At 51.2% G+C, this 57671-nt stretch carries 47 protein-coding genes, 2 pseudogenes and 1 CRISPR repeat array (1 of these 50 running past the window's edge); of the genes and pseudogenes, 19 read left to right on the forward strand and 30 right to left on the reverse strand.

What is annotated here, in order from left to right:
• Window positions 1–67 precede the first annotated feature (67 nt).
• A CRISPR array of direct repeats spans window positions 68–3580; the repeat unit is 36 nt; unit sequence CCCGGAACGAATGCCCCGATCAGAGGGGATTGAGAC.
• 364 nt (window positions 3581–3944) lie between these two features.
• Window positions 3945–4406 carry a group II intron maturase-specific domain-containing protein gene (locus tag ACWGKN_RS00005; RefSeq protein ID WP_452094436.1) on the forward strand — a complete coding sequence of 154 codons (462 nt, stop codon included), beginning with the start codon at window positions 3945–3947 and terminating at the stop codon, window positions 4404–4406.
• Window positions 4407–4608: 202 nt separating this feature from the next.
• On the opposite strand, the gene ACWGKN_RS00010 is transcribed toward ACWGKN_RS00005, so the two are convergent.
• On the reverse strand, window positions 4609–5709 hold the full coding sequence (locus tag ACWGKN_RS00010; RefSeq protein ID WP_452094437.1) for a transposase: 1101 nt from the start codon (window positions 5707–5709) through the stop codon (window positions 4609–4611).
• 661 nt (window positions 5710–6370) lie between these two features.
• On the opposite strand from ACWGKN_RS00010, the gene ACWGKN_RS00015 reads away from it, so the two are divergent.
• From ACWGKN_RS00015 to ACWGKN_RS00060, 10 genes are all read left to right on the forward strand, one after another.
• Window positions 6371–7393: a glycyl-radical enzyme activating protein gene (locus ACWGKN_RS00015; protein ID WP_452094438.1), complete on the forward strand. Its 1023-nt coding sequence runs from the start codon at window positions 6371–6373 to the stop codon at window positions 7391–7393.
• 84 nt (window positions 7394–7477) lie between these two features.
• Window positions 7478–7654 carry a benzylsuccinate synthase gamma subunit family protein gene (locus tag ACWGKN_RS00020; protein ID WP_035234756.1) on the forward strand — a complete coding sequence of 59 codons (177 nt, stop codon included), beginning with the start codon at window positions 7478–7480 and terminating at the stop codon, window positions 7652–7654.
• A 20-nt stretch (window positions 7655–7674) separates the two neighbouring features.
• Window positions 7675–10266 (forward strand): glycyl radical protein, encoded by a 2592-nt coding sequence (locus ACWGKN_RS00025; protein WP_035234754.1) that lies wholly within the window; start codon window positions 7675–7677, stop codon window positions 10264–10266.
• A 90-nt stretch (window positions 10267–10356) separates the two neighbouring features.
• Window positions 10357–10578: a benzylsuccinate synthase beta subunit family protein gene (locus tag ACWGKN_RS00030; protein WP_452094439.1), complete on the forward strand. Its 222-nt coding sequence runs from the start codon at window positions 10357–10359 to the stop codon at window positions 10576–10578.
• Window positions 10579–11394: 816 nt separating this feature from the next.
• Window positions 11395–12579 carry an IS701 family transposase gene (locus ACWGKN_RS00035; RefSeq protein ID WP_452094440.1) on the forward strand — a complete coding sequence of 395 codons (1185 nt, stop codon included), beginning with the start codon at window positions 11395–11397 and terminating at the stop codon, window positions 12577–12579.
• A 33-nt stretch (window positions 12580–12612) separates the two neighbouring features.
• Window positions 12613–13641 (forward strand): TRAP transporter substrate-binding protein, encoded by a 1029-nt coding sequence (locus ACWGKN_RS00040; protein ID WP_452094441.1) that lies wholly within the window; start codon window positions 12613–12615, stop codon window positions 13639–13641.
• Between the two features lie 68 nt (window positions 13642–13709).
• On the forward strand, window positions 13710–14213 hold the full coding sequence (locus ACWGKN_RS00045; RefSeq protein WP_424254429.1) for a TRAP transporter small permease: 504 nt from the start codon (window positions 13710–13712) through the stop codon (window positions 14211–14213).
• Window positions 14214–14227: 14 nt separating this feature from the next.
• On the forward strand, window positions 14228–15535 hold the full coding sequence (locus tag ACWGKN_RS00050; RefSeq protein WP_452094442.1) for a TRAP transporter large permease: 1308 nt from the start codon (window positions 14228–14230) through the stop codon (window positions 15533–15535).
• A gap of 123 nt (window positions 15536–15658) precedes the next feature.
• Window positions 15659–17365, forward strand: a complete 1707-nt coding sequence (locus tag ACWGKN_RS00055; protein ID WP_452094443.1) for a vWA domain-containing protein — start codon at window positions 15659–15661, stop codon at window positions 17363–17365.
• A 279-nt stretch (window positions 17366–17644) separates the two neighbouring features.
• Complete coding sequence (locus ACWGKN_RS00060) at window positions 17645–18574, forward strand: SphA family protein (protein WP_452094444.1); 930 nt, start codon at window positions 17645–17647, stop codon at window positions 18572–18574.
• A 120-nt stretch (window positions 18575–18694) separates the two neighbouring features.
• Here ACWGKN_RS00060 and ACWGKN_RS00065 read toward each other — a convergent pair whose 3' ends face one another.
• From ACWGKN_RS00065 to ACWGKN_RS00115, 11 genes are all read right to left on the reverse strand, one after another.
• Window positions 18695–19735 carry a GntR family transcriptional regulator gene (locus ACWGKN_RS00065; RefSeq protein ID WP_452094445.1) on the reverse strand — a complete coding sequence of 347 codons (1041 nt, stop codon included), beginning with the start codon at window positions 19733–19735 and terminating at the stop codon, window positions 18695–18697.
• A 338-nt stretch (window positions 19736–20073) separates the two neighbouring features.
• Window positions 20074–20991, reverse strand: coding sequence for an NAD-dependent epimerase/dehydratase family protein (locus tag ACWGKN_RS00070; protein WP_452094446.1), 918 nt, complete (start codon window positions 20989–20991; stop codon window positions 20074–20076).
• A 19-nt stretch (window positions 20992–21010) separates the two neighbouring features.
• Window positions 21011–21940 (reverse strand): DUF4037 domain-containing protein, encoded by a 930-nt coding sequence (locus ACWGKN_RS00075; RefSeq protein ID WP_035234824.1) that lies wholly within the window; start codon window positions 21938–21940, stop codon window positions 21011–21013.
• A complete protein-coding gene (locus ACWGKN_RS00080; protein ID WP_452094447.1) occupies window positions 21937–23130 on the reverse strand; it encodes a DUF4125 family protein in 1194 nt (397 codons plus the stop codon). Before ACWGKN_RS00080 ends, ACWGKN_RS00075 begins: the two co-directional genes overlap by 4 nt.
• A 2-nt stretch (window positions 23131–23132) precedes the next feature.
• On the reverse strand, window positions 23133–24329 hold the full coding sequence (locus ACWGKN_RS00085; protein ID WP_035234826.1) for an ATP-binding protein: 1197 nt from the start codon (window positions 24327–24329) through the stop codon (window positions 23133–23135).
• A gap of 2 nt (window positions 24330–24331) precedes the next feature.
• Window positions 24332–24697: a hypothetical protein gene (locus ACWGKN_RS00090; protein WP_452094448.1), complete on the reverse strand. Its 366-nt coding sequence runs from the start codon at window positions 24695–24697 to the stop codon at window positions 24332–24334.
• Window positions 24698–24720: 23 nt separating this feature from the next.
• Window positions 24721–25239: a transposase gene (locus ACWGKN_RS00095; RefSeq protein ID WP_452094449.1), complete on the reverse strand. Its 519-nt coding sequence runs from the start codon at window positions 25237–25239 to the stop codon at window positions 24721–24723.
• Window positions 25230–25727, reverse strand: coding sequence for a Crp/Fnr family transcriptional regulator (locus ACWGKN_RS00100; RefSeq protein WP_035234830.1), 498 nt, complete (start codon window positions 25725–25727; stop codon window positions 25230–25232). The genes ACWGKN_RS00095 and ACWGKN_RS00100 overlap by 10 nt, the downstream gene beginning before the upstream one ends.
• A 314-nt stretch (window positions 25728–26041) precedes the next feature.
• Window positions 26042–26338 (reverse strand): hypothetical protein, encoded by a 297-nt coding sequence (locus tag ACWGKN_RS00105; protein WP_452094450.1) that lies wholly within the window; start codon window positions 26336–26338, stop codon window positions 26042–26044.
• Window positions 26339–26445: 107 nt separating this feature from the next.
• The gene (locus ACWGKN_RS00110; RefSeq protein ID WP_452094451.1) at window positions 26446–26928 is read right to left on the reverse strand and encodes a hypothetical protein; all 483 of its coding nucleotides are present in this window, start codon (window positions 26926–26928) and stop codon (window positions 26446–26448) included.
• Window positions 26918–28720 carry a hypothetical protein gene (locus tag ACWGKN_RS00115; protein ID WP_452094452.1) on the reverse strand — a complete coding sequence of 601 codons (1803 nt, stop codon included), beginning with the start codon at window positions 28718–28720 and terminating at the stop codon, window positions 26918–26920. The genes ACWGKN_RS00110 and ACWGKN_RS00115 overlap by 11 nt, the downstream gene beginning before the upstream one ends.
• Before the next feature lie 68 nt (window positions 28721–28788).
• Here ACWGKN_RS00115 and ACWGKN_RS00120 point away from each other — a divergent pair.
• A pseudogene (locus ACWGKN_RS00120) lies at window positions 28789–29223 on the forward strand (transposase); the annotation flags it as partial.
• Window positions 29224–29316: 93 nt separating this feature from the next.
• On the opposite strand, the gene elbB reads toward ACWGKN_RS00120, so the two are convergent.
• The 14 genes from elbB to ACWGKN_RS00190 all read right to left on the reverse strand — a co-directional run bounded on the left by elbB (window position 29317) and on the right by ACWGKN_RS00190 (window position 44488).
• Window positions 29317–29976 carry an isoprenoid biosynthesis glyoxalase ElbB gene (elbB, locus tag ACWGKN_RS00125; RefSeq protein WP_035234021.1) on the reverse strand — a complete coding sequence of 220 codons (660 nt, stop codon included), beginning with the start codon at window positions 29974–29976 and terminating at the stop codon, window positions 29317–29319.
• A 25-nt stretch (window positions 29977–30001) separates the two neighbouring features.
• On the reverse strand, window positions 30002–31972 hold the full coding sequence (locus tag ACWGKN_RS00130; RefSeq protein ID WP_035234019.1) for a heterodisulfide reductase-related iron-sulfur binding cluster: 1971 nt from the start codon (window positions 31970–31972) through the stop codon (window positions 30002–30004).
• A 3-nt stretch (window positions 31973–31975) separates the two neighbouring features.
• The gene (locus ACWGKN_RS00135) at window positions 31976–32863 is read right to left on the reverse strand and encodes an electron transfer flavoprotein subunit alpha/FixB family protein (protein WP_035234017.1); all 888 of its coding nucleotides are present in this window, start codon (window positions 32861–32863) and stop codon (window positions 31976–31978) included.
• Window positions 32860–33615, reverse strand: a complete 756-nt coding sequence (locus ACWGKN_RS00140) for an adenine nucleotide alpha hydrolase family protein (RefSeq protein ID WP_035234015.1) — start codon at window positions 33613–33615, stop codon at window positions 32860–32862. Before ACWGKN_RS00140 ends, ACWGKN_RS00135 begins: the two co-directional genes overlap by 4 nt.
• Before the next feature lie 15 nt (window positions 33616–33630).
• Window positions 33631–34401: an enoyl-CoA hydratase/isomerase family protein gene (locus ACWGKN_RS00145; RefSeq protein ID WP_035234013.1), complete on the reverse strand. Its 771-nt coding sequence runs from the start codon at window positions 34399–34401 to the stop codon at window positions 33631–33633.
• Window positions 34402–34519: 118 nt separating this feature from the next.
• Window positions 34520–35749: an acyl-CoA dehydrogenase family protein gene (locus ACWGKN_RS00150; protein ID WP_035234011.1), complete on the reverse strand. Its 1230-nt coding sequence runs from the start codon at window positions 35747–35749 to the stop codon at window positions 34520–34522.
• A 29-nt stretch (window positions 35750–35778) separates the two neighbouring features.
• A complete protein-coding gene (locus tag ACWGKN_RS00155) occupies window positions 35779–37008 on the reverse strand; it encodes a CaiB/BaiF CoA transferase family protein (protein ID WP_424254623.1) in 1230 nt (409 codons plus the stop codon).
• Window positions 36998–38227, reverse strand: a complete 1230-nt coding sequence (locus tag ACWGKN_RS00160; RefSeq protein WP_035234007.1) for a CaiB/BaiF CoA transferase family protein — start codon at window positions 38225–38227, stop codon at window positions 36998–37000. Before ACWGKN_RS00160 ends, ACWGKN_RS00155 begins: the two co-directional genes overlap by 11 nt.
• 153 nt (window positions 38228–38380) lie before the next feature.
• On the reverse strand, window positions 38381–39127 hold the full coding sequence (locus tag ACWGKN_RS00165) for an SDR family NAD(P)-dependent oxidoreductase (RefSeq protein ID WP_035234005.1): 747 nt from the start codon (window positions 39125–39127) through the stop codon (window positions 38381–38383).
• Window positions 39128–39159: 32 nt separating this feature from the next.
• Complete coding sequence (locus tag ACWGKN_RS00170; RefSeq protein WP_035234002.1) at window positions 39160–39909, reverse strand: SDR family NAD(P)-dependent oxidoreductase; 750 nt, start codon at window positions 39907–39909, stop codon at window positions 39160–39162.
• A gap of 75 nt (window positions 39910–39984) precedes the next feature.
• Window positions 39985–41154: a thiolase family protein gene (locus ACWGKN_RS00175; protein ID WP_035234000.1), complete on the reverse strand. Its 1170-nt coding sequence runs from the start codon at window positions 41152–41154 to the stop codon at window positions 39985–39987.
• 59 nt (window positions 41155–41213) lie between these two features.
• Window positions 41214–41648: a Zn-ribbon domain-containing OB-fold protein gene (locus tag ACWGKN_RS00180; RefSeq protein WP_424254619.1), complete on the reverse strand. Its 435-nt coding sequence runs from the start codon at window positions 41646–41648 to the stop codon at window positions 41214–41216.
• A 623-nt stretch (window positions 41649–42271) separates the two neighbouring features.
• Window positions 42272–43042 carry a hypothetical protein gene (locus ACWGKN_RS00185; protein WP_452094453.1) on the reverse strand — a complete coding sequence of 257 codons (771 nt, stop codon included), beginning with the start codon at window positions 43040–43042 and terminating at the stop codon, window positions 42272–42274.
• 231 nt (window positions 43043–43273) lie between these two features.
• On the reverse strand, window positions 43274–44488 hold the full coding sequence (locus tag ACWGKN_RS00190; protein ID WP_424255198.1) for a TetR/AcrR family transcriptional regulator: 1215 nt from the start codon (window positions 44486–44488) through the stop codon (window positions 43274–43276).
• Window positions 44489–44669: 181 nt separating this feature from the next.
• Between ACWGKN_RS00190 and ACWGKN_RS00195 the strand changes: the two genes are divergently transcribed.
• The 4 genes from ACWGKN_RS00195 to ACWGKN_RS00210 all read left to right on the forward strand — a co-directional run bounded on the left by ACWGKN_RS00195 (window position 44670) and on the right by ACWGKN_RS00210 (window position 49925).
• Entirely contained in the window at window positions 44670–45401 is a 732-nt protein-coding gene (locus tag ACWGKN_RS00195; protein ID WP_452094454.1) for a hypothetical protein, read from the forward strand.
• Complete coding sequence (locus ACWGKN_RS00200; protein ID WP_452094455.1) at window positions 45398–45769, forward strand: hypothetical protein; 372 nt, start codon at window positions 45398–45400, stop codon at window positions 45767–45769. The genes ACWGKN_RS00195 and ACWGKN_RS00200 overlap by 4 nt, the downstream gene beginning before the upstream one ends.
• Window positions 45770–46728: 959 nt before the next feature.
• On the forward strand, window positions 46729–47601 hold the full coding sequence (locus ACWGKN_RS00205; protein ID WP_035233848.1) for an AAA family ATPase: 873 nt from the start codon (window positions 46729–46731) through the stop codon (window positions 47599–47601).
• A gap of 359 nt (window positions 47602–47960) precedes the next feature.
• Entirely contained in the window at window positions 47961–49925 is a 1965-nt protein-coding gene (locus ACWGKN_RS00210) for an FAD-dependent oxidoreductase (protein WP_035233847.1), read from the forward strand.
• Between the two features lie 298 nt (window positions 49926–50223).
• Here ACWGKN_RS00210 and ACWGKN_RS00215 read toward each other — a convergent pair whose 3' ends face one another.
• Window positions 50224–50814: a transposase gene (locus ACWGKN_RS00215; protein WP_452094456.1), complete on the reverse strand. Its 591-nt coding sequence runs from the start codon at window positions 50812–50814 to the stop codon at window positions 50224–50226.
• Between the two features lie 413 nt (window positions 50815–51227).
• On the opposite strand from ACWGKN_RS00215, the gene ACWGKN_RS00220 reads away from it, so the two are divergent.
• Both ACWGKN_RS00220 and istA read left to right on the forward strand, forming a co-directional pair.
• A complete protein-coding gene (locus ACWGKN_RS00220) occupies window positions 51228–51614 on the forward strand; it encodes a hypothetical protein (RefSeq protein WP_035233845.1) in 387 nt (128 codons plus the stop codon).
• Window positions 51611–52303 (forward strand): annotated as a pseudogene (gene istA / locus ACWGKN_RS00225) (IS21 family transposase); the annotation flags it as partial. The gene ACWGKN_RS00220 and the pseudogene istA, both read left to right, overlap by 4 nt.
• Window positions 52304–52590: 287 nt before the next feature.
• Here the strand turns inward: istA and ACWGKN_RS00230 are convergent.
• The 3 genes from ACWGKN_RS00230 to ACWGKN_RS00240 form a co-directional block, all read right to left on the reverse strand.
• Window positions 52591–55299 (reverse strand): DEAD/DEAH box helicase, encoded by a 2709-nt coding sequence (locus tag ACWGKN_RS00230; RefSeq protein ID WP_035233843.1) that lies wholly within the window; start codon window positions 55297–55299, stop codon window positions 52591–52593.
• Window positions 55300–55389: 90 nt separating this feature from the next.
• Window positions 55390–55659, reverse strand: a complete 270-nt coding sequence (locus tag ACWGKN_RS00235; protein WP_035233841.1) for a hypothetical protein — start codon at window positions 55657–55659, stop codon at window positions 55390–55392.
• 193 nt (window positions 55660–55852) lie between these two features.
• On the reverse strand, window positions 55853–56254 hold the full coding sequence (locus ACWGKN_RS00240) for a hypothetical protein (RefSeq protein WP_424254636.1): 402 nt from the start codon (window positions 56252–56254) through the stop codon (window positions 55853–55855).
• Window positions 56255–56825: 571 nt separating this feature from the next.
• Between ACWGKN_RS00240 and cooS the strand changes: the two genes are divergently transcribed.
• Window positions 56826–57671 carry the beginning of an anaerobic carbon-monoxide dehydrogenase catalytic subunit gene (gene cooS / locus ACWGKN_RS00245; protein WP_452094457.1) on the forward strand. It continues 1074 nt past the right edge of the window, so only the first 846 of its 1920 coding nucleotides appear in the window; its start codon is at window positions 56826–56828; its stop codon lies off the right edge, out of view.

A 57671-nucleotide genomic window follows, 5' to 3' on the forward strand; every position in this document is an offset into this window, starting at 1 on the left:
GAACGAATGCCCCGATCAGAGGGGATTGAGACTGACTGACAGGAGCGACTATTGATCCTGTACCTTTCCCGGAACGAATGCCCCGATCAGAGGGGATTGAGACTCTCTCATGGTCTGCTCCAATGTCTCCCGCTGACAAGGCCCGGAACGAATGCCCCGATCAGAGGGGATTGAGACACATTCTTCTTTGGTCATCTTGGCACCTCCAGTTTGTCCCGGAACGAATGCCCCGATCAGAGGGGATTGAGACTCTTTGGTGACACCCAGTGCATTCGCTGCATCAATCCCCGGAACGAATGCCCCGATCAGAGGGGATTGAGACCCCATCCGATGGACGGGGCGTACCCACGGACCCATACCCGGAACGAATGCCCCGATCAGAGGGGATTGAGACTTTCTATTTTCACTTCCGATCCTCCACCTTGAAGAACTCCCGGAACGAATGCCCCGATCAGAGGGGATTGAGACTGTGATGAACCTCAAACCCTTCTGGCACTGCACCGTTCCCGGAACGAATGCCCCGATCAGAGGGGATTGAGACGCCACTAATAGAACAAAAAGAACCATAATGTTTATCCCGGAACGAATGCCCCGATCAGAGGGGATTGAGACTTCTTTTTGATGTAACAGCCACTGAAGATATTATAGCCCGGAACGAATGCCCCGATCAGAGGGGATTGAGACTTAAGTTCCTCTTAGTTAGTGGTTTTTCTCTGTCATCCCGGAACGAATGCCCCGATCAGAGGGGATTGAGACGTAGGGTTTCAGACAGCACCATGTCTTTCCGTCACGCCCGGAACGAATGCCCCGATCAGAGGGGATTGAGACTTACATTTACTTTCCATGTGTTTATCTCCTTTTTAGTTCCCGGAACGAATGCCCCGATCAGAGGGGATTGAGACAGCCCGTAGCTCTCACAATGCCGCATGTCCCAGTTGCCCCGGAACGAATGCCCCGATCAGAGGGGATTGAGACCATAGGGTTCTTTGTCGAGACCGTACTGTCCTGATACCCGGAACGAATGCCCCGATCAGAGGGGATTGAGACATAAATGACACGGCCGACAATGGCTTTGAGCGTAACATCCCGGAACGAATGCCCCGATCAGAGGGGATTGAGACTGCTGCATGCAACCAGTAGTGGGATCTTAAGCAATGCCCCGGAACGAATGCCCCGATCAGAGGGGATTGAGACTTCGGGTCCTTGTGCTTGCACCTACCGCACATCATGAACCCCGGAACGAATGCCCCGATCAGAGGGGATTGAGACTGCCAGGAGCGCCATAGCCGGCAGCAGGAGCAGCACCCGGAACGAATGCCCCGATCAGAGGGGATTGAGACTGCTGCATGCAACCAGTAGTGGGATCTTAAGCAATGCCCCGGAACGAATGCCCCGATCAGAGGGGATTGAGACTTCGGGTCCTTGTGCTTGCACCTACCGCACATCATGAACCCCGGAACGAATGCCCCGATCAGAGGGGATTGAGACTGCCAGGAGCGCCATAGCCGGCAGCAGGAGCAGCACCCGGAACGAATGCCCCGATCAGAGGGGATTGAGACCAACAGCTTGTGCGGTCCCTTCGAGGGCTGATCTTTCCCGGAACGAATGCCCCGATCAGAGGGGATTGAGACTGATACTATCCATTTAACCTGGTCCCTCGTTTCTTCCCGGAACGAATGCCCCGATCAGAGGGGATTGAGACTTACCGACCACATTATTGACAATGTCTTTTCCATTCCCGGAACGAATGCCCCGATCAGAGGGGATTGAGACCCATTGCCCATGGTAATGGTTTTTACTTTGACTTTGACCCGGAACGAATGCCCCGATCAGAGGGGATTGAGACCGGATCAGCATCTCTTCCTGCGGATTGAAATACTTGCCCGGAACGAATGCCCCGATCAGAGGGGATTGAGACTTGGCTTAATATCCTTCAGGAGCATCGCCTTGATCCGCCCGGAACGAATGCCCCGATCAGAGGGGATTGAGACTTTAAGGGGGACGACTGTTATCGTCCCAGCACTCTGACCCGGAACGAATGCCCCGATCAGAGGGGATTGAGACGGAGTATCGCCAACTCAGGTCAATTTTGAGTTTTTACCCGGAACGAATGCCCCGATCAGAGGGGATTGAGACGTATGTGATGAGAGCATGGCCAAAGCCACTATTACTCCCGGAACGAATGCCCCGATCAGAGGGGATTGAGACCCGATCTTTGGTTTGGCGAACGAAATAATGTGCTTATCCCGGAACGAATGCCCCGATCAGAGGGGATTGAGACAGTTTTGACGATCTCAATCATTTATAAGAACAATAGCCCGGAACGAATGCCCCGATCAGAGGGGATTGAGACTGTCATCTTCATTTATCACCTCATTAGTTTTAAGAGACCCGGAACGAATGCCCCGATCAGAGGGGATTGAGACGGATACCAGTCCTCCTTCGAGGACTACAACGATTTGCCCGGAACGAATGCCCCGATCAGAGGGGATTGAGACGGTATGCTATCCGCCATCAGTTTTATTTTGCTATCTCCCGGAACGAATGCCCCGATCAGAGGGGATTGAGACTTCCTTTCCGTTTCTTTCATATCGAAAAAATGAGTACCCGGAACGAATGCCCCGATCAGAGGGGATTGAGACACAAGCTTTTCTCGACTTATTGAGAAAGGCGGTTGCCCCGGAACGAATGCCCCGATCAGAGGGGATTGAGACTTCCAGCCGGGAATTCCCGGTTTTCCATCCACTTCACCCGGAACGAATGCCCCGATCAGAGGGGATTGAGACTCAAGTATTCCTGTTACGCTAATCCACCACGAATTCCCCGGAACGAATGCCCCGATCAGAGGGGATTGAGACACGGTCCTGGTGGCTGAGTCTACGGTTTCCATCATCCCGGAACGAATGCCCCGATCAGAGGGGATTGAGACTTTGCCGTATACGGGATTCTTCCAGATGGCCATGTGACCCGGAACGAATGCCCCGATCAGAGGGGATTGAGACGAAGGAACAGGTCGAATAACCTGTTGAACACCAAGTCCCGGAACGAATGCCCCGATCAGAGGGGATTGAGACTGCTCTACTTTTCCAGGTATCCTTTCCCCAGAGTATCCCGGAACGAATGCCCCGATCAGAGGGGATTGAGACTTCTTTGCGAGTGTCATGATGATTCTCCTTTGATTGCCCGGAACGAATGCCCCGATCAGAGGGGATTGAGACCTAGTCCCGATATAACGCTTTTTGGTAAGGAATTTCCCCGGAACGAATGCCCCGATCAGAGGGGATTGAGACATGAAGAAACCCTCCCCGTCACCATCATCGATCGAAACCCCGGAACGAATGCCCCGATCAGAGGGGATTGAGACAGAGCCCGCATCTGTTTTCCAGCCAGATATCCATGACCCGGAACGAATGCCCCGATCAGAGGGGATTGAGACGGAATATCCATCACATTCCAGATCACCACAGCGTTCCCGGAACGAATGCCCCGATCAGAGGGGATTGAGACAGTTCTTCGAGGAACTCGAAGAATGCATCATCTTTATCCCGGAACGAATGCCCCGATCAGAGGGGATTGAGACGGACTGAAAAGTGGAGGTCCCATGAGCATGAGAGTACCGAAGCGGAGCACAGGGGCGGAGCGACCCGTAGTAGCGATAAAGGTTCTGTAATGGAATTGGAGCGAAGGGGGAGCATCATTCAGCTTGGAGTAAGGAAAACAACTGGGAACAGGAGGATTTGATTGAAACAAGCAAAGCCGTTTTGCAACGGCTGGATGATAGGAGCCGGATGAGCGGAGACGTTCACGTCCGGTTCTGTGAGAGCCCGAGGGGGTGGTTCCCTCGGGCTACTCGACGTGTGGTGTGCTTTCAAAGAGAAAGCGATGCACGACGATTTCGGGCAGACCTGGAGGAGCGGCTGGGGCGCTTCGGCTTGGAAGTAGCGGTGGAGAAGACCAAGGTTTTGGAGTTTGGCCCTTTGGCCGATTCCAAGGCCCGGAGGAGGGGTGAGAAAGCTCAGACCTTCGATTTTCTGGGATTGACGCACTACTGCAGCCGAACGCGAAATGGCCGGCGATTCCGGATGAAACGCCTGACCTCTCGGAAGAAATTCAAGGCCAAGTTGTTGGCGTTGAAAGAATGGCTGAAGGCGAACCGAACGAGTCCGGTTCCCGAGCTGATGAAAACTGTTGTGGCCAAGGTCCGCGGACACATTGCGTATTATGGGGTCACAGACAATTCGCACGGGATTGGTCGATATGTTCACGCTGTTCGCCTATTGCTCTTCAAGTGGCTTGACCATCGCGGGAAGCGTGGCAGCATGACGCTGGAAAAGTTCAGGCAATTTCTGAACAAGTTTCCATTGCCGAGACCGCTGATCCTGGTGAATCTGTTCGAATCGAGGTGAAAGCGATGATGAGGAGCCGTGTGCGTGAATAGCGCAAGCACGGTTCTGTGAGGGGCTTGCTTCAACACAGAGAATGCTGCTTGTCATCGATGCACGTAGTAGCCGCGTGCGGCGAGGCGTTCTGAAAAGCCAATTGGTGAAAGCGTTGTTCCTTGTGGAGAAGTCGGTCTACTCGACAAAGTAAGGTTGTCGTTTATCGCCGTCAGTACCCCGTCAATCTGATAAGCTGATCGGCAAACAGCGCGACAACACCAAACATCAAATGCATCATCACCTTGGCGGGACCGCGAACCATGACAGTGCGCCCGCCGAATTCCTCTTCGAGCCTCCCATTGAACCGCTCTACGGAACTACGCTCGTTGTATCGTTTCGCCGTGTGAGTACTCATCGGCAGGACTTCTCCATGCCTCGGATTTCGGTCGATTATCGCTACATGACCCGGTTCCCGACTCTGTTCCCATATCTGCCGTGCGTCATACGCAGCATCCATCAAATCATGGCAGTAGGTTACCTTGGAACTGGTCTGCTTCATCAGGGGTATCGCCACCTGGCTGTCGTGTACCGAGGCTGATGTCAAAAAAACACTCAGGGGTAACATGGTGTCGTTGACATCGGCATGAAGTTTGTAGCCATTCCAGCTTTCCTGGCAGCCCTTGGCATTTCTCTTGGTGCCGCGATTGCAGACCGTTGGCAATTCGGCAAGCGCTACGGCCGGCTCCTGCCGTACCTGGCGGTCCAACCGTTTCTCTTCTGCCGGTGGACGTTGCTCTCCTTTGGCCGGCCGCCCCCGTTTGCGCGGGACTTTCACCATCTTTTCCTTCCTCGCCGCTTTTTCCCGACCAATGATCGCTGTGGAATCTCGGCTGACATGGCCGATCAATTCTCCTTGTAAATAATCCTGCACCAGCGTGTCGTGAACCACCGCGCCCAGTTCACAGCTGGCAAAATCGGCAAAAGCTCGTGAGAACGTCGATTCCGACGGGATGTCCCGTTGTTTGGTAAAACCGCAGATGAGGCGGAGATTGGGGCGGGCACGCAGCTCATTGATGAGACTCCTGGTATGTGGATAGCCTAACACCGCTTTAGCCACAAAACTGCGGCCAATCGCTCGGCGTTCTGCCGCTGGTCGACCTGTCCACTGCTGATTCTTCGGAATATGGCGCTCTATTTCAATGACCTCAAGGACCTTTACCAGGTGTTTCTCTTGCTCGGAGAGTGGAGAAACACAACATTGTTCAAGTTGGGGAAACAAACTTCGTTGTAATCTCCCCATCAACCATGATACTTTCTCTTCGAGCTTCATGCTGATTCTCCGGTTTTCTTTGTTGGTAAACAAAATGTACCGGAAAATCACATGAAGCTCAATTATTTCAATATATTATCATCATTTTTTCGTTCTGTCGCCCACTCTTCCTCGCTCCCTTTCAAGGAGTTTTGCAAAAGCCTCAGGTCATATTTATTTTTTTGATGTTCAGCTTCTTTTTTATTGTTGACACTAGATCTGATATCGTATTACGATCATTTCACACAATGCGTGAATGTCTTAAAAACATCAGCGCACCTTCTGTCTGATATCGGCGAAGGTCAAAACTAGTGAAACAGCTGATATTAACAATCTCCAGGCATAAAGAGACTCGGTTTTCCAGTCACTCGGCAGACCGGTCGCCCAAAGAATTCGAATTGGCGATCAAAGAAATCTTTCAGTTGTAGGAGAATCGACTAAGTGTCTGTCCACATATAATTTGAACAAACACAGATTGGTGATGAGGAACTGGAAACGGTCAACCTGACAAAAGCTTCGTTCCACGGCGAATGGAACTATGCAATCGGCATAAAATGTTCATGTTAATTTTTGACGGACACTAACAGAAATCTTCTTCAGATAGTGACGATTGGTTTGAAGCCTGATCGTTGCTTTTTTGGGTAATACCAAAGATACATTTGACGAAATAAGGTGTGTGGCAATGATGAGAAACACAAAAGAAGGAAAGGCAATAACTCTTCTTCGAAAATCAGCCACAAAGACACCCCTTATTACCGAGATTCAGCGGTTCTGCCTGCAGGATGGGCCGGGCATCCGAACAACCATCTTTTTTAAGGGGTGCCCGCTTCATTGCCCCTGGTGTCACAACCCGGAAACCCAAAGCAGAAAAAAAGATTTATACTACCACGCCAACCTCTGTACGGGATGTGGTCGATGCATAGACGTCTGCCCAGAAGAGGCGTGCACAATGCTAATCGGGCCGGAAGGAACAGCCAGTATTGCAATCGACCGGGATAAATGCACGCTCTGCATGAGCTGCGTCGATGCCTGCCCTAGTGGTGCCAGAGAGACTGTCGGCCACCTCCTGACGATGGACGAGATCCTGCGGGAATGTCTCTCCGACCAACCGTTTTACAAGAACTCCGGCGGTGGTGTAACCTTGAGCGGCGGCGATCCACTGTTCTTTGCCGATTTTGCCCTGACACTTTCCCAAAGGCTCAAGCAGGAAGGGGTACATGTGGCTATGGAAACCAGTTGTTTCCCGGATTTCGAGGTTATCCGTCCGCTATTAAGTGCGATCGATCTTTTCATTGTCGATATCAAATCAATGGATCCTGTGAAACATCGTCAGGTGATTGGCTGGCCCCTGGAACCCATCCTGGAGAATATCAAACTACTGATCGAAAATGGGGCTAATGTGCGAATCCATCTGCCCATCATCCCGGGATTTAACGACACGGCTGGCGATTACCAGGCATACGTCGATTTCCTTACCCCGTATGCAGAAAAGCTGATAGGCGTAGATATTCTTCCGTTCCATTCCTATGCCGCCGGGAAATATGATTTTCTTGGCCTCTCACGAACATACCAATATAAAGGAGTAAAAGATAAATCCGTTGGGCAGATGAAAGAACTTGTCCAAATGCTTGTTATGGTCGGCATTGCCAGCGTGACTGTCGGGGGCTTGGTGGGGATGGGAGGTGACAAAGGAGAGAAACCGTAACAAAGAGAGGTAGGCAATTAACTGTACCACATGGTGTGATCTATTTTTGTACGCGATAATTTCCATACAAAAGGAGGATTTGCAATGGCAACGTGCGAAGGATGTGCTTTCTTTTTCCGGGTGCCCGAGGGTGAGGATGATTTTGAACCGGGCAAGGCCGACTGTGTTACGGAGCACAAGGACCAAAAGGGCAAATATTGGCTTTCCAAGCCGGTATTCGAAAATACCGAAACCTGCCAGAATTATCGGAAACGTTCCTAATCGAAAAAAAGGAGTGCAATATGACAACACTGGCTCAGCCTATCGAGTACAGAGGCAAGGTTATCAACTTTACCCCGGCTAATCCCAAAGAAGCTGATATACCGGACGAGGAACTGCACGAACATCTGTTTGCGCCGTCCACCGACAGAACCAGGAGATTGAAGGGGCGCTGCCGGTGGAAGCACGCCTCGGCTGGTGAGTTTGTCGAAAAAGGAACCAGGGCCGGCATCGAGAGAATGCGGCTCATCACCGAATCGCACAAGGAGTCGCGTGGGAAGCCCGAGGTCATTCGTCGCGCGCTGCAACTGGCGGCCGTGTTGACCAAGGGAACGGTTGTCGTGCAGCAGGACGAATTCATAATCGGCTATCATGCCGAAGATCCCAATATGTTCCCGCTTTATCCCGAACTTTCCTACATGAACGTCAAGGACTACCTGCAAAGCGATTATTCGCCGCAGCCGGCGGCCGAAGCGGAAGAGATCAACAACTACTGGAAGCCTTACAGCTTGCAGTCAAAGTGCGAAAAATATTTCGATCCCATTGATTTAACACGGATGTACCAGGTCAGCACCATGGAGGCGCCATCCTTCGCCCACGGCTACAACAGCATTGTTCCTCCATACGAAACCGTGCTGGAGGATGGTCTTCTGAAGCGGATCGATTTGGCAGAAGGGCATATTCGTGACGCAAAGGCCGAAATGTCCAAGCAGCCGTGGGACGGGACAAAGGGGCTCGACTGGATCAGCAAGATCGACAATTGGGAAGCCATGGTAATCGCGGACAAGGCGGTTATCATCTGGGCAAAACGACATGCGAGACTGTGCAAAATCGTAGCGGAAAACTTTGAAACGGACCCGGCAAGGAAGGAAGAGTTGTTCGAAATGGCAGAAATCAGCCGCCGAGTCCCCGCGGAACCTTGCAAAGGGTTGAAGGATGCTTTTCAGGTAAAGTGGTACACTTATCTCATCTGCCACGGCATCGAAAGGTACGCCAGCGGCTATGCGCACAAGGAAGACAAGGTCCTGTGGCCTTACTACCAGACCAGCGTCATCAACAAGTCATTCCAGCCCATGACGTATGCGGATGCGGTGGAAATGGTCGAGATGGAACGACTGAAGATCTCCGAGCACGGCGCGGGCAAGTCCAGGGGGTACAGGGAAATATTCCCCGGCTCCAATGATCTTTTCATACTTACAATCGGCGGCACCAACAGGGATGGTTCCGACGGCTGCAACGACATGACGGATGCCATTCTCGAGGGTGCGAGAAACATCCGGACCACCGAGCCCTCCATGGTTTTCAGATATTCCAAGAAAAATCGTGTAAAGACTCTCTACCACGTGTTCGAGTGCATTCGGGACGGACTGGGATATCCCTCCATCAAACACGACGAAATCGGCACCGAACAGATGAAATATTACGCCCAGTTCAGCTTGAACGGCAACGGTGCTACGGATGAAGAAGCCCATGACTGGGGCCTAGTCTTGTGCATGTCGCCCGGACTCGTCGGCAGAAGAAAGACTATGAAGACTCGCTCGGAAGGCGGCGGCTCCATCTTCCCCAGCAAGATTTTAGAAATCACGCTGACCAACGGCTACGACTGGTCTTATTCTGACATGCAACTCGGTCCCGAGACGGGGTATGCCGAGGACTTCGAGACTTTCGAACAACTATGGGATGCCTTCAAAAAGCAGTACGCCTACACTATCAGTCTCGTGATTCGCGCCAAGGACGTGAGCCGTTACATGGAGGGCCACTATCTCCAGCTTCCCTTTGTATCCAGCATTGACGACGGGTGCATGGAACTTGGGCGGGAGGCGTGTTCTCTGTCCGAGCAGCCCAACGGTTGGCATAACCCCATCACCACCGTCGTGGGCGGAAACTCTCTGGTGGCCATCAAGAAGCTCATCTATGACGACAAAAAATATACGATGAAGCAGTTGATGGAAGCATTGAAGGTCAACTGGGAAGGCTTCGAACAGATGCAGAAGGACTTCAAGAACGCTCCAAAGTGGGGAAATGATGACGAGTACGCGGATGCGGTCATCAAGAGATACTACGAAGAGATCATCGGCGGCGAGATGAAGAAGGTGACGAACTACTCCGGCGGGCCGGTAATGCCCGTCGGGCAGGGTGTCGGCCTTTACATGGAAGTCGGCTCGCGTACCGGCCCAACCCCGGATGGCCGCTACGGCGGAGAGGCCGCTGACGACGGCGGAATCTCCCCCTACTTCGGCACGGACAAGAAAGGTCCGACGGCAGTCCTGAAATCGGTCTCCAAAGTCCAGGAAAACCAGAAGGCGAACCTGCTCAACCAGCGGTTGTCGGTTCCCATGATGCGCAGCAAGCACGGCTTCGATATCTGGCACTCCTATATGGATACCTGGCATGATCTGCATATCGATCACGTGCAGTTCAATGTTGTGAGCACGGCTGAAATGAAGGCGGCCCAAAAAGATCCGGAAAAGCACCAGGACCTCATCGTCAGGGTGGCAGGATTCAGCGCTCGTTTCGTGGACCTCCCGACTTACGGACAGAATACGATTATCGCTCGCACTGAGCAGCAGTTCGGCGCCGAGGACTTCGAATTTCTTAATCTCGAATTAAATTGATAGATCACCCGGTGCACGTTTATTACAAGACGGGTTCGGATGAAAAGCTTTTAATGGCAGTCGTTAAAAAACACAATAAGGAGGCCTACAATGGCAGTTGTTGACAGTCAACTTCACTTGGCCGAAGGTACGGTAAAGCCGTGCGTGAAATGCAAATGGCATATATCCGATCCGACCAACCCGGCTCGAGGGCAATGCACCGTTAACCGGACACAGATGGGTTCCATCTGGAAACGCTGGATCAGGGATGTCCTTAATATGACATGCTCAAAACATGAAGAAGGTAAATTGAGTTTCAGGGAACATGTATAACGAACAATGTTCAATGTGGTCACAACCCCATGTCGGAGCGTGTAGTGTGTTGATCCTAAATTCCCGGACGATTGTAACGATGACTCGGCTTAAATAATTAAAATGAAATAATATATTTCGATTTCTTGCCATTCGAATCATCGTTACGATTTATGAATGGGTTCGATCAAATTCAGACCTTTAAGAACCCGGGGATCAAACCCGCTGTCGATCTTGCTGCTGCTCCGACGAGCTTTTACGAGGAGCCCATTCTCACATCAGCAAGATCGACAGCTCCCTCGGGGGTAGATTGACAGGCAATAGACAAAACCGACAAATCTATTTATTGCGTACAGGAGACTACGAACGAAAAAACTACAACCTTCCCGGGTCAGAGACGGAGACGCGATCACGTTAAGGAGAATGAATCCTCGACAATTCTATTCGAATAAGGCTTTGGCCGAACTTCAGCTTTTAGAGAGAGGCAACTCCGCGATGAAGCCAAGTCATGCGGTAACCAAACCCGCGTATATCAGAGTGATCAAACGTCGCCACAGGATCCCGTCTCTGCCTTTGCCCTGGGATTTATACGCAACAACGAACCCTTATAAGCAAGGAACGGTTCTCTTTTACTTTATTGACTTTGACAGCCATATCAGAGTTTCAGAAACTACGTTTTTAAACCCCGCAAAATCAAAACGCGGTAAAAACGTATAAACACACAAATAAGCTATTGACATGACAACAGATCGGCGGCAGACGCGCTTTCTCGGCAGAATTCGCTGAGAAAGCGCGGCCTCTAGAAGAAAAGATCAACCACTTCTTCCGGAGGCCGCTATGGGCGACAAGGAATACGCGACTATCCCCAGAACCCTGCTTGAAAGTATCACATTTCTCGCCAGGGCTCTACCGATTCGTTCCGTTCCGACCTTTATCGAACTGCTGGTCGGAGCGATGATTACCCCAGCCGGCTTTGTTACCGAAGCCTGGCTGGCGATCAAACCCCTGCGTAGCTGGACCGCCTACTACAAGTGGCTTCAGCAGGGGAAATGGTCGTGGGTTGCACTTGGGGTGCAATTGGCCGGATTGGTTGTGACATTTTTCCCGCAACCTGTCTGTTACCTGATCTTTGACGACACACTCGTCTACCGGGCCTCGAAGAAGGCACCCGGCAGTGCGATCTACAGGCAGCATGGCGCCAAGACCAATCGTTCGAAGTATGCCCGGGGACAATGCTGGGTCAGTATGGCACCGTCTATCGGTTGCGGCATGAAGCATGCGGCGGTTCCCCTGTTGTCACGCTTGATGCGGCCCGGTACAACCCGGACCAAACTCGATGCCGCCGTACTGCTGCTGAAAATTGTCGCCCCGGTTTTCAACAGTGTCAAAGCCTGTACACTGGTGGATTCCTGGTACATGAAGCGTTTGTATCTCGATCAGGCAGAGACGCTCGGATTTCATTCCATCGGCCAGGTCCGACGGGATACCGCTCTGTATGATGCTCCAACACCAAAACGCGGTAGGGGCCGGCCACGGAAATACGGGGATCGCTATACAGCAGCACGGGTTGCTCTGCTCCCTGAACACCGGCAGCGGGATTTCCTCTACGGGAAATGGCAATGGGTTCGCTACCGGAGCACCGTATGTCTTGCCCGCTTTCTGAAAGGACGCAAGGTTCGGGCAGTCTGGATGCAGTTCGAGTCTGAAGAAGGTTTTCTCAGCAAGTCACGCCTGCCGCAATTGCTGGCAACCTATTGCGGTGAGCAAGTACAGCCACTGCTGGGATTGACTCCATGGCGCAAAAAAGACCAAGTCACTGCCGGTCTGGTTCGGCTCGGGCTGCAGTTGATTTTCGGCAATGTTCGGATTCGGTCATGGTGGAACCCGAAATGGCGAAAATTCCAGTATCCGGAGCACGGCCTGGAAGATGTAAATCTTTCGAAACCACCAGATTGTGTCGTATCAAAGAACAAAATGACCAAGAATACGTCGTCCACCGTTTCGAGAACGATTTGGTTATGAAACTCCAAACTTCAGTTAAGAAAGGAGTAAGATATGAATAAGATAAAGGTCATGAAAAAGTGCCTATTATTGCTTGTAATCGTTGTGATGCTGCCTTCAATAAGTGCAAACGGAGGGGATCAATCATCCCAAGCACCTCGAAAGGAAACAATGATTCGTTTTAGCCACGGTTTGCCGGAAAATACCTATATTTCGAATCAACTCAAGGATTGGGCCGACCTGTCAATGAAAGAGAATAGTGGCTTGAAAATCCAGATATATCCGTCGGCTCAGCTTTTTAAGGATGCTGATGCTATCGAGGCAGTGATGACAGGCTCAATTGAGTCGGCTCAAGGTTATAGTTTTAATTTAGCAAGAATTGTACCGGAAATGGGTATCTTCGATTGTCCATTCTTATTTGACAGTTCGGACATGCTGGCCAAAGTCTTCAACAGCTCTGTCCGGCAGAGGCTTGACGTAGAACTGGCGAAGAAAAATATCAAGGTCTTAGCCTACATTCTCTGGTCGGTAGAACAACAAGGGATTACTTCCGTTAAGCTACTCAAAGTTCCTGCAGATGCTAAAGGAATGACTTCACGTGTCCTCGGTCCTGAATCCGCAGCACTCTGGAAAAGCTGGGGAATGAATCCCACTTTTTTAAGTGGATCAGAAGTATATATGGCACTGCAGCGTGGTGTTATCCAGTCAAATCTTTCTTCCATCATGTCGAATGTGGAAAGAAAGTATTACGAGGTAGCACCTTATCAAACGATATTCCCCCTTGGTGTAGTAGTATCCACGATATTTATCAATAAGGATTTCTTTGATCAACTCCCGGAAGATCAACAGCAAACTATGATAGATGCTGGCAAAAAAGTAGAAAGCAATAGCCTGGCCCGTGCAAAAGAGAGTAACGATGAAATTTTTAAGCAGGCCGAAGAACTGAAGATTACGATCTACCGACCAAACTCGGAAGAAATGAAGCTCTGGAAAGGCGATCTCGAAAAACTCATTCAGGAAATTTATAAGGATAGTCCTCAATCTTTGGCAGATATCAAAGAAATCCAAATGATGAAGCATTAAACCCGAACCGATGCTCCTCTTATAAATCGCAAGCAAAGAGTGGTCCCAAGATAGATGAAGGGTTACGGATGGAACGCATAGAGAAAATATCGAAGGCAGCTCATACGGCTGGCGCTATCCTGCTGGGATTTTTGTTTTTATCCATAATCAGTGGGGTTATTGTCCGCATGTTGGGAGGCTATCTTCACTTTGTTGATGAACTGAGCGGCTATGGTGCAGTTTGGGTCACTTTTCTCGGGATCGGGTATGTTTTAAGGGAAGGAAGACACGTACGGGTCGATATCATCACACGCAAGTTATCGCCCCGTAATGAAGCCATCATGTTTATGATTGGGGACATTGCTTGCCTACTGTTCAGTATTCTTATCATTTGGAAAGGCCTTTATCTCGTAAGTGTCTCTTATCAGGTACATCGGGTAACCCCTCTTCTGGGATGGCCTATTTATATACTGCAAATGATCCTGCCATTGAGTTTTGTTCTTTTCGGTCTTGAGTCCATGGTTGGTGTCGTCAAGGCATGGAAAAAAATACGTCATCCGAATGTTCAGAACAGCTTTGACACTGAAAAATAGGGAGGCAAGAGAGAATGGATTTTATAATAATTATACCCGCTACCCTGATGATATTCCTTCTGCTGATTGGCACGCCTGTGCCGGTCGCTCTGGGGTTTGCCGGAATGGCAGGTCTCTATGCGCTCACCGGCAATGGGGCGATGGTGGTCTCGGCAAAGGTTCTATTTGACACCCTCAATGATTTCATTCTGCTTGCAATCCCACTGTTCATCCTAATGGGTACCGTTTTGGCAAAAGGTGGGGTCGGAGAGAAACTGTATAGACTCTTCGATGTCTTTCTGCGGCAGATCCCCGGAGGCCTCGGTATTGCCACCGTCCTGACTTGTGCTGTTTTAGCCGCCATGTGCGGCACCAGTGTGGCCGTTGCCGCCATGGTCGGTTCTTTTGCTATCAATAACTTGTTGAAGTACGGTTACAGTTTTTCCTTGGCAGTGGGGATCTGTGTAGCGGGTGGTGCTTTGGGTATCCTCATACCACCCAGTGTTCCGATGATTGTATACAGCGCCTTTGTCCGGGAATCAGCAGGAAAGCTGTTTATGGCAGGAGTTATTCCGGGCATCATAGCTGTAATCATCTTTTCTTTTTACGTGGCATGGGCCTATCTTCGTCAGCCCGACCGCAAGAAAGTCGAACCTGCTACCTGGGGTGAGAAGTGGGTTGCGTTAAAAGAAGGGATTTGGGCGGTGCTGATTCCGGTCGGTATCTTAGTGCCTCTTTATGCTGGCCTTGCCACCCCCACTGAAATCGCAGCTTTGGGCGCTATGTGGGCATTTGTTGTGAGCATTTTTATCTATCGTACCATCGGACTAAAGGATATCATTCCGATCTTAAAGGAAGCCCTCACGGGGACGGTGATGGTTACATTCATAATCTGTGGCGCCGTGCTTTTCGGTAATGCGGTAACTCAGCTCGGTTTAGGTCGTGCGATTAGTGATTTTTTCGTTGCCAGCGACTTCTCGCCCTGGGTGTTTATACTTGCCACAATGGTCATCATCATGATATTAGGCTGTTTCCTTGAAGGGGCCTCAATCATGCTGATCATGATCCCTGTGATTCTGCCCACACTTTTGAGCTATAAATTAGACTTGATTTGGTACGCAGTCTTAATGGTTATAAACATTGAGGTTGGACTGTTGACACCTCCTGTCGGTCTCAATCTGTATGCAGTCGATGGCGTTGCTAAAGGGTTGGGATTTTCCAGCAATCTTTCCATTGTCATCCGCGGCAGTTGGCCGTTTATGGCTTTGTATTTAATGTTATTGGTTGTTATCGCCTTATTCCCGCTTCTGGCAACCTGGATTCCCGCCCATATGATGCGTTGAGCTGAGTTATCAGACCACAGAAGTCGCACTTTGATTTATGTAGGCGTACCTCAGATAGTTTCAGGCAGGATACGATTGGTGCTATCCGATCTGTACGCCAATTGAACAAAAGAGCAGAAAACTATGAATCTTGATTGTGATGATGCAAAGCCGGGGAACCATCCTATCGACCGATTTTGTTTTGCCGGAAATGAAGGTTACTCGGCTTTCTGGAGAAAAAATACTTCGACGTCAGAGGCCTTGGAATTGGCTAAGCTGCTTACCGGGTTGAGAAAAGTTGCATCCTGCATTAGCCGCCACAACTTGGGCAGTATTGTCTGGACCGGCATGGAATATAAGGATGGGATAGCCCTTGACCCTACATTAGTCATGGGAACCTACCCTGTTCCCGCTAAAAAAACCGATATAATGGTGGGAATCACCGTCCGCAAAGCTTTTGAAAAAATAGAGTGGAGTGATCGGATCAAGAAGAACATCCAATCGAAGATTAAGTTGCCACCGCCATATTTGTATAAGTTCAATCTTTTTTTTGACATGTGCGAGAAAGTATATCTGGATTGCCTATCCAACATCAAGCCACTGGGGATTTACACTGAAGCCGCCAGAAATTGGGAATGCAGCGAAAAAGAAAAGTGGTTTCTAACGCCGCCCACAGTGAGCGAGTTGTTGCATATCTGGTGGAAAATAGCGGCAGATCGAAGCGGTGACGCATATAAGAAAGCATATGTGGACAGATCAAAAATCATGATGGATGCCAGAATAGATCTTACAAAATTGTATGCCAAACCACTCGCACTGCTGAATTCTATCGTGGGTCCCATGATTCATAATTGCACGAAGATTTATGGTGTGACGGAGCGGGGGAATTATCGATTGAGTCTTTATGAGTCAATCTGGCCTGAACTTCTCGAATTTATCAAATTCTGGCCATGCGATATTTCTGATCCGTTTATGCTCCGTCAAGAACCGCAACCAGAGGTCGATGACGAGATTGAAGAAAAAAACAAGGAAGCAGTTGCCAGCCTTATTCAAAAGATGCAATTTCACGTCGATGAGAAAAAGCCGGATTATACCGATGAAGTCCGGACTCATGTGCACAACAAGGATGACGTGGTGGAAATCATGGGAAACGATATCGTCATGGAGTCCACCGACATGATCGACAATCAGCTTCTGCTCAAGTTGAAACAAATCGTCAAATCCAACTCACAACGGAGGACGATCTACAATCGGGGTCTGGCTTCAGGGAAGATCGATAGCCGGCGCCTGTATCGTGCCCAGACTACGGGCAAGGCATTTCTGTCCAAAAAGAACCAGTTTGAGTTGTTGAGCGAAATGATGGTCGTTCTTGATGCCACCGGATCAATGGCCGATCCCAACAAATGGAATCAAGCCCAGACCATATCCCAAACGCTTTTTTCGGCAATTCAGGCATTCAATAAAAATGCTCGGATATTCGCCTATAACGAGGTTAAAGACAAATGCCGTTTGACTGAAATTTACAGTTCAAAAAAGTTCTACACAGTTTTGCCGCATGGGCGAACCGCTTCGGGTGAAGTGCTGATTGCTGCAGCCCTCAAACTGAAAAGAAATAATAAAAAACCCAGAATCATTCATATCACCGACGGTGCTTCCAATTGGGGGTGCGGCGTGAAAGAAGCACTCCGGTTCTTGGAAAAGAGACAGATCAACTTGTTGACCATCGGAATTGCCTGCAATCCTTCCAGTAAGCAATCCCTCCGAAATGAATATGGTAAGCTCGTTCAGTTTGTCGACAACCTGAATGAATTGCCACATCTGTTCGGAAACCAGCTGCGGCATAGCATGTGATAGATCACCCTCCCTGGTGTTGGACAATCTGAATTCTGCTCAAATCGATCGATTTTTAATGAGTGATCAGAACATAGTCAAATATCGACTATCATTATATGTCAGTTTTTTCAGACTTTAACAACAAGACTCGACGACTGATTTAAAATGGGAATTGCTGCACCATGGTTGGGATCAACAACAATGAGAGAGGGCGAACAGAAAATTGTAACCAAATAGAATTAAAGGCTTTTGATGACAGCTACAATAACAAAAATCTGAGAGGGAGAATTGACAATAATGGCCAAACAAATTCAACGGATGATTTTTGCCGGATGCGGAGCATTGTTTTTAATCTTGGGCAGCTTCTCAGCCGAAGCAGCCACGATGGGGTCGCATTACCCCTTCGGTGGCGAGGGGGTACTTGCTGGAACGGTACCCCCAACGGGTTTTCATTACCGAATGTACAACACTTGGTATAATCCCACCACGTTGAAGGACGATAACGGCAACGAGCTGGACGTCGGTCTGGACCTTGAGGTCTTCTCATCGGTCCAGCGGTTTGTACATGTTACCGAAAAAAAGATACTCGGTGCCGACTACTTCTACGATATAATCGTCCCGATTGTCGACAAGGAACTCACCCTGGGCAACTATACGGACAGCCAGTCCCTCGCCCTGGGCGATACGGTTTTTGAATTTTTTGGCTTGGCCTGGCATAAGCCGCGCTGGGATGCTGTTTTTGCCCTGGCGGCCATTGCCCCAACAGGTGAATACGAGTCTAAAAAGCTGGCATCTCCCGGTCTCGGCTACTGGTCGGGGATGATGACGCTGGGGGGCACCGTCTATTTCGACGAGAAGCGCGCGTGGTCTTTCAGCGCCCTGACGCGCACTCTCGTAAACACTGAGCAGGATGAGACAAATGTGACCCCAGGATCAGAATTTGTCGTTGAGTACGGCCTGGGCAAGGAAATCGTGCTCAACAACAAATTTTCTATCCGCCCGGGGCTCGCAGGATGCGCCTATTGGCAGCTTGAAGATGACAGTGACGATGGTCCCAATTCGTTTGCCGATGAACGCAAGACAGCTTATGCCTTGGGAGCAGAGATAAATATGTTCTGGCTGCCACCGACGCTGTTCCAGGTCAATCTAAGAGCAATGCGGGAGTTCGGGGCGGAAAACACTGTTCAGGGATCCCAGTTTGTCCTGACCTTGACGAAATCGTGGTAGCTATAGGAATCAAATAGCCATGGAACATCGGGGCATCACCGGCATAGGGGCACTAAGTCTACTCTTTTGTCCTGGTGATGCCCGACCCATTTTGGGTTGGGGATAAGCATGGAATACGACTTAATTAAGATGTCTTGGCAAATAATATTGGATAGCCGCTGTTAGATGTTTTTGCAGGATTAACTTCAGCAGGTCGGCATCCCGCCGGTGAAGTGCTTCAATCATCTCATCATGCTCGTTCTCTGAAGCTATGATCCTTTCTGCCGGCAGCAAATCCAGACGGATCCATAATCCAATCCACTCGTAAATATTCTCAATGGACTTGACCATAAACCGATTCCGACCCATTTGGGCCAGATGGATGTGAAAGTCGGCATTGGCAGTCATTTTGGCATTATCGAATCTAGTCGTATTATGGGAGCGATAGCGTGCCTGAAGTGCTTCCAGTTGGGTCAAATCAGCATTCGTCAACTCTCTCATCACAAAATCAACATTCGAAATTTCAAGACAGCTACGAGCTTCCATTACTTCGGCAATCACCTCCGGTTGGATGTCCTTTACATAGCAGCCCACATTTTTTTTAATATGAACGTATCCATCACGTTCCAGTTTTGAAAGGGCATTAATGATGGGCGTTTTGCTGATACCAAATTTCTTTTCAAGATCGCTGTAAACCAGCTTTTGTCCCGGCACCACTTTCAATGTGCGAATCATGTCTTTAATCTTTTCATAAACAACGCTTTGAAGCGATATCGGTGAGAAAATATCGTTCATTGCCGGTGTTTTGAGGTTTCCAACGTCAGGATAGTCTTCTGTAACTAAAATTTCTCCCTGTTTTTTAAAATCAATTTCGGCTACAAAATAACCTCGATGTTTGATATAATTTATAATTCCTTTATCTTCGAGCTGGTTAAGTGCGCTAATAATAGGAGTCTTGCTAATGCCAAGCTGCTTTTCCAGATCGGCATATTTCAAATGTTGTCCCCCTATGACTTTGCCGGATAAAATCCACTTCAGAATACTCTTGTAGGCAAAATCGGTTGATGATTGGTATGAATTACGACTGCTTGTTATCATTATCTTTGTATAGAAAGAATGATCAGTATCCTCTATTGTTGGCAAAGTCCACATATAAGGAGAGACAAATGCCAGGGCCGACAATCAATAGATGACCTTGTTGAACCGGAAAAATTTGACTACCAACATAAATCACCAATGATAACAATACTTTTTTCTCGGCATGTCGTCAAGCCGTAATTTTTTAGAGAGGAGTTCCCCTTTAAGCAATCCGGTTGTTCAGCAATGCCAATCGTCAGAGATGATATGAAAAGACTTGCCAGTTGGAATGGTCGGTTCGAGAGTGCCTTGGCAGCACTGTAATCTTATTGTTTTATGGGAATTATAACCGAGCAGAAGCACGGATTGTCTGGTGGTGTCAGGGAGATACAAAAGACCGGTTGAGCAACCGGAAATAAACAATCGTTGCCAAGGGACAGACATCACCTATTGAGCAGGGTCATATAATATCGCCAAGTGGCGTCCATGGCTTTTGCAAAAGGTGTGTACGCATCTCCGATGATCTGATTAATTGCCGAACCGTCATAAAGCAGATCGAGATCGGGAGGAAAGGGCAGTTGAACGTTCTGGCGAATGATTTGCGCAACGGACATCTGTATTGTCTTGAGTGTCCTACCACAGTTTTTCTCCAGCACAGCGATCAGGTCAGAGTAAGAGACCATCTCGGGACCGGCGATATTGAAGCATTTTCCTCGTACGGACTCATTCTGCAAACAGTAATAAATGATCCGCGCCAGATCCACCACCCAGGCGAAGCTGAAGCGCACAGGCGGGATAGTTTCGGGGATTATTAAAGGATAGCCCTTGATGATTTGTTCGAACAGGAAGAATTCTCTGGGGGCGTAATTGTAGCGTCCAAAGATGATGGCGGGCCGTAGAATCGTATGGTCGATGGACTTTTTATGGCACTCTTCTTTTAAGGCACACTCGGCGTTCCACTTGTCCAAACCATAATCTGCATAATCGCCCAACCCCGGATTAGATGCCTTAACTTTCTGCGCTTCCTCCACTAGAGGTATGGTCGAATTTTGGGCATATACGGATGTGGTGCTGATAAAAATGTAATGATTGATCGTGCCGGGTATATATTTGATACAATCGACAATATGTTGCGGGGTGTAACCGCAGAAGTCGACAACCGCATCCCATTTTTGACTTGGGATTGTCAGGAGATCGGCGGGAATATCGCGATCCCCCTTGATCTCATGAATACCTTGCCATCCAAGCGGAATTTTCCCGCGATTGAACACATAAACCTGGTATCCTGGTACACGAACTAACAGTTCGAGAAGAACTCTTCCCGCAAAATAGCTACCACCAATCACCAGGATGTTTTTCATGATTTCTCTCTGACATAGTTCATGCTCCGGCATACCAGACCGTCAATTTCCTTATCCTTTCACTTTGAATCTGTGCCTGCACAATCGGGCCATGATCGAGAAGGAAATCGCTGGAGCTGTTGCTAAGCCCCTGGGCTTTCAGTTCGTCAATAAGCATCACGCAAATACACTCGATGAGTTGTATGATTTGCTGATTGTTCCGGCTGGTAAGCAATTGTTCAATCCTTCGCGTTACAGAAACGCCAAGAATCGGAAGCAATTGAGCAGCCATCTCGCACCATTTATAAAATGGACAAAATTGACGGTTCAGCAGAAAAACCAGCCTGAGGACATCGTCACAAAACCGGATCAAAGCATGGCGGGATGGATATGCTGCTTTTCTCTTGCTGCATCGGGCAAAATTATACTGTCCCGACTGTGCGGCTGACATGAGCCGACCGGCAATCCTTTTCAGACGGACATCTTCAGGGTAGTAATCCAGGAGTCGCTTACGGATGCCGGAGAAGGTACCACAGGCATCGCAGAAAACTTTGCCGTTGGTGCAGGCCGCCAGATTCTCTTCCGGAATAAGCAGCCATTTCATTGGATCCGTTGGGGCATCGCTCATCCCGATAAACGTTTTGTAAAATTCGCCAATTTCTAAAACACCGACCCGGTTTTGGCCCCACGCACTTTCCATCCGCCCAAAGCCCTGATAGCGATCAGGCAGTGCGTCATAGGCTGCTTGGAGCTGATACCTGGCAACGGCATAATCGGCTTTGTCGAGCCACAGGCAAAATCCCGGTCCCCAGTCATGATCCTGCGAAATTTTGTCGTCAAAACCAAAACAATCTGATCCGTAACCGACCAATCCTGCGGCGATACGTCCTTTTAACTCAGGAAACCCTTCCTGGATCATTGGTATTCCGTAGGCCAGGAAATAGGCTTCGGAGAGCGCCAAGCCATTCATTTGAAGCTGTCTGACGGGTAGCTAAGAACGTTTATCGATTCGGTTTCCTGACCATCACCGCTAAGCACCAGTTCGTTCAATATTTTGGCGGTGTCGGCGCTGACATATTTTTCACCACACTCCCGGCAGAGACCACCGGGAACATTCTTGACCACATACAAGTTGCCCTCTAAACGGTAGTCAAAGTTGCCCATCACGATGGGTGTGACTTCTCCACCGCAGAAATAACACTGTTTTATCTCCTGTGACATGACTGCCTCCTGAATCATGGTGGAACAAGCCAGCTCTTCCCATTGCGGCGGGATCACTAAAAAGGTCAATAAAACGGCCAGGTGATCTTCATTCACCTGAGCACATAGAACAGAAAGAGCTTTACCATTGGCGTTGCCTGTGACCAGCCAGCTCTCCAATTTCTTATGGTTATAGTGGATTTTTGTAATCTTGCCATTAGCGATGGCGGTCTCAATCTCGTTAAGCGTAATGATCCTGGCGGTGATGAAGCGGATCACATGCTCGCTGATGCTAAAATCGGCAGCGCGCATTTTGATCTGAATCCAGGCCAGGGGATCTTTCCTGAAATAGTTTTCTGCCTGTTCGATACTCAGAAAACCTTCGGCCTGAACCAATTCTTGCAGCATGGCAATGGCATGGTTTTCACCCTTTTTGTGTCCTCTTTTTACCCATTCATAATAATGTCCAATGGCCTTTTCACCGTATGTCTCAAGTTCGCACCGAAGATAAACACTGAAATTACTACCGTTATCCTCCAGATTAGTATCACGGCATACCCGCCGATACAAGGCGGGATAGCGATCCCTAATCTGTTGCTGCCACTGCGTCTCGATATCGACGATATCATTAAGCCGAGGATGGTCGGTGATCGCGCCGATCTTATTATCCATACGAGCATATTTCTCAGTCAATAAATTCCGCCCCTCTCTTTGTGCGGCCTCCAAGTACTCGAGATAAGCTGCCAAGACATCAAAAGGCCATTGCCGAAAAATTGCCCCGCGAATGCGAGTAAAGGCGTTGGGGTTGCTCTGACAAGTGGCCGGAGCAAGGCTTCGAACCTTCTGAAACATCGCCCATTCTAGCTTGATGATCTTCTGAATACAGTTTTGCTGAAGATTCATGATTCCTCCCACTTGTATTGAGTCGGATTCATGCGCTGTCACATTTTTTCCCTTCATGATCAATCCTCCATTTGGTTAGATGCAAAAGATGGGAAGGAGAGATAGACCCGATACGGTTCTTTGTATATTCGGAAATGACCACCAAGAGCTTTTATGATTCTTTTTACCTGCATCTGCCCACGACCGGAGACGACCGGGTAGGTGTCACCATTGTCCTGGAATGTGATGGCGATCTGATCTTTTTTTCCCAAAAGGGTTACAGTTATCCGGCCGACAACCGATTGTTCCCGTTCCTGCCGCGTATGGATAGCCCGCTGGCTATTGGCAAACAGATTCTCGAAGATGGTTTCCAACTGCTCATGGCTGGCCCTCGTCAGGTGGTTAGCCGCCAGGTCGGTCTTGGGCTCGATATGGATCTCCAACTTGGGATAGTAGGCCATTTTTTGCCTGAAAAATGCTCGTAACCAGGTCGATAGCCGGATATTTTTCGGACAAAATTTCAAGATGTCGACCTGTTCGTGAAGCTTAGCCAAAAGTAAATCAAGGCCGGAAATCGAACGAGCCACGGATTCATCTAAAAGAACAGCTGGATGATTTTTGGCCAGTGCCATTTTCAAGGCATCCAAGCTGTGAATCCCGGGATTGTCAACGCGCAGACTTATTTCTGAGAGGTGAGTAACGGTCCATTCGTTCAATAGCAAGGATTTAAGTAGGGAATTATAAAGCGAGAGAAATGGATTCATGCGCAGGTAGTCCCAGAACTGCGGTCGACGCGAGGCAAGGCAGACGGCACCTAGGTCCTGATTGAGCAAATGCAGAGGATAAATGACGTATGAGCGAATTTTATCGATGCATTCCATCAGAAAACGTTGCTCTTTTTTTTTGATACCAGCATAATTTTGCACTCGTTCCCGAAAGCGGCACATCCGTTGATCCTCGCCCTGGCCTTCAAAGGGATAGGAAACGTCCGTGCTGTCACAAAGAATGCTGTCCGTGGATGGAATGAACTTAGGGAAGTAAACTTCCTGTACTTCGGTGCCTTGCCAGGCCACCAGAATCAGGTCGGCGAGACCGTACCGATCTCCGCGACGAAAAAAAGCCATTCCGAGATCGGCCGAAGAGAGAGCCCGATAAGCGGTCACCGTGTCAGTGTAGTCAACCGGCTCGTTAGAGGCGATCAGTCGTGCCAGAATTTGGAGTTTCTGATGGGCGATGCAAATGGCCGTGCGATTCTTGATATCCAGAATATAATCCATGATCAGCGAGCCGTAACGACTGATGAATGCCTCGACTGGCTGGTTATCGATTCGAAAGCTGGTTTTTCTCGGTAGCGGCTCAAATCGATTGTGCAAAACACATCGTTGCCACGTTTTATGTGCATGATCATCATGCTGCTGGCCACGGGCTTTTTTATCGACTCCACGCAGTATAGATCCATGGGAAGGAAATGATCTAAAAATGGGTTGCGGCGGTTACACGAGGCTGCCCAGATATCATTGATGCCCAACGTCTTTCCGGTCTCCATGACGGTCCTGGTGGGGTCTTTTGTTGGATCCAGCAAATGCCTATTCATACCTTCCCACAACCATGGCGAACCATCTTTGACGATGCACATTTTTTCCACATGGCCATCTTTGGGCAGAAGATTTATCTGACCGATATCGGCCTCTTGTTCAACACTTCGGCTACAGCATTGGTAATGGGATGGGAAAAATAATTGAGGATGCCATTACGATATCTGGTCAGAGTCAATCCGATCCTCACCAACTGTTTGACGCAGGAATCCATGGCATCGAAACACCACGTGTACAGAAAAGAAGAGGGATCTTTTCTGTTGGGAAGCGTCCAAAATGATCTGAGCTGGTCCTTCATCGTATACATTGTCAGCGGTGCTTGATTGACTTCCAGAAGCGATTGCAGCCGATCCTGGCTGTCAGCACCAAGGGTCTCATAATTTCGGAACAGTAGAACACGGCTTCCCTGCATCACCTGTTTTTGCTCGTTTTCAGCCTGGTGATGCTCCTGCCGGCGCAGGTCATCAACCGCACGATTGATCATGGCGCTGATATGATAATGATCGTAGACGATGTCGACGGATGGCAGATTGCCTCGACAACAAACAACCTGTCTCGTGCCATGTCCTTTTTCAATCCTTTTTATGTCCATGTATCATTTTTCGGAAGAGCCAATATTTGAGGGATAAGATGAGTACGATACATCAAACGACGTTTGGCGACTCTTGCGATCTGGCGCATGAATAGAAAGCCCAGCTCAAAATCCTGGTAAAACAACAGCATTAAATCAGAGGCTAAAAATTCCAACACTCGGGTTGGGGAGACGAGCGCCCGCGCATCGGACATATACGTTTTATCTTCTATCTCGATCAGGGATGAGATACCGATGGTGCCACCGGAAACGATAGTTTCCACACGAACGAGTTTCCCGGTCAGGCTTTCAAATTCCAGGCTGATTTCGCCTTCAAGAACCATGCTGATATGCTTGGCCTCTCGCCGCTGCTTGCCCAAAAGTTCACCTTCATTGTATTCCCTGATCTTGGCAATGTCAGCAAGGCGACGGATCATGTCATCCGACATTTCATCAAAGAAAGTGAGGGACTTCAAAATTGAGGATTCTACCATGTTTTCACCGTTCATTTCTGGGCAGCGTTTGCCCGGTTCTTATTCCACTTAGCTTTCATGTTGATACTTATAAAAGGTATTTAATAATGTATTACATGTACATATTTACCAAAATATTGCCATGTTGAATGTATATTGGAATTAGTATATGATGCACAGAAGGTCTTGGGATTATTTTTCTGCTCACGCCAGAGCGAGCACTTTTTTGATCAGTTTTTCAACACCCATAGATACGTCTCTGATTCCGGGTCCGATCATGTAAGCCGGTGTGGTGACAATTTTATGAGCCTCGTCCACGGTGATGTCATCCACCGCGCAGAGCCGATGCTTCACACCGATGGTGAATAGATAAATCGATGGACCTGGGCAAAAACCTTGGCACTGAAATCGACCTTTGCACCTGGCCCCATGATTACCGCATCATCCCCATCCTCGTCCTGCAATTCATCCGTGTCCACCAGAATATTGTACTGCTTGTAATGAAAGCCGGGAGGCGGCAGCGTCGCCCCCATGGCGCCCTCGGTTCCCGGGGTATACCCATTCCCCAGGGCAAAAGCCGACGGAGCAGCCGAAACGCCTACCGCCACACCAATGACACCTGTAACTGCCCTGCGCCACACATTCATACGGTGATCTCCTCTCGTTTAAGGTTCTCTTATTGAGCAAGCCCGCACTCCCCTCGCCATCTTTTGCTCCGGTAATCCGGTTATGTGCCGCCACAACAACGTTTTTTTTATTTGGAACGCATGAGGTAGATCATAAGATATTTCAAAGCGCTATGTGCTTCCGGGACGGCCAGTGGCACCTTCTCCAGAAAGAAAGTCGCCCCGGCCTCATAGGATTGGTCCATCGTCTCCCGGTCGGGTTTGACCGTGTATTGAATCACCGGGAGATCCGGGTATCGTTTACGAATACCTTTGAGCGCTTCCAGGCTGATATCGATGGCACGGCATTCGCCGCCTTGTTGTTTGGCCCGCTCATACCAATACAGATCCAGCAGCACAAGATCCGGTTCCGCTCTTTCAATCAAATACGGCCATAGCTCGATCTCGCCGCTTTTCACAATTTCAAAGTCGATCCCTTTGATCTGTCCATTGGTGAGTTCCCGCTCAATGGAATCGAACCAGGCATCGTCGAAAGCCAGCTGCTCACCGTCATGGGTCTTTCGGAACATGTCGCTGAAAATGTCATCGAAAAATAAAACTTTAATCTTCACGGTGCACCTCCTGGTCTTCTTTTATCTTGTAGGGAAAGCGTAAATGGACGCAATACGGTTGCTTCTCCCTGATGAAACTGCCATTGAGTTCCTGCATGATCGCCTGCATTTGCGGGGTACCACGACCACTGACGGTTGAATAAGAGTGCCCGTTGTCCTGAAACCGGACTTCGAGTTCGTTCCCGTTTTTCGAGAGTGTCAAGTCGATCTTGCCGACGACCTTGCGGTCATGACTCTGTCTTTCTGCAATCGCCCGCATGCTGTTAGCGAGCAGATTCTCGAAAAGAGTCTCAAGGTGCTCGTAATTGGCGCGCACATGACAGTTTTGCGGCATAGCAGGGGTTACTATCATGCTGATTTCGATGCTAGGCTGATGAGAGCGTTTTTGATTGATCCACGCACGCAGCCATTTTTGTAAGTGGATGCTTCTTGTGCGGCATATCAATATTTTTCCTTTCTCGTGGAGTTCGGTCAATAAATCGTCCAGGCAATTCAAGGCTCCGATGATTTTTGCATTACTCAGCAGCTCTCTATTTTCCTGCATTAGCGCTGTCTTTAGCCCGCCTAAGCAATAAAAGCCGGGATTGTGGATTTTCAGGCTGACCTGAGACAAGAGATCAACTACCCGTTCATTGAGGAGAAATGACTTGAGCAGAGCGTTGTAAAGCGAAAGAAAGGGGCTCATATGGAGATACTCACAGAAATCGTTACGCGAAGAGGCGAGATGGATGGCGCCCAGATCCTGATTGAGCATATGCAGCGGATAAACCACATAGGATCTGATTTTATCGATGATGCCCAAAAGAAATTGTTGGTCTTTTGTTTTAATCCCGGTGTGAGTTACTATGCGGTTGCGAAAACGCTGCAGTCGCCGACAGTTCCAGTTCCCCTCCACCGGGTAGGAGATTTCAGAACTGTTGCATAAAACCGAGTCCTCAGAGGGCTTGAATTCCGGAAAGCAGATCTCTCGTATTTCTTCCCGACACCAAGCCACCAGATAGAGCGCATGACACGCATAGCCTTCACCTCTTCGGAAAAAGGCGAACCCTAGGTCTGCGGCAGAAAGTGTGCGATAAGCCGCAACCGCGTCGGTATAGTCGATCTTGCCGTTGGAGGCGACCAGGCGCGATATGTTATTGAGCTTGTAGTAGGCCGTATTGAGGGCAATACGGTTCTTGGTATCCAGCAAGTAATTGATAATCACCGAGCCGTACTGAGCGGCAAAATCATCGAGGGGAGCCTGATCTGCGGAATTGAATGGCGCCTTGCCCCGATAGCGACTCAATTCGATTGTACAAAAAATCTCGTTGTTCCGTTTTATCGGTAAAAACATGGAACTGGCGACCGGTTTCTTAATTTCCTCCAAATAGCGGCGATCCATGAAACCGGATATCTCCAAGAAGGGATTCGGTTCCTTTTTATCCACTTCTGCCCAGATGTCCTCCACAACCAGCGTCTTGCCGGTACTGGTGACACGTCCAGAGAACCCTTTGCTCGGATTGTACAGAAGCAGCCCCATATCCGCTCCCAGCCACGGCTTGCCGTCCTTGACGATACAAACCTTTTCCACCCTGCCGCCACGCGGCAGAAGATTGATCTGGCCGATATCCGCCCCTGTACTGTCCAGTAAAAGGTTCAAGAGTTCATAAGCGATGCGATCTACGGATTGCTCATCTCCGACAATCGCCAGTTCGGGCAATTTCTTGAAAAAGCGTTCCGCTGGAATGACATTCTGGGGGGCTACGAGGTCCCCTCTGGTCCGAGCCTCATTTTCGTTGGTATGCCGTTCCATTGAGCACCTCTTTTGAGTACCTCAGAAATTCTTTTCTGGTTTGAGGAAAGAATTTCTTTCGCACCAAGCCACAGCTTGCTGTCGATATGCTCTCGGACATCTCCGGCCAAGGCATACTGCCGTTCCGTTATGTCCTTGCCGATTCCGTCTATGCCAACAGCAGCAAGTTCATAGCCGCCATCGAGGCACTGACCGGGGTCACATATCTCCTGCAAATACCGGAAGACACGTTATGCTGGCTCAAGCACCCGGTCGTAATTCGAAAGACCTATCAATACGGCGGGCAACGGCATACGAAAGGGCTGGTTTCCGACCAGGTCAAAGCATCGCTTTCCGTTAAATCCTTTGCCGCGCGGATCAACGATTTCTTCTGGTACCGGCGAAAAGTCTCCGAGGGCACCAAGGGACCGATCGAGTATGAGTTCACCAAGCGACGGGTGACCCTCTCTCGGCATGGGAATGCCGTGGAAGACAGTCTGGCTGTTGATTCGCAGGACGCTTGAGCCTGAACCGACGTATTCCTATTTTATTTCCAATGCACCGCTCAGCGTTCCGTTGGCCAATGATACACAGAAGGTTCCTGCCTATCTTTCTGCTCACGCCAGAGCGAGCACTTTTTTGACCAGCTTTTCAATACCCATAGATACGTCTCTGATTCCGGGTCCGATCATGTAAGCCGGTGTGGTGACAATTTTATGAGCCTCGTCCACGGTGATGTCATCCACCGCGCAGAGCCGATGCTTCACACCGATGGTGGTCAGCGCGCCTATCACATTCTCATCTTTGCCCACGGTCATCAATGGCCCCTTCTCCTTGAGTGCCATGCCCACCGTGGCCGGCGCGATGCACAGGGCGCCGATAGGCTTGCCGGCTTCGATTAGCTCCTCCAAGATGCGCTGCACCTGGCTGTTAACCGCACCGGCAGGACCCTTGGAGGCAAATTCACTCAAGTTCTTGGCCGCACCGAACCCACCAGGAACAATCAGCGCGTCGATATCATCCGCCGTCACCTCGGCCAGATTCCTGATCTCGCCTCTGCAGATGCGCGCCGATTCAACCAGCACATTACGGGTTTCTGCCATTTCTGCATTGGTCAGGTGATTGACCACGTGAGCCTGATCAATGTCCGGAGCCATGCAGACTGCTTTGGCACCCTGCTGGTCCAGGTAAAGCAGGGTCAGCACAGCCTCATGGATCTCGGCCCCATCAAACACCCCGCACCCCGACAACAACACACCAACTTTTTTTTGCTCCATTTTTTAGCACCCCTTGGTTACTCAACTATGTCAGTCGTTCGGCCACAAGTTCGGCAATATCAAATGTCTTCTGCTCCTCGGTAAACTTTTTGGCCCCGTCGGTAAGCATCAACAGGCAGAAAGGGCAAGCCGTGGCTATGCGATCAGCCCCAGTGTCCAGCGCCTCTTTGCTGCGAACCTGGTTGATACGATCGCCAACCTCTTCTGCCCAGTAGTTGCCGCCACCACCACCGCAGCAAAAACTCTCCGCACCGCTTCGAGGCATCTCCACCAGCTGGCCCACTTTACGGATCACCTCCCGCGGTTCATCAAAGAACAGGTTTCGTCGACCTAAATAACATGGATCGTGGTAACAGATTCGCTCCAGGCTGTTCTTAAGAACTAATTTATCATTGGAAATCAGTCTGTTAATAAAAACAGAATGAGGAATTACCTCATAATTTCCCCCCAGGAGCGGATAGTGACGGTCAAAACTGTTGTAACAATGCGGGCATAATGTAATGATTTTTTTCACCCCCAACTCATTGAACTCATCGATGTTCGTCTGAGCCAGTTCTGTGAACATGAATTCGTTGCCCATCTGTTTAGCCGGATCTCCGGTGCAGCGAGACTCTTCCAGTATGCCATAGGAGACGCCGGCCGACTCCAGGATCCGCACCATGGCCCGGGCGATCTTTTGGGCACGTTCTTCATAAGTCACCGAACAACCGATCCAGAGCAGGTATTCTGTTTCCCCTGTCGCAAACAATGGTACCTCCAGATCCTTGCACCAATCCTTTGGCCCCGAACCTGTACCAAAGAACGGGTGGGCCCGCTGCTCAAGGCTATTGATTGCCTTAGCCATGAGTTCGGGAATACGGGACTGCTCCATCACCAGGTTCTGTCTGAACTTGAGGATGGTTTTGGGCTGGTTGATGCAAGCCGGGCAAGCCTCCAGGCAGGCTGTGCAAGTGGTACAGGCAAAAATGGCATCCTCAGTGATATCATCGATCAGGGTGGCGTCCTCAACTTCTCCGGCAGCAAGCCTTTCCGCCAGCGTGACCATTACCCCTTTAGGTGAGAGTGGCTTTTTAGTGATGGCGGCCGGACAGACTTCATGACAACGTCCACACCACAGACAGGCGGCAAAGTCCAGGAGACGTTTGCGAGTGAAATCAGCCAAACTCGAGCACCCCAGGGTCGGCATCTCCTCCGCCGCCCCCTCCTCGTCATCGTCATTATCGAATGAAGAGAAGTCGATCACACCCATTTTGCTGCCGGGTCTTGGATCGGCCAGGGCCGTATTGGTCGGTACCAGCACCATATGCATCATGGGCGAGTAAGGGATATATGCTATGAAGGCCATACACAACAGGCCATGGCTCCACCAAAAAATGCGATGAACTGAAAGGGCGTCGGCGGGCAGCCAGCCAGCCATGAAATTGCCAACAAAGGAGAAGGGATCCGGCCCGGTGGAGGCGATACGGATGGCCTCCACCAGAAAACCAGTGACGATGACAGCCGCCAAGAGGCCGATCTGGACGCCAAACCCGGTTCGTTCCCTGGGCGTGATCAACCGCTCGGGAGGGAACCATCTTCGCACAAGAAAAAAGAGCAGCCCAAAAAGGGCAAGAAGGCCAGCCAAATCGAGAAAAAAGGACATGAACCAGCGATTGAATATACCTTCGAACACCGGCAGGCCAAAGAGCAGGTTGAGCACCACCAGGCTTGTACCCAAGGCCAGAACCAGCATGCCCCAGAATAAAAAGCCATGGGCGATGCCGGTAAAGATTTTTTTATAGAGCTTGGCACCCAAAATTCCGTTTTTCAGCAGCGAATAGACAAACACCGGACCGATCTTACCTGGATGATCGACGTTTGCCGAGCGTATCCGCACCTTGCCCAGGCGGATACGTTTCCAGTGCCCATGGAGGCCGAAGACAAAAACAATCACGGCCACCAGGGCGACGGTATCAATCAGAATGCCATAACTGATATTCCAATAAGGGATACGCATTTTTTACTGCTCCTCTTGCAGCGCCTGAATGAGTGCCGGAACTACTTTCGCGTAGTCTTCCACAATACCAAAGCGGGCCCGTTTAAAGATATTGGCATCTTCGTCCTTGTTGATCGCCACCACGCACTTGGCATTGGCAATGCCGGCCAGATGCTGGCTGGCTCCGGAGATGCCCACGGCGAAATAGACCGATGGGGCCACAATATTACCAGTCTGTCCGATCTGCATGGTCGGCTCGGCCCAGCCTTCATCCACAGCCCCTCGCGAGGCGCCAACGGCGGCGTTGAGAATGCCGGCGAGATCACGCAAAATGGTAAACTTCTCTCCACTACCCACGCCTCGGCCACCGGAAACGATCACCTCTGCATCGTCCAGCGGAATCCCTTCAGTCACGACTGCCTCTTCGGAAACCAGTCGGATCGCCCCGGCTGCGCCGGCCAGAGGTACGGGCGTGGTCGTGCCTTCGGCAATTGCCGATTCGAAGTATTTTCGGCGGACGGTCAGAATGGCTGGAGTCTGATTAATTTTAAAGGTCGTCATAGCCTTACCGCCATAAATTGGACGGGTGACCGTCATATCAGACTTAGCGCCGATGATCTCGGTCAGTACCGGCGCGCCCAGCCGGACGCTCAAAGGTCCGGCGATCTCGGCACCCACAGTGGTCGCCGAGAGCAGTACCACTTCGTACCCCTCCTTCTGGATCAGCTCGACCAAGCCATCGATCAGGTTCGAGCCAACGGCGGCATCACTGCAATAAGCTTTGTTGTAATTGCCCGGAATATCGCCGGTTCCCAAGGCGACAACATCAGGCGTATCGCCGAAAATACGGCCTACGGTGACCAGTTCTCCGATCCGTTTGGCATCGATAACCTCTACGATCAGGGCTTTCATAAGTATCGCTCCTCCCTTAGTTTGCTCAAAAGGATTTTGCAGGTCTGGGCCATATCGTCCAGGGGCAGGAATTCGCAAACCGATTCCATTTTCGGGATCTCGACGGAAAGTTCAGCCACCGGCATAGGTGTTCCCGGAATTCCGTCGATTTTCTCCACAGGTTTTTTCTTGGCTGCAAGAATAGAGCGCACCGCTGGTATTCTCGGAACATTCTTGGGGCTGCTAGTGATCGAGAGCACCCCTTTGCCACTGAATTCCAGCCGACGAATTCCGTTTTCATGAGCCTGCGCAACCATCCAGCGGCCATCCTCAGATTTAATTGTGCTGATCTGGGGCAAAAACGGATAATCAAGCATGCCGGCCAAAATGCTGTGCACCACACCTCGATCCATATCCGCCGACTGCTGGCCGGCAAGCACCAGGTCTACATTTCCCAGTTGCTCAATGGCCATTTTCAGATTCGCTGCGATCACGAAGGGATCGTCTGCATCCCCCAGCACCAGATGGAGTGCGTCGCCTCCCATGGCGATAGCCTTTCTCAATACGGTGACATCTTGAGTCTTGCCGTAAGAAATGATGGTTAGCGTCGCGCCATAGGCTTCCTTCAGCTGAACGCCGGTTTCGATGGCGTTCTCATCATACAGGCCAATCATTCTCGTGTAGCGGCTGTGAGCTCGTCCATCAGTCAATTCGAAATCAGCTGTCGGCACCTCATAATCGGGTACCACTTTGGCAAGTACTGTGATATGCATCTGAATCCCTCCTTTTTAGCGCCCCTTCCACTCGGGAGCACGCTTTTCGCTGAATGCCTGAAAGCCCTCTTTGCGATCTTCAGTATCCCTGAGGGCACCCCAGAGCAGGTGGGAGAAGGCGATACCATGCTCAAGGGGCATGTCCAGTCCCATCACCGCGGCCTGTTTGGCGGCCTTGACGCTCAATGGCGCGTTGCCAGCAATTTTGGTAGCATATCGTTTGGCCAGTTCCAACAATTCTGCGGGTTCCACCACATCCGAGACCAGACCGACCCGCAAGGCCTCCTGAGCATCGATCATTTCTCCCGTAAGCAGCATCTTCATAGCCACTGCCTGGGGAATCGCTCGAGGCAGACACTGGGTGCCGTTGAGGCCCGCCAGGCTGGCGACCTTGACCTCGGTGAGGCCGAACTTGGCCTTGCTGCTGGCGATGCGCAGGTCGCAGGCCAGGGCCATCTCCAGGCCGCCGCCCACGGCGTAGCCGTTGATGGCGCAGATGATCGGTTTCCATGTCTTCATGTGCGGAATGATCGGTTGCCCCTCTCTCAGCCAGATGGAGGCCATGCACTCCGCCGGCGGCGGGGTCTTCTTCATGTCCGTACCCGTGCAGAAGGACTTCTCGCCAGTGCCGGTGAGTACCGCCACGCGGATGTCGTCGTCACCGCGCACCTCGGCCCAGAGTTCGGCCAGCCGTGTCACCGACTCGGGATCCAGTGAGTTCATGGCCTCCGGCCGGTTCAGGGTGATATAGGCCACATGGTTTTCTTTTAAAAAATCAACACCCATTGTACACTCCTTATCTGTAAACGTTCTGGATTGGCGGAATGGAGATCCTTTTTTTGTCATTCCGGCGCGAGCCGGTAAATCTCTGACAAGCATCTCCAGCGGCGTTTTACGCGGTCCTTCACTCCTCGGTAGCCACAATGAAGGGATCGTAGGGTTTCTTGTTCTTCAGGATGGCGCGGGCCACGGTCCAGCGGTGGATCTCCGAGGGACCCTCGAGGATGCGCCAGATGCGGACCATGCGGGCCACATACTCGATGCCCAATTCTTTCGAGAGGCCCACGCCGCCGTGCATCTGGATGGCCTTGTCGGCGATGTCCCAGAGCATCTCCGTGGCCATGACCTTGAGGCTCGAACCCTCGATGCGCAGGTCAGTAATGCCCTGGTCGCTCTTCCATGAGGTGTAGTAGAGCATCCAGCGCACGCTCTCCAGACGCATGGTGGCGTCGGCGATCCAGTTCTGGATGGTCTGGCGGTCGGCCAACAGTTTGCCGAAGGTCATCCGCGTGTTGGCCTGGTCGATCATCATCTGGATGATGCGCTCGGCCATGCCGGTGCAGCGCGAGGCCAGTTCGATGCGGCGCACGCCGAAGCGATTTTGAAGCGGAATGAAGGCCTTCCCCAACTCGCCGAGGATCGCGTCGTCGCCCACTTCCACATCCTCCAGGATCAGGTCCCAGGTGGGCATGGCGCCGATCACGGGGATCTCGCGGCCCACGCGCACGCCGGGCGTGTCCCTGTCGATCAGAAAGGCGGTGAAGCGGTTCTTGGTGGGGGCTTCCTTGTCGGTCACAGCGATGAGGATGTAGAAGACGTTGTCCTTGTCGCACTTGCTGATAAAGGTCTTGGTGCCGTTGATCACCCACTTGTCGCCCTTGCGCACGGCCGTGGTCTTGAGGCCACTGACATCGGATCCGGCGCCCGGTTCGGTGACGGCCATGGCCGAATCCAAACGGTTATCCACATAGGGCTGGAAGTATTTTTCGCGCTGGTTGCCCACGCAGCAGCTGTGCAGGTAGTAGAGGTTGGGCGCGTCCGGCGGGAGCGTGAAGCCATGGGGCGAAAAGCCGATGAACGAGCGGCACAGCTCTTCCATGACAAGGGTCTTGGCCAACATGCCCAGCCCCTGGCCGCCGAACTCCTCGCCGACCTCGATCCCCCAGAAGCCAAGCTCCTTGGTAATCTTCTTGAGCCGTTCGCTCTGCTCCTTGGGCAGAAGCGGCCCCGGCACCGTCCAAAGGCTCATGTCACGTTCGAGAAAATCTCTTTCCAGCGGCAACAGTTCGCGCTTGACGAACTCTCGCATGGAATCTTTTAGCATCATAAATTCTTCTGAAATAGCGAAATCCATTGCCGTCTCCTTTTCCGCGAATAATTGAGTTAAATTAAGATGTCCTGTTCGATCATCTTGTCGATTTCCGTTTCCGAATATCCCAACATCTCGTTTAATACCCCTCGGGTGTGTTGTCCCAACAGGGGCGCAGCAGATTCCATCTGGGCCGGTGTTTTGGAAAAAACTACGGGCTGGCGATTATAGAGAGTCGAGCCCACTTCCGGATGATCCAGGTAGGCCCAAAATCGCCGCTGGCGGAGGTGTTCATTTTCAATGGCGCCCCGGGCATCGTTCACCACGCCGGCTGACACCCCAAAATGGGTCAACTTCTTCATCAAGTCCTCGGCATAGCGCGTCTGCGTGTAAGCTTCGATGAGGCGATTGAGCTCTTCTTCGTTGGCCTTTCTCCCTTCGAGGGTCGCGAACCTGGGGTCCGCCGTCCAGGCCGGATGCCCCAGGGCCTGCTTAAACGCTTGCCACTCCGATTCCGCGAAGACAGCAATGGCGATCCATTTGCGGTATCCCAGAGTGGTATATAAACCATGGGGGGCGGCATCGGGATCGCCATACCCCAGGGGCCCAAGAATATCCCCATTGGCCGCATAGGCCATAGCGTCGGACGGTTTCATGGCGATGGCCGAATCCAGCTGGGACACTTCCACGGTCTGCCCCCTGCCGGTTTTCTCTCTCATGATCAGCGCCCCCAGGAGCCCGAAGAGTGTGTGGCCGGGAACCATCACGTGATCGGTGTAGTTGGTACCGGTGCCATACGGCCGTTTCCCAGGAAAGGCGGCCCTGGCGGTGAGCCCGCACAATGCATTGAGATTGACCCCAAAGCCCATGTAGGATTTGTGGGGTCCAGTAACGCCCTGCAAGCTCATGGTGACATATATGATCCTGGGATTAATCTCTTTTACATGCTCCCATCCCAGATTCCACTTTTCCATCTGACCAACACGGAAGTTGTTGATGATGATATCACTTTTCTTAATCAGTCGGACGGCCACCTCCCTTGCTTCGGGATTGCTCATGTTCAGGGCGATGCATTTCTTGTTGGGGTTGCGGTTGGCGAAATAGCCGCTGCGCTCCAGCCCCTCGCCGATGCCGTCCTTGAAGGGACCGCCCTTGCGCAGGATGTCGGGACGCTTCTTGCTTTCGATCTTGATGATTTCGGCACCGCACTGCCCAAGGATGTTAGTGGCGATTGGACCAGCCCCGACCCAGGAAAAATCACAGACGACGATGCCGCTGAGGGCGCCTTTCAAATTAACCGACATGGATGATTCCCTCCTTGCTCAAGGTTTCGATCTGATTTTGATCGTAGCCGATCTCGAGCATGATATCAGCGGTGTGCTGTCCGAATCTTGGTGCAGGTTGGCCCAGCCGCCATTCAAGCTCGCCGAATTCATATGGGGCACCAGGGTAGACCACATCCCCACCCAGATTTTCATGATGAAGAGTCTGCCAAAATTTTCTATAGATCAGTTGTGGGTTTTCCAGCAGATCCTGGCCATTGCTCACTGGTGTCAGGGCCACGCGGTGGGCCTGGCCTTTCTCGTACAATGTTTTCTTGCTGTGCTGCATGGTGAAGCGCTCGAATATTCGGCAAAATGTCTCGTAGCCTTCCTTGGATTTACGGTAGGCGGGTTCGATCCAGCGATCCTCTTCGAAGACCTCCCACTCCGCAATGTTTTCCTCCTTCATCCACTGGGCGAAGTACTCCCACATGCCCTTGTTCTTGCCCATGATGGCCACGATGGCGATAAAACCGTCTTTGCAGGGGTGCACGGTGGCCGACCCGGCCTCGGTGCCACGGCCGCGGCGGTTGGTCCCTTCCAGATCCCAATACTGGGCTGCATTCTCGAGAGCCATACCCACCGACTCCATACAGGAGACATCCACGAACTGGCCGATGCCGGTCCGCTGGGCGAAAAACAGTGCGATGGCGCTGCCCACGGCGGCATACGCCTCGGCCATACGGTAAGATTGGTTGTCGCAGGAACGGACGGGTTTGTCATTATCGACGCCCGCAAGGAAGAGCCATCCGCCCAAGGCCGCGTTGACCAGATCGGATCCCGGCAGATCGCGGTAGGGCCCGAAATGGCCGAAATGGGTTATGGAGGTCTGAACCAATTTGGGATTAAGGCCGCTGAGCCGGTCGTAGGAGAGCCCGAGGCTTTCGAGATATCCGGGCGCAAAACTTTCAAAGAGGATATCCGCGGTTGCACAGAGTCGCACAAACAGGTCCTGGCCAGATTTACGGGACAGATCGAGGGCTAGACCTCTCTTTCCCGTGTTGTAGTAAAGAAATTGAAGACTGCGGTCTTTCCCCGGCTCGTTCTTGTAAAAGGGACCTATGTCCCGCATTGGATCCTGGGAAATAGGCTCGAGGTGGATTACATCGGCACCCAGGTTGGCGTAAAGTTTCGCAGCGTAGGGTCCGAGCGTACCGGTAAAGTCCAGCACTCTCACACCCGCTAAAGAATTAGCATCCATCAGTATCCTCCTTGACAATCTTTGGGGGTTCACCCAAATCCTGGGTAGGGTGAGAAACGGCAGATTTGCATGGATTCAGTACAACTGGAACCTTCTGCAAAAAGAAAAAGCCTGAGCCGGAATACATCCGAAGCTCAGGCGACCGTCCGTCAATCAACCGGAAAAGAGGCTGCGACCTCCACATACATATAAGACCTGACCCGTGAAATAACTACTTTCGTCATCCGCAAGAAACATTGCTGCTTCGGCAATGTCATCGATAGTCCCCAAGCTTCCGGTGGGCTGTTTAGATAGTAGGAATTTTTTTGACTTCTCCTCCAGTTGATCCCACAAGGGGGTATGAATCAAGCCGGGGGCGATACAGTTAGAGGTGATACCTTTGCCACCCAATTCCAGGGCCAAGACCCGCGACAGTCCAATAAGACCTGCTTTGGCAGAAGAATAGGGAGCTTGTCCGGCTCCACCAAGCCAAGCTCGCGAAACAATGTTGATAATCCGTCCGTGGTTGTTCGGAACCATATGGTTGTGAGCGGCTTGGCTGCACAGAAAGGCCCCCTTCAAGTTAACGTCAATCGTGAGGTCCCAATCCGCTTCACTCAATTTGCGCAATGCACCGGCCCGTTCCATACCGGCGTTGTTGACCAAGATGTCGAGTCTGCCGAAAGCTTTGACGCAGTTCTCGACCATTGCTTCGACGGCGGCTTTGTCGGCGATATTGGCCACCTGACCGATGACGTCGAAGCCATCCTTTTTAAAAGCCTCGACCGTTTCGGCGACCTTGTCGGCCTGAATATCGTTGATCACTACCTTAGCCCCGTTCTCCGCCATCAGACGGGCTGTTTGCTTGCCCATACCGCTGGCCGATCCGGTGATCAAGGCGACTCTGTTTTCAATACCCATGTAAGACCTCCAAATATAAAGATGTCCGACGCTTAGATGGACATGGAAAAGTGGATACTTTTCCCGCCGCAGACAAAAAATGTTTGCCCGGTGACATAAGGCGATCGATCCGAAGCAAAGAAACCAACCGCTTTGGCAACATCTTCGGGTTTTCCCATTCTTCGCACAGGTATAGCTTTGATACATTTTTCTATTGTTGCCTCATCCATGCCCGCGGTGGCCATGTCGCCTTTGGCAACGCAGTTGACCGTGACGCCGTTTCTGGCTGATTCGAGGGCCAGAGACCGCGTTAACCCGAAAAGTGCGGACTTGGCTGCCGCGTAGCTGGACAGACCCTGGAAGCCAAGGTATGACAGGCTGCTGATGTTGATCACTCGGCCGTATTTGCGGGTTTTCATGTCGGGCAAGATTGCACGGGTCAGGAAAAAAATCGGGTCGGCATTCTGTTCGAAGGCACGATGCCATTGTTCGTCGGATACAACGTCAACTAGTTTTTCATCCAGGTAGTCAAAATTATTTACTAAAATATCGATCGGGCCGGCCTTGTCGATCACGTCGGCAATCATCTTCTTAATCTGTTCTCCATTGGTCGGGTCGATGACCGCCGCCATGGCCCTGCCGTCTCCGGCAGTGATTTCCGCAACCAATGCATCTATCTTCTCACGATCGGTGTCGACCGCGACGACGATAGCACCTTTGCCAGCCAGTCTGCGACAGACCGCCGAACCAATTTCATCCGTGGCACCGGTGATAACAGCCACTCTGTTTTTTACCTTTTCCACTTGAATCCTCCTTATCCGTACGTTGCACGCACCAAAAGGTCTAGCCACAATAGCTCGCTCTACTCCCAAGCCATTCTACCAGCCGCTCACAAGCATATGCATGGTGCAGGCTGCGTGTTCGGTTCCCGACAGACCGCCACCAGTGACATGTGTCATGGCCACGCGCGGAATTGGGTCCACTTGGTAGCCCTTGCACTGGCCCCGCATCTGTTTCACGTTGGCCGCAATCTGAGCTGCACCTGATGCGCCGATTGGGTGGCCATAGGAAAGCATGCCGCCCCGGGGGCTGACCACGCACTGGCCCCCGTAGGTGGACTGGCCGTCGCGCAGGAACTGGAGGCCGTCGCCGACCTTGCACAGTCCCATGCATTCGTAGTAGAGCAGTTCGGCGATGGTGAATGCGTCGTGCAGTTCGAGAATGTCGACCTCCTCGGGACCGATGCCCGACTCCTCGTAAAGCTGGTGGCTGGTCGCCTCGGTGATGTCATCGCCGGTGATGTCCCTGGGACGGTTGTGGTAGGGACCGGAGGTGACCACCGTGCCGGCCACGCGCACCGGCTTTTCGATGCCCAATTTCTTGACCATCTCCTTGGAACAGACCACCACGGCGCCGGCGCCGTCGGCGATGCCGCAGCACTGGTGCAGGGTCATGGGGTAGGCGACCATCCGCGAGTTGACCACCTCCTCGACGGAGATTTCACCTTTGAACCAGGCTTGCGGGTTGTGGGTGGCATGCTTGCGGTTCTTGACCGTGATCATGGCGAAATCCTCGATCGTGGCGCCACGCTCGTGCATGTAGCGGGTGGCCCGCATGGCGTACTTGGCGGTCATGACGCCGCCATGCACGGTTTCGATATCGTTCATCGCCGGGGTGAAGGCCGCGCCGGATGACCGGTGCAGGGTGTGGTTTTCAGCGCCGACGCCCATGGAGACCTCGGTCAGGCCGCAGGCCACATCCTTGATGGCCAAGTGCACGGCCATGGCGCCGGCGGAACAGGCGCTCTCCACATTGATGATGGGCATTTTCGAAAGCATCCCCAGGTCCTTGAAGATCGTCTGGCCGGTGACGATGCCGTTGGTGGCGTTACCCACATACGCGCTTTGCACGACATCGGGTCCGGTGATGTTGGCGTCCGCCAGGGCCTGGGTCACTGCCCATCGACCTAGGGCGTCGTAATCCAGTTCATGCCTGCGGAACGGCGTCTCGCCGACCCCGATGATAAACACTTCACGATTCAGCTTCATCCTTGATACTCCTCCAATTGGCGTCGTTTAAAAGAATCGCTTCCCACACGGGCACGCGCTTATTTATCGATTTTTTTAAATTTGTAGCTGATGATGGGCACGCCATCCTGGTTCAGGCGGATGGGGCCGACGGCCAGTTCGACCGTTTCGTCGCAGCGAAAGGATTCGACCTTGCCGTCGAGCATGGCAAAGATGCGTAGATCCTCGGGAAGATCCACGTAGCCGACGATGTAAGGGGTCTCCATGCCGGGTTGGCCGATGTAGCAGTCCGCATAACTGTAGAGCGTACCCCGGCGCGACAACGGAACCATGTTGAATTCCTTACCCCAGCAGGTGGGGCAGAGATCGAGTTTGGGAAAGTCGAGCTGGCCGCATTTCTTGCAACGATACCCTTTTAGATAGGGGGGCGACCCGTCTTCCGGAACCTCCAGCAGGTCGGGATGGAAAAAGGTGATATCGGGTTTCTTCTCTTTTTTGGGTTTGGCGTCGGCCATGGGACACTCCTTTCAAGGTTGGTTTTGATAATTATTAGACAACGATCCTTTTACTGATTAGAAATCTATTTCTATCTGTTATTGATAAATTCAACATGATATTGAAAATAGGGCATTTAATGAATTTATTTATTGATTACATAGATGCTACAATTTATAGTGACACATTTATTAAGTCTTCTACTGAGTGTAATTCAAGCATGATTTCAATTCGGTGTCAATGGATAATTTTGATCTTCCCACAGAACTTTTCGTCTATTGTGCTATTTAAACGGTATCGACACTGAATACGCAGGACAGCAAAGCGGTGGCAAACATGGAGTGGGACTAGAATGAGCCCCTCGCGGCAACAACCCCCAATCCTTCCTTGTTACAGGACAACACTGCGCCTGGCATATCGATTTTTACTAGGCCGAGTTGCTTGAAAATGACTCAAATTTTTAACACTATAGGTTCATCTGACCTGAAGTTTCCCGTTTTTAGACCCGGCTGACCCGAGATCCTGGCAAGCGAGGCCCGTGATTCGAATCCGAACCGAGTTCGGAGAAATATTTATTTTTATAATTTCAAGACGATGCAGTGAAAAATTGGCGAAAGCTAACTGCTTGATATTACACGGCAAATCAAGAGCGATTTTTCACAGGAAATGGGAAAGTTTGAGTAATAACAGGAACATAATAGTGAATGCGAGGCCCACTCATGGTAAGTTGAAGTTTCCAAGAACAAAAAAACAGAGGAGCCTCGCATGCCCATACTACCAGCCATTCCCGCTTTGGCCCACTTGCCAACATTATGATGGCACAGGTGGCTTGTTTTACTTTTTTTCGGTGGCTGTCCGGGTCTGATGGCGCCCGGTTATCACTTTTACTGGCCGAGTCATCCGTAACATAGTCCATTTTGCCGTTTTTTGGCAATATTACCCCGTTGCAGCCGCGGGCAGCACCCGGCAAGCATTCTGATCTTTGACAAATTACCCATCCCCCGGCCGATTGCCGGTGACGGTCATTCCAGTTGCGGCAGGGGCTTGCCTCGGCCGACGATGTGGAGCAGGATCGCCTCCATGGACGGGCAGTCGAGGAGCTCGAAACGGTTTCTGATTCCCGACCAGAGCCGCCGTTTACCTTGTAAACCCCGTGCAGGCAGGTGGGATCCTCCCGCCACTCATCCTCGAAGGCCAGCAGGGAGGAATGTTTGAGGGAGAACATGGCAAAGCCGCTGGCCAGGGCGTCCACCAGGGAGATGCTGGCGTTGCCGGCCCGGTGGTCGGCAATCTTACCGAAATCCTCCCGAATAGTGGTGATGAGGGCGTCGAAGTTCAAGTGTTTACGTTGGCTGATTGTATCCTGACGACGGTTGGCGAGCTGCTTTTGGCGAATGATCTTGTGGACATTCATGGCGATCTCCTTGTAGGTTATTGATTTTCCTACAATAAATCGCTATGACCCTCTTGGGGTTTGTCAAGCCTAAAATCGCCTCCGGCGTTAATTTACCATATTGTTTTCTTGTCGGGCAGATTGTGCCGCAGTTAAAAAGTTTACGAAAGACAGAAAATTACATAACGTAAAATCAATGAGTTATCTCAAAGCGGGAATTGCTGCCATACTACACTCCCTACCCGCCGAACATCATAAAGTATCAGACTGCCCAGGTTTGACCAAAATGGCGCGGCAAAGCAGATCGCAGGATTGAGTGAACTCTTCCATAACCGCGAGTGGACTAAGGTTACCGTGGATAAACCAGCGAATAGCCATGTGGGTAAAGGCACCAACAAACAGATTGCGGTATATTCGGTTGTTCAGGGTTTGTTTGAACACGCCTTTCTGTTTGCCGCGATCGAGGATTTCATAAAGAATGTCGAGATATTGGAGCAATTGGGGATAGGATCCTGATGTGTAGAATTGTTTGTTCAGTTTGACATCATTAAGATAGACCAGAAGAAAGCGCCGATCGGACAGAAATATACAGAAGTGACTCCACATCATCTGGCGCAGTTGAATCAATGGATCAGTAGACCGGTAAGCCTCTTCCATCTGGTGCCGATAAGATTGGAACTTTTCCCTGGGAATAGAAAACAGGAGATCCTGCTTGTTTTTGGAGTATTCATAGATGGTTCCCTCAGCGACACCTGCCCGGTTGGCAATTTCCAAAGTAGTTGATTTGTCAAACCCTTTTTCGGCGAAAACTGCTTTGGCCGCCTCTTGCACCATAGCAGCTCTTCCTATCTTTTCCATAGATTGAGTTTCATTTTCAGATTGAACTTCGATCATGGTTAGGATCAAATCCATGATGGCATCGAAATCAGGAAGGGTCTCGGAAATTTCCTCAGCGGATAGACAGGTCAGGGATTCTTCATCCAAAAATCCGAAAATTATATCCCTCACCAGGAATATATTAATATCATTGTGAAAATAATTTTCTTCGATCCCCTGGCGGAGAATATCAACCAGCATCCGGGTATGTTTCTGAAGAGTTTTACTGCATTCGTGTTTATAGAATTCCTTTCTGGAACGGCACTCTAAGAGCAGATTCTTACGTATCCGGGCATTACCTTTATCAAAGTCGTTCAGATGCAGGTGAAACCAGATCATTTTGCCAAGTTTGGAGACGGGCCCCAGTATACCTTTAAACTGAAAGGCCAACTCATCAGACGACCACTTCAGCTGTTCATCCAAGGCCCAAAACAACAGGTCCTCTTTGTTTTTAAAATAGTGATAAATGTTTGAGTCGACGATACCGGCCCTCTTGGCAATCTCTGTGATGGTCGTGTCGCGGACGCCTTTTTCAGAAAAAATTTCTTGAGCAGCCTTGATGATCGCTTCTTTCTTTTGGTTTCTACTCACAATCTCTCCTAATATATATTCAATGTCATTAACTTAACGCCCTAAATATTCGATTAAACATTGTCAAAACAATATGTTAATGCTATATTTCGGTAGTTTCTTCCATCTTAATCACTTCACTTGCAGCAGGAGGTCGCTATGTCCGATTTTTTTAAAAATTTTGAGCGAACTGGCACGGAGGATGCTTTCCAAGACTTGTGCCAATCTGATTGAATTCGTACAGAAAATCATCTTCTCTCAAGATTTCGTCAACCGCAACCGGAAGCATTCCTCTGATTTCACACGCGACAGAAAACTGCCTTTCTCCGCGCTCATCCTGTATTTCTGCAATTTCATCAAAAGCTCCTACCAGCCGGAACTCAACAAGTTCTGGAAAATCCTCTCAGGCACAGTGGTGGCACGACATGTCGTCTCCAAGGCCGCCCTGTGCAAAGCCGGAAAAAAGCTCGAGCACGAGGCGTTCGTCGAACTCAACACGGAAACGGTCACCTATTTCAACGAACATTGCTCTCCTTTGACCTGGAACGGTTTCTTCCTGAAAGCGGTGGATGGTTCGACGGTGAAACTGCCGGACTTTCCGGAAATTGCCGAGCATTTCGGCGCATGGCATCCCAGGCTGGGAGAGCCGGTGCCCATGGCTCGGATCTCTCAACTATTCGATCCGCTCAACAAAATAACGCATCATGCCCTTATCGCGCCCAAAAGCTGCGGAGAAAGGGGACTGGCGGCCACGCATTTCCAGCATCTGAACGAAAAGGATCTGGTCTTGCTGGATCGAGGCTATCCCGCATTCTGGCTTTTCAAGTTGATTCTTTTTCATAGAGCTGCTTTTTGTGCCAGAATCTCCTGTAAAATCTCTTCGCCGAACTCTATCATGAACGTTGGCCCATTGAAGAGGACTACAAAGTCATGAAATGTCGAATCGAGGTGGAAAATTTCTCCGGCAAAAGCTCACTCTCAGTATACCAAGACTTTCATGCCGCAGTTTTCTCAAAAAATATCACCTCGATACTGGTCGCCTCGGCACGTGAACGAGTCGAAAAAGCAGCAGCATCCAGAACAATTGGCTACAAAAGCAATTTCACCCAGGCTCTTTCGACCATGCGGGATACGATCGTTGTGCTGTTCCGGGGAACCAGAAAAACCATTCTGCGAATCATCTCCGATCTTCTGGAGACAATCGCCAGGGCGGTGGAACCAGTGAGACCGGGACGAAAATATCCGCGTAACCACAAAAGAGCACAGAGAAAATTCTGCTTAAACTACAAACCGATCCTTTAAGTTAATGACATTGAATATATATTGCTAACCTCGATAGACGGAAATCTTTTAAGCACCCCTCTTGAGGGGTGCAACTGCCTTGGTGGTATACTCAAATCGTTAATGTTGAAAACATTTTCAATTTTCTTGTTTTTACACCCCTCAAGAAGGTACTAAACTGAATGACAGGCTTTAAGGAGCAAGGCCCTAAGACGATCACCATATTTCTCAGATCATCCGACCTTACATTTTCCATCTTTTACTTCAACAATTGCGAAATTGAACAGCGTAATAATTGATCCCCACGCAGGATGACAGACGAAAATACCCTCCGATCTTCTCTGGCCGAGGTCGGTGACCTCCATAGATATACCAGACGTCGGCCACTAACGAGACTGCAAGATGAAAATGCCTGTGAACTTATTTCAGTAACTGCGAGTACTTACCCTTTCTGCTTTGAAAATTGGAGAAACCGGCGTTACCCTCAGTTCTGATAAATTCCACTAAAAAAACTAGAATAACACTCAAAATAAAATAATAAAATGTAAAAACCAGTTCCACTTTTTTTGTTTTTCTAAACGGCATCGTTCTCGCAGGGACAAACAAAGATTTGCCTTTCACCGACGCTTGGTGTAATAGCAATATAAAAATACTTTAAGTATTTATATATACAGCATATATTCACATTCGTCTTTTCGGACAATTTCCCTGACAATTATCAAGGTTGACATCTAGCGCTGTTTTCCCTCGCAGAATTGGAAAAATGCTTGACAACATATCATCGCTAAAGTTGAATTATACTCAGTTGAATATTTTTTTTGCTGCGTACATCTCATCTGATGAGATATCGGAATCGAGTGCGTACGAAGAGTTATTAATCATTGTCGATTGTCCAGCGACGGATTGCCAACCAACCGTCAATTTCGTTGCTACTGCTAGCAGTCCATATGCTAACCGCTTCAGACGTCAGGAGGTAAACTTTGAAATCAAACAGAAAAAAACATAATTTGAGCGTGCCCAAAGAAGACCCGTTTTTTTATACCGACAGCGAAACTTTGAGTATTTTGGACAAGATTAACACCATCTCCAAACGCCATCCAATAAATGTATTGGTTGCCGGAAGGCAGGGGTGCGGTAAGTCATCCATTGTACGCCAGTTTGCGGCGGTGCACAATAAGCCCATGGCTACGTTCCAGGTCGGTATCCTTTCAGAACCCGCGCAACTATTTGGTGAATACACACTGGAAAACGGAGAAACTCAATACAAACAGTTTCTTTTTCCTCAGGCACTGCAAACCCCCAACTGCGTCATCCACCTTGAAGAAATCAACCGGCCGGAAAATCCCAAGGCTCTTAATATGCTTTTTTCGATTCTTTCCGATGACCGTGAGGTATGGATGGATGAGCTTGGCCTGTTGAAGGTCGCAGATGGTGTTGTTTTTTTTGCTACCCTCAATGAGGGTGATCAATTTATCGGAACCGAACTTCTCGATCCAGCCTTGCGTGATCGTTTTTACATGATTCTAATGGACTATCTGCCCAATGAGGTAGAGCGCGAAGTACTGCTTCAGAAAACCGAAATCAGCCAAGAACAGGCCGATGAAGTGATTAATGCCATCAACCTGCTTCGCGGCAATTCGGAAAACAGTATTGAAATTTCGACCCGCATCACTCTGATGATTGGGGAAATGATCGCCGCCGGCGCCACTCTGAAAGAAGCGATTGTCACCAGCGTTCAGACCAGCAAAGAAACCTTGGAATCGATCCTTTTGTCGTTACAGCTGGACCGTGGATACCGGCAAAAGAACAAAACCGAATATATAAGATATACCAAGGATGTGTTAAACTCATAACCTTGCGACAATCGAGACCGGGTTTCGCGCCGTTCGATTTACGGGCAAATGCAGTAGACCTGAAACTCGGTCCTGTTTTGAAATGTTTTTAGCCAATCTGCTCTCCCGCCGTCCATACCCGCGCGTTCACAGCACTTCTCACCGTTCGAACCAACCCGATTTTGCATGGATGTAGATTTTGCCGGTCATGATGCAACTTCAGCTACAATGCCGGAGGATGCTTTGAGGCAGCGATGTGATATGTATGTTGGCATAAACATATGATATATGATAAGATATCATATGTCTTGTTGCACAGGTATCCGATATCAATATTCCTCCAAAACTAACAAATCGCATTCGACCAAGGGAGGCCGAATTTGAAGCTATTTGAGTCCATTGAGATTGGCGGCATTCAAGTTAAGAACCGGATCGTCATGGCTCCGATGACCAGTCATTATTCCAGAAATGGCCTCGTGACCGAACGCATGATTCACTTCTACCAGGAGCGGGCCCGCGGCGGTGTGGGGCTGGTAACGGTTGAAGACGGGATCGTGGACTATCCGTTAGGGAAAAACACCGATAACCCACTGGCTGCTGATCATGACCGATGTATCCCAGGGCTCACGCGGTTAAGCCAGGCCATAAAAAAAGAGGGTGCCAAGGCGATGCTCCAGCTATCCCATGCCGGACGCAGGGCTGGCTATCTGTCGTCACGCACCATGCACCTAACCCGCACCGGTGGCCGGTTGCCTGTGGCACCGTCGCCGCTGGCCCATCCTTCGCCGGGGCATGTGGTCCCAAGGCCGCTGAGTGTTAACGAGATCGACGACATCGTCAAGTCGTTCGGTCAGGCGGCCCGGAGAACGGTCGAAGCCGGTTTCGACATGATCGGGCTACATTGTGCCCACATGTACCTCCTCGGACAATTCCTTTCGCCCTGGGCCAACAAGCGCAAGGACGCATATGGAGGTGACTTGGAAAGCCGCCTTAAAATCGTTCTGGATATCATTAAACGAATCAACGATGAAGTCGGTCCCGACTACCCCATCGTCTGCCGCATGAACGGCCAGGAGCCGGAGGAAGGGAATACGGCGGAAGAGCTCCGTTACATCGCCAAAGTTCTCGAATCTCACGGGGTAGCCGCCCTGCACGTTTCTGTGGGATTTGGCAACATTCTCTGGGGCAAGAATTTCATCCCGGCAGAAGCAACTATGGGCATGCCGGAAGGGTGCATCGTCCATCTGGCCGAGAACATCAAACAGGCGGTGTCTATCCCCGTAATCGCGGTCAACAAAATACGGCATGTGGATTTTGCCGAGCGGGTACTTCAAGAGAACCGGGCCGACATGATCGCTCTGGGACGGCCCTTGCTGGCCGATCCGTATTGGGTGAAAAAAGCCCAACAGGGGCGTTGGGATGAAATTCGGCCTTGTGTCTCATGTTGCCAAGGCTGTGTGGGAAATATTGAGAAAGGACGGCCGATTACCTGCCTGGTAAATCCAATACTAGGTCGGGAAAAAACGGATCGTATCCGACCGGTTAAAGCAAAGCAGACGAAACGGATCCTAGTGTTAGGGGGAGGTCCGGCCGGTTTGGAGGCATCTATCGTAGCATCCCAACGGGGCCACCGAGTAATGCTGTGGGAAAAAAAAATGGATCTCGGCGGCCGCCTGAAAATCGCCGCCAAGCCTCCGTGGAAAACAGAACTTTCTGAATTCATGGCGTTTCTCCATCAACAGGCCGTCAATGAAGGGGTTCAGATTGTCTTGAACCGCGCCGCTGATGTAGATGCCGTGCAACTTGAAAATCCAGATGTGGTGGTCGTGGCGACTGGCTCCCGACCCCATATTCCCGAATTTGCAGTAAAATCGAACGGCCTTTTGAAAACGGTAGAGGAGATTCTGAATGACGGCGCCGCCGCCCTAGGAGATTCGGCGGTGATCATCGGTGGAGGCTTGGTCGGCCTGGAAACCGCTCATTACCTGCTAGAGAGAGGAAAGACCGTCACCATTATTGAAATGCAGGACACAATGGGACAGGAAATGCCAGCAATTACGCGGATACCGCTATTGCTGCAACTCGGCGAAAAAGGTGCGCAGCTGATTGTACAGGCCTATGCCAGCGAGCTAACTCCAAATGCGGTCAAGATTGAAGTCAAGGGCGAGGAAAAATTGATCAGTGCTGATTTTGTAGTGCTCTGCACCGGTGATGAAGCGGATCCCGAACTTGCGGCGGAGCTCAGTGGTTACGGTATTCCGGTTCACGTCATCGGTGACTGTCGACAGCCCGGCGATATGCTTGCTGCGGTGCGCCAAGGTTTTATGGTCGGCCGTGTAATGTAACAGCATCGTTTAAGGTCAGATGATGCAAGGCAAATCACAGGCCATTTTTGACAAGTCCTGACATACTGAAAGAATATCCTATATTGTACCTGAATCGGTGGCCTAAATATTGCTTGATAGTCTGACGGCGATCGGTATTCCCGCAGGCCAGGCTTTGGTGGGGAAAATCCTCACCCTTTTTGGTTTTTACGAGCATATTACGAGCATATTAGCGAGCATATGCGCATATGAGCCAGATTATGGGCATAACCGATCACCAAGCTGATTCTTGTCTATCGTTTGCTCGTTGAAAACCTGACTACTTCATCGCGGGCAGCAAATTCAGCCGATGATATATCCGCTCCATCATCTTGGAAAATGGATTCAGCTGGCCAAACGACAGGTACCATTGCCTGCCCCGGGTCACCAGTCGACCGGCCATATACATCAAATCCTGCATGACCGTTCGGATGCGGCGCCGGAGCACTTTCTTGTTGCGGATGCCAGGCAGTTCGTTGGGATCGCTTTCCTCAAGGCTGATCTGCCCGATGATCCGCAGCATGTTGTAGGTCAGCATCGCCAGGTGGAGAATCAAACTGTTGCTGGCAAAACGACCGCTTGGCAAGCGTTCCAGAGCCATGTCGGATTTCAGTTCGGCGTGAAACTGCTCGCTGGTGCCGTGATCGTGATACAGCCTGATCACCTCATCGGGCGGTAACTGTTCGACGCTGCACCAATAGGTATCGATCCGATACTCGGGAAACAGCAGCACCTGACCCTTTTTGCTTTTCTTCCAGAACTTCCAGGAGTGATCATAAATCTGAGGAGGACTCAGATTTATGCGACAATCGAGAAAACCTAAGTGCCCGCACTGCAGGCAGTTATTTCGACCTGATCCGCGCAATGTCACAAGGCAGAAGGACTGTTCTCAGCCTGAATGTCGGAAGGCGAGCAAGGCGGCCAGTCAGAAAAAATGGCTGGAAAAACCGGCGAACCACGACTACTTCCAGGGAACCGATAACACCTGCCGGGTGCAGCAGTGGCGCAAGTGTCATCCGGGATATTGGCGAAAAAAACACGGGCAGTCGGAACCGTTACAAGAGTGCTCAACGCTGAATTCGGTGAAAAAACAAGATCTTACACGGCAGTTGTCGAGCCATGCGTTACAAGATCTCTTGTCGGCGCAACCTCTTGTTTTTCTGGGGTTATTGGCACAATTAACGGGATCGCCGTTACAAGATGACATAGTCACCATAGGCCGTCGTCTGCAACAATTGGGGCAGGATATTCTCAACCAACCATTTTGTTGCAAAGGAGGTCAGCATGACAACCGACAAAGTCCCCATCTGTCCACACCTGATCCGCAAGGTTCCCGAACAATTCAGCTGGGTGGATCACCGTCTGGTCCGTGAGCGTTACATTGACGGTCTGAGTAACGGAGCGGCGGCGCTGTATCTTTTTCTCGTCACGGTCAGTGATGCCCGGGGCTTGAGTTACTACGGCGATGCAAGCCTGCAGAAGCGACTCGGCCTGAATGAAGACCTGCTGGGCAAAGCGCGCGAGGCGCTTGTCGAGCAGAGGCTGATCGCCTTCAGGAAGCCGCTCTATCAGGTTCTTGCCCTGGATCACCGGCGGGAACCGGTCGCCGCCACCGGCGAGCCCTGTTCCATGGGTCAGATTCACAGGCAGATGATGGGAGGTGGCGCATGATCGATTATGACCAGTTCTGCCGGATCGAACGGTTTCTGGAACAGGGACTGAAGGCCGGGCAGATCGCCGTGGAACTTGGCCTGGACTGTCGCACCGTGGGGAAATGGATGAATCAGGAAAGATTCCAGCTCCGCTTGCCGGGGCTGCGCGTCAGTAAGCTCGATCCCTACAAAAACGATATAGTCAGAATGCTGGAGCGTCATCCCTACAGCGCCCAACAGGTATTCCAGCAGATAACCGGGCAGGGGTATGCCGGCGGTTACACCACCGTCAAGGAGTATGTCCGCAAGGTCAGGCCACGACCACGGAAAGCCTTCCTGAAGCTGGTCTTTGCTCCGGGTGAATGTGCTCAGGTGGACTGGGGCTCATACCAATCGGTGGCGGTCGGCAATACCCGGCGAAAGTTGAGCTTTTTTGTCATGGTCCTCTGCCATTGCCGGATGATGTATGTGGAGTTCACCGTTTCCCGGACCATGGAGCATTTTCTCGGCTGCCACCAGAGGGCATTCGAGTTCTTCGGCGGTGTCCCGCAAAAGGTCATGGTCGACAATCTCAAGTCGGCGGTTTTGAAAAGAATCACCGGACAAGACCCGGTTTTCAATCCCAAGTATCTGGATTTCGCCAATCACTATGGTTTCTTTTTCTTGTTATCAACAGTAGCAACCCCGGAACGAATGCCCCGATCAGAGGGGATTGAGACATGCTGATTCCCCACTCCGAGAAGACGTCTTTAATGGCCCGGAACGAATGCCCCGATCGGAAGTTAATCTTCCTAATCCTGGTGCCGCAGGTCCGATTCCTGCCGGGGCACCAATAGAATAAGGGGTTGCGATTCATCGGCATAACCCCTTTTCTGCTTTGAAGTGTTTTTGCCGATGTATCAGCATGATCGTCATGATCGGCAGTCACTCGATACTCACATCTGCAAAGCTCAGATATCCCCTCGTGGCAATTTTGTATCCAGTTCCTTCTCCCCTCAAAACCCCGGTAGTTTGAACTTCATCGTCACCTCTCCGGTTGTTTTATCAATGTGCAGCAAGCGGCCGTCCTCCCCTGTCGGTTGGATTTTTCTGCCGGTGGCCATTTCCAGAATCCCGGAGAGAAAGGACATCCCCTGGTTGAGGACCTGTTCCATTTTCTCGGCGGAGTGGGAATCTGGATCAGGGTGGTGAGAGTGGCTTCCGTCATCTTGCCCGGTGCCGTCGACCTCCGGCCCAGTCAAGACAACCATCTCAGGTTCTTCATCGGCATAGCCGACTTGCCGATCCTCCGCCAGTACCTTGGGGTTCAGAAAATGCGGGGTATCTTCAGGGATTTCCTCCTGATCGTAACCGTTGCCGACCGCCGGCTGCGGTTCCTCTCCCATCAGTTCACGGAGTTGGTTGAGCATCTCCAGGCGTTTTTCCCGGGAGAACTCGACCCTGTCTCCTTCGCCGTCGAAGACGCCCTTGAAGAGATCGGTTTTCAATTGGATACCGGCAAAGATCTTTTCTTCGATGCTGCCCTTGGCGATCAGGTTGACCACGTTGATGCAACTGCTCAGCTGGCCGATCCGGCTGACCCGGCCGATGCGCTGATTGAGCCGCGCCGGGTTCCAGGGCAGCTCGAAATTGATGACGCAGTCCGCCGCCTGGAGGTTGAGGCCGGTGCCGCCGGCGTCGGTGGAAAGAAAGACCTTGCAGTTCTGATTGCTGGTGAATTCGTCGATCAAGGCCTGGCGCTTGTTGATCGGAATCTTGCCGGACAGTTCGACGAAGGGAATCGCCGCCTGGGACAGATGTTTGCCGATCAGCATGGTCATCGTCGTCCACTCGGAGAAGATCACCACCTTGTGGCCGTTCTGAACGACCAGTTCGTCGAGCAGTCCCTCCAGTTCCTTCAACTTCGGCGAAATGTGGGTCGTGCGGTCGATCAGGTAGGTGGAGTTGCAGACCTGGCGCATTTTCAGGAGCAGCAACTGGAGTCTTTTGAGTTCCACCGGAGTGAGGTATTTTTTGTTCAGCAGCGGCTGCAGGGCCTGGAGGTAGCCGGTGTGGATCTTGTGCTGCCGTTCGTGCAGATCGATGTAGTAGTTGTTGGTGATTTGCCGGGGCAGTTCGGCGAGAACCTGCTCTTTGCGGCGCCGGATCGCCACCTGCTGTAGCCGTTGGTGCAGTTTTTCGAGGTTGTGGTAGCCGAGGATCTTGCCTTTGCCGGTACGGCTGAGCAGGAAATGGTCGGCGGCAAATTTCCACAGGGGGGCGAGCATGGTTGGCTCCAGGAACTGGACAATCGAGTAGACGTCTTCGAGCTTGTTTTCCAATGGCGTGCCGGTCAGCACCAGAGCGTGTTTGCGCGGCAGGGACTTGACCGCGACGGCGGTCTTGGTGGCGAAGTTTTTAATCCGCTGGGCTTCGTCGAGGATGATCAGATCGGGTTTGAAGCGGCTGATGGTGGCGACATCGCGGAGCACGGCCTCGTAGTTGGTGATCTTGAACAGGCTGTCATCGTCCAGGTACTGGCTTCTTCGGGCGTTGAAGCCGCCTGCCACCACCACCGCCTTCTGGTCGGTGAACCGGTCAATTTCGCGCTGCCACTGGGCCTTCAGGGAGGAGAGGGTGACGATCAGCACCTTGCCGAATCCAAACAGCTCCTTTTTCGCCAGGGCCAGGGTGATGGCCTGCAGAGTCTTGCCCAGTCCCATCTCGTCGCCGATCAGGGCGGCCTTGCGGTGCACGGCAAAACGCACGCCTTCCTTTTGATAGGGGTAGAGTTCGGCTCGGAGGCCGCTTGGCGCCGGAACGGGTAAATCAGCCAACCCCTGCAGCTCTTTTCTGACGAAGAAATCATTGACCCGATCGAGAACCGAGTCTCGCAGCCGCACCCTTTTGTCATCAGCCAGAGCGGTCATGAGCTGAGGGAAATCGCTCAGATCGTCGTTGCTGTACAGGCCGTGATCGTCAAAAAAACGGCTGAGAGTCTGCTGGAGCTGCGGGCTTTCCGCCGCCAGTTGCTCACAGAAACACCGTGGCAGGCCGCTTACTGAATCCCAGTAGATATCGATAAAGGGGAAGAGCTCATGTTGGGCCTTTTTCAGTAGATTTTTCCGGCTCTTGAAATGTTGGTGCAGATGCATCAGGTGCTTGCAGGTACCGAGCATATTGGTGAGATAGTCCGGACAACTGCAATGGCCTGCGCCACGTTCCGGATGGTGCATGGTTACCACATAGCGGCGACCGTCGGCAGTCGTGATGACATGTTCCCCTTTGCACATATCACCCGGGTCGACGGTGAACTTTTCTCTTTTTGCCCGGTTGGCCCGATCTTCCAGGGCCTGCCGGAGTATCTCCCCAGGGGTGAGAAACCGTTCCTGATCCAGGGTGGCTGATTCCTGACCCGGCCTGTCGACCGGCGTGGTCCGCCATTTCCTTATCCGGTCAAAGGCGTCCAGCATGACCGCTACGGTATGCTTGCAGCCGGAACCGGGATAGGGACAGTCACAGACGGTGGAAGGTTCCCTCCCCAGGCTGATCCTGGTCGTGTAATCACCGTAATTTCCATCGACTTCATAGATAAAATTGCCGTTTTCCGGATCGGCTTCGACGCAATTGAACGCCCCGAATTCGTAAAGCGTCAGTCCGCGATGGAAGATTGCCTTGGAATCGGCGACTTGTTTTTCTATGTACTGAGGGCTCAGGTCAATCATCGGTATCTCTGCTCATTTGTCGTTTATGCGGGATGATGGCTATATTTTCTCACTCTTCCTGCCGGCTCTCCTGTTTCAGCCATCCATAATTCATTCAGGTGTTGGATGAGATGAACGATCCGACGCCCCGCCGGAGGAGGATGAAAACCGCTCGTCAACGCGTTTTATTTCCCGCTCCGTATAGGCCTCGATGACGGCGGCGAGTTGCGAGCGGAGTTCGCTCGTCATGCCGGTGATTGCGCCGACCATGGCATCGTCGATTTCTTTTCTGCCATAGGTCAAGGCGTGTTCCATAATGCGCAGTTTGTCCAGGATCAAATAAAGCTCTTTGCCGATATGGATCTCGCTGGCGCTTTTCATGTGTTTGCTGTCTGCTGAATGATTGGACCCACTGGACGTATCATGGTTGGCCAGAAAAACGGATTATGGCGGCATGTATTTCCGTAATCACGGAAACATGATCGGTTGCCGGGAACAGGTTGCTGTCGTTTAAACATTGATTTTCGCGGTATATCGACCTGGATCTCGATCAGTGCTGCGGAGGCCGGTCCCCTCATGAAAGCCCATGTGTCTCAAGCCGCCGCGCTTTCATTGTCGCCAGTGCGGGATGAAAAATCAATACAATCCCACTCGGCCTTTCTGGAATTTGAAAGTCTGCGGACTGCTCTGCGATACTCAACCTTTTATCAATAAAAGATGCTGCTATTCCAAAGAGATCGGCATCTGCTCCGACAATCTCGGCGATCTCGTCGGCGTCATAATTTTCAGCGGCATAGTCCTGGTCGGCATCACTGTTCCAGGCGGCAACATTCGAAAAAGGGATAGACCATATGCCGTCTCTTCCGCGTTGCAGTATGAAGGTGCGACCGTCGCTGTCCAGTATCCCGATGTTGTCCGGTTCTCTCCCTCTGGATGCAAACCGCTGTCCCTCGATGATCTCGAATGAAATGTTCATGAGTTCCCTCTTCGGTTGCATGATTGAACCGGGACCATCATGCGGGCGATGCCTGGCGGGATTGCTTTCCCTATTTGCGGAAATACAGGTTTCTTTCTTCCTTGAAGATGGAAACCTGTGTGATGCCGCATGAACCCCCGCTGCCATCTCGTTGAACATCTCTTACAAAACGGACCGATTTTCGGAAGAAAGAGATACCGCTATAAGCTCCGCCTTCATTTTTTCACTTTCGGGCTCTTCCGTCTCCGTCTGTTGTGCCATCTCCCTATTTTTTAAGCAAGATGCAGACCATATTTGTCGGCAATCTCGTGCCGGTCGAGCGATTGCCCGGATCTTCACGAACAGCGTGGGCGCGTCAGCACCTCGTCTGGCCGGCCGGTTTCCGACAGGATATTTTTTGCTATGGCATTGATGCGTTGTCAGGGTAAACTTCTGATCGGAATCGACTCGGGATTTCGCAGTTGGCGTTCATTGTCCTCGACCGCCCGCTTTTGTTCGGCAGGCCGGTAAAAGAGGTCAGGATGAGTGGCGGTTGGATGTGTGACGGATAAAACAAAGGAGGAGACTGGTCATGGTGATGCAGAAGGAAGAGGCAATGGACAAGAGTCGGGACCCGGCCGTTCAGCAGATGATCGCCAGGGCGGAAGCGCAGAATGTAACGACGGTATGGGATCGTTATGCCGCCATGACCCCTCAATGCGGTTTCGGCGATACCGGCCTCTGCTGCCGTCACTGCCTGCAGGGGCCCTGTCGTATCGATCCGTTCGGCGAAGGTCCGCGGGAGGGGATCTGCGGCGCCTCCGCCGATGTCATGGTGGCCCGGGGCCTGGATCGAGCCATCGCCGCCGGCACGGCGGCCCACTCCGGCCATGCCAGGCATCTCGCCCATACCCTGAAGAAAATGGCTATGGGAAAGGCCGAGGCCTACGCCGTCAAGGAGCCCGGCAAACTGGAGGCCGTCGCCGCCCGGCTGGGGATCCCGACCGAGGGGCGGCAGGAGCGGGAGATCGCCCTCGATGTGGCCGATGCCGCCCTGGCCGACTTCCATGAGAAAGACACACCGGTCCTCTGGGCCGCCACGGTGGTCAACCCGGAACGGGCCAAGGTGCTGGCCGACCTCAACCTGGTGCCGAAGGGCATCGACCATGAGGTCTCCGAGATCATGCACCGGACCCTGTACGGCGTCGACGCCGACCCGGTCAACCTGCTGCTCGCCGGCCTGCGCTGCGGGGTGGCCGATCTGGCCGGCTGCTGGATGGGCACCGATCTGGCCGACATCCTCTTCGGCATCCCCCGGCCAACCGTCTCGTCCGCCAACCTCGGCACCCTCCGGGCCGATGCGGTCAACATCGCCCTGCACGGCCACAACCCGGTGCTCTCGGAAATCCTGGTCGGTGCGGTCGGAGCGAAGGAGGAG

This window comes from Desulfoprunum sp., from assembly GCF_053613775.1.

What these genes read in the sequence shown, in the direction of transcription:
- ACWGKN_RS00010 (WP_452094437.1), bottom strand. Translation starts at nt 5,709, where the DNA reads ATGAAGCTCGAAGAGAAAGTATCATGGTTGATGGGGAGATTACAACGA.
- ACWGKN_RS00015 (WP_452094438.1), top strand. Translation starts at nt 6,371, where the DNA reads ATGATGAGAAACACAAAAGAAGGAAAGGCAATAACTCTTCTTCGAAAA.
- ACWGKN_RS00020 (WP_035234756.1), top strand. Translation starts at nt 7,478, where the DNA reads ATGGCAACGTGCGAAGGATGTGCTTTCTTTTTCCGGGTGCCCGAGGGT.
- ACWGKN_RS00025 (WP_035234754.1), top strand. Translation starts at nt 7,675, where the DNA reads ATGACAACACTGGCTCAGCCTATCGAGTACAGAGGCAAGGTTATCAAC.
- ACWGKN_RS00030 (WP_452094439.1), top strand. Translation starts at nt 10,357, where the DNA reads ATGGCAGTTGTTGACAGTCAACTTCACTTGGCCGAAGGTACGGTAAAG.
- ACWGKN_RS00035 (WP_452094440.1), top strand. Translation starts at nt 11,395, where the DNA reads ATGGGCGACAAGGAATACGCGACTATCCCCAGAACCCTGCTTGAAAGT.
- ACWGKN_RS00040 (WP_452094441.1), top strand. Translation starts at nt 12,613, where the DNA reads ATGAATAAGATAAAGGTCATGAAAAAGTGCCTATTATTGCTTGTAATC.
- ACWGKN_RS00045 (WP_424254429.1), top strand. Translation starts at nt 13,710, where the DNA reads ATGGAACGCATAGAGAAAATATCGAAGGCAGCTCATACGGCTGGCGCT.
- ACWGKN_RS00050 (WP_452094442.1), top strand. Translation starts at nt 14,228, where the DNA reads ATGGATTTTATAATAATTATACCCGCTACCCTGATGATATTCCTTCTG.
- ACWGKN_RS00055 (WP_452094443.1), top strand. Translation starts at nt 15,659, where the DNA reads ATGAATCTTGATTGTGATGATGCAAAGCCGGGGAACCATCCTATCGAC.
- ACWGKN_RS00060 (WP_452094444.1), top strand. Translation starts at nt 17,645, where the DNA reads ATGGCCAAACAAATTCAACGGATGATTTTTGCCGGATGCGGAGCATTG.
- ACWGKN_RS00070 (WP_452094446.1), bottom strand. Translation starts at nt 20,991, where the DNA reads ATGAAAAACATCCTGGTGATTGGTGGTAGCTATTTTGCGGGAAGAGTT.
- ACWGKN_RS00075 (WP_035234824.1), bottom strand. Translation starts at nt 21,940, where the DNA reads ATGAATGGCTTGGCGCTCTCCGAAGCCTATTTCCTGGCCTACGGAATA.
- ACWGKN_RS00080 (WP_452094447.1), bottom strand. Translation starts at nt 23,130, where the DNA reads ATGAAGGGAAAAAATGTGACAGCGCATGAATCCGACTCAATACAAGTG.
- ACWGKN_RS00085 (WP_035234826.1), bottom strand. Translation starts at nt 24,329, where the DNA reads ATGGATTATATTCTGGATATCAAGAATCGCACGGCCATTTGCATCGCC.
- ACWGKN_RS00095 (WP_452094449.1), bottom strand. Translation starts at nt 25,239, where the DNA reads ATGGACATAAAAAGGATTGAAAAAGGACATGGCACGAGACAGGTTGTT.
- ACWGKN_RS00100 (WP_035234830.1), bottom strand. Translation starts at nt 25,727, where the DNA reads ATGAACGGTGAAAACATGGTAGAATCCTCAATTTTGAAGTCCCTCACT.
- ACWGKN_RS00105 (WP_452094450.1), bottom strand. Translation starts at nt 26,338, where the DNA reads ATGAATGTGTGGCGCAGGGCAGTTACAGGTGTCATTGGTGTGGCGGTA.
- ACWGKN_RS00115 (WP_452094452.1), bottom strand. Translation starts at nt 28,720, where the DNA reads ATGGAACGGCATACCAACGAAAATGAGGCTCGGACCAGAGGGGACCTC.
- elbB (WP_035234021.1), bottom strand. Translation starts at nt 29,976, where the DNA reads ATGGAGCAAAAAAAAGTTGGTGTGTTGTTGTCGGGGTGCGGGGTGTTT.
- ACWGKN_RS00130 (WP_035234019.1), bottom strand. Translation starts at nt 31,972, where the DNA reads ATGCGTATCCCTTATTGGAATATCAGTTATGGCATTCTGATTGATACC.
- ACWGKN_RS00135 (WP_035234017.1), bottom strand. Translation starts at nt 32,863, where the DNA reads ATGAAAGCCCTGATCGTAGAGGTTATCGATGCCAAACGGATCGGAGAA.
- ACWGKN_RS00140 (WP_035234015.1), bottom strand. Translation starts at nt 33,615, where the DNA reads ATGCATATCACAGTACTTGCCAAAGTGGTACCCGATTATGAGGTGCCG.
- ACWGKN_RS00145 (WP_035234013.1), bottom strand. Translation starts at nt 34,401, where the DNA reads ATGGGTGTTGATTTTTTAAAAGAAAACCATGTGGCCTATATCACCCTG.
- ACWGKN_RS00150 (WP_035234011.1), bottom strand. Translation starts at nt 35,749, where the DNA reads ATGGATTTCGCTATTTCAGAAGAATTTATGATGCTAAAAGATTCCATG.
- ACWGKN_RS00155 (WP_424254623.1), bottom strand. Translation starts at nt 37,008, where the DNA reads ATGTCGGTTAATTTGAAAGGCGCCCTCAGCGGCATCGTCGTCTGTGAT.
- ACWGKN_RS00160 (WP_035234007.1), bottom strand. Translation starts at nt 38,227, where the DNA reads ATGGATGCTAATTCTTTAGCGGGTGTGAGAGTGCTGGACTTTACCGGT.
- ACWGKN_RS00165 (WP_035234005.1), bottom strand. Translation starts at nt 39,127, where the DNA reads ATGGGTATTGAAAACAGAGTCGCCTTGATCACCGGATCGGCCAGCGGT.
- ACWGKN_RS00175 (WP_035234000.1), bottom strand. Translation starts at nt 41,154, where the DNA reads ATGAAGCTGAATCGTGAAGTGTTTATCATCGGGGTCGGCGAGACGCCG.
- ACWGKN_RS00180 (WP_424254619.1), bottom strand. Translation starts at nt 41,648, where the DNA reads ATGGCCGACGCCAAACCCAAAAAAGAGAAGAAACCCGATATCACCTTT.
- ACWGKN_RS00185 (WP_452094453.1), bottom strand. Translation starts at nt 43,042, where the DNA reads ATGAATGTCCACAAGATCATTCGCCAAAAGCAGCTCGCCAACCGTCGT.
- ACWGKN_RS00195 (WP_452094454.1), top strand. Translation starts at nt 44,670, where the DNA reads ATGCTTTCCAAGACTTGTGCCAATCTGATTGAATTCGTACAGAAAATC.
- ACWGKN_RS00200 (WP_452094455.1), top strand. Translation starts at nt 45,398, where the DNA reads ATGAAATGTCGAATCGAGGTGGAAAATTTCTCCGGCAAAAGCTCACTC.
- ACWGKN_RS00220 (WP_035233845.1), top strand. Translation starts at nt 51,228, where the DNA reads ATGACAACCGACAAAGTCCCCATCTGTCCACACCTGATCCGCAAGGTT.
- ACWGKN_RS00230 (WP_035233843.1), bottom strand. Translation starts at nt 55,299, where the DNA reads ATGATTGACCTGAGCCCTCAGTACATAGAAAAACAAGTCGCCGATTCC.
- ACWGKN_RS00235 (WP_035233841.1), bottom strand. Translation starts at nt 55,659, where the DNA reads ATGAAAAGCGCCAGCGAGATCCATATCGGCAAAGAGCTTTATTTGATC.
- ACWGKN_RS00240 (WP_424254636.1), bottom strand. Translation starts at nt 56,254, where the DNA reads ATGAACATTTCATTCGAGATCATCGAGGGACAGCGGTTTGCATCCAGA.